Here is a 57,232-nt window from a genome sequence, read left to right as displayed (position 1 = left end):
TCCGCCTCGAAGGGCACGCCGACCTTGCGCCGCAGCTCGCGGGCCATCGTCGTCGTGAGGGGCTCCTGGAGCGGGACGGCGGTGTCCAGGAACGCCTGCGCGTGGTTCGGCGCGGGGACGTAGTGGCGGCGGATCGGCTTCGGCAGGGACCGGATCAGCTCCGTGACGACCTCCTCCCGCAGGCCCGGGATCTGCCAGTCGAAGCCCTCGTCCGTGACCTGGTTGAGGACCTGGAGCGGGATGTGGACGGTCACGCCGTCGGCGTCCGCGCCCGGCTCGAACTGGTACGTCACACGGAACTTGAGGTTCCCCTGACGCCAGGAGTCCGGGTAGTCCGCCTTGCTGACCTCGCCCGCCTTCTCGTTGATGAGCATCTCGCGCTCGAAGTCGAGGAAGTCGGGCTGCTCGTGCCGCTTGCGCTTCCACCAGGAGTCGAAGTGGGCGCCGGAGACGACGTGTTCGGGGATCTTCTGGTCGTAGAAGTCGAACAGCGTCTCGTCGTCGACGAGGATGTCCCGGCGCCGGGCCCGGTGCTCCAGCTCCTCGACCTCGGTGAGGAGGCGGCGGTTGTCCGAGAAGAACTTGTGGTGTGTGCGCCAGTCGCCCTCGACGAGCGCGTTCCGGATGAACAGCTCGCGGCTGGCCTCCGGGTCGATCCGGCCGTAGTTGACCTTCCGCTGCGCCACGATCGGAACGCCGTACAGCGTGACCTTCTCGTACGCCATCACCGCTGCCTGGTCCTTCTCCCAGTGCGGTTCGCTGTACGTGCGCTTGACGAGGTGGGCGGCGAGGGGCTCGACCCACTCGGGCTCGATCTTCGCGTTGACGCGGGCCCAGAGGCGGGAGGTCTCGACGAGTTCGGCCGACATCACGAAGCGCGGGGGCTTCTTGAAGAGGGCCGAGCCGGGGAAGACCGCGAACTTGGCGTTGCGGGCGCCCAGGTATTCGTTCTTCCCCGTGCTTCGCCCGCCCTCGCCGCCGGCCTCCTTCACGTCCTTCATGCCGACGTGGGAGAGCAGGCCCGCGAGGAGGGAGACATGGATGCGGTCGTCCGGGGCGTCGTCCTCGTTGAGGTGGATGCCCATCTGCTTCGCGACCGTGCGCAACTGGCTGTAGATGTCCTGCCATTCGCGGATGCGAAGGAAGTTGAGGTACTCCTGCTTGCACATCCGGCGGAAGGAGGACGAGCCCCGCTCCTTCTGCTGCTCGCGGACGTAGCGCCAGAGGTTGAGAAAGGCCAGGAAGTCGCTGGTCTCGTCCTTGAAACGGGCGTGCTGCTGGTCGGCCTGCGCCTGTTTGTCGGACGGGCGCTCGCGCGGATCCTGGATGGACAGCGCGGCGGCTATGACCATGACCTCGCGGACACAGCCGTTCCGGTCGGCCTCCAGCACCATCCGGGCCAGCCGCGGGTCGACCGGCAGCTGGGCGAGCTTGCGTCCGGTCTGCGTGAGCCGCTTGCGGAGGTCCTTCTGGGCCGGGTCGAAGGCACCGAGCTCCTGGAGGAGCTGTACGCCGTCGCGGATGTTGCGGTGGTCCGGCGGGTCGATGAAGGGGAACTTCTCGATGTCGCCGAGGCCGGCCGCGGTCATCTGCAGGATGACGGAGGCGAGGTTCGTACGGAGGATCTCCGCGTCCGTGAACTCCGGGCGGGCGTCGAAGTCGTCCTCGCCGTAGAGGCGGATGCAGATGCCGTCGGACGTACGGCCGCAGCGGCCCTTGCGCTGGTTGGCGCTGGCCTGGGAGACCGGCTCGATGGGCAGGCGCTGGACCTTGGTGCGGTGGCTGTAGCGGGAGATCCGAGCGAAGCCCGGGTCGATGACGTACTTGATGCCCGGGACGGTGAGGGAGGTCTCGGCGACGTTGGTCGCCAGCACGATCCTGCGCCCGGTGTGCGGCTGGAAGACACGGTGCTGCTCGGCGTGCGACAGCCGGGCGTAGAGGGGCAGGATCTCGGTGAATCTGTACTGCTTCTTCGTGAGCGCGTCGGCCGTGTCCCGGATCTCCCGCTCGCCGGAGAGGAAGACGAGGATGTCGCCCTTGCCCTCCTTCTGGAGCTCCTCCACGGCGTCGGTGATCGCGGTGATCTGGTCGCGGTCGGCGTCGTCGGAGTCCTCTTCGAGGAGAGGCCGGTAGCGCACCTCCACGGGGTACGTACGGCCGCTGACCTCGACGATCGGGGCGTCGCCGAAGTGCCGGGAGAAGCGCTCGGGGTCGATGGTGGCCGAGGTGATGACGACCTTGAGGTCGGGGCGCTTCGGCAGCAGCTGGGCGAGGTAGCCCAGCAGGAAGTCGATGTTGAGGGACCGCTCGTGGGCCTCGTCGATGATGATCGTGTCGTAGGCGCGCAGCTCGCGGTCGGTCTGGATCTCGGCGAGCAGGATGCCGTCCGTCATCAGCTTGACGAAGGTGGCCTCGGGGTCGACCTGGTCGGTGAAGCGGACCTTCCAGCCGACGGCCTCGCCGAGCGGAGTGTCCAGCTCCTCCGCCACGCGCTCGGCGACGGTGCGGGCGGCGATACGACGGGGCTGGGTGTGCCCGATCATGCCGCGGACGCCCCGCCCGAGCTCCATGCAGATCTTCGGGATCTGCGTGGTCTTCCCGGAACCTGTCTCACCGGCGACGATCACGACCTGGTGGTCGCGGATGGCGTCGGCGATCGCGTCCTTCTTCTGGCTGACCGGCAGCTGCTCGGGGTACGTGACCTCGGGCACGCGGGCGCGCCGCCCGGCCATGCGCTCCTCGGCCTTGGCGACCTCCGCCTCGATCTCGGCGAGCACGGCGGCCTGGGCCTCCGGCTTACGGATCTTGCGCGCACCTTCGAGCCTGCGGCCGAGCCGGTGCGCGTCGCGCAGGGACAGCTCGGTCAGGCGGGGGGCGAGGGCGCCGAGGGCGGGGGCGGGGTGCGTAGACATACGGGATCCAGGATCTCATCCCCGGGAAATCCGTGGCGAACGGTTTTGTCCCGGAGCCGCGGTGGGAGGACGGCCGGCCCTCGTGTCCGGCACGGAGTGAGGTTTGACCGTTTCTCGTTCGGGCGGGGATTGCATGGCGGTGAGGCCGTACGGCAGTCGCTCACGATGGGAGGGCCTCCCGTCCCATGTCCAAAGCCACCGAAGTCCTGATCGTGGGTGCCGGTCCCACCGGTCTGATGCTCGCCGGAGACCTTGCCGCGGCGGGCGTCTCCGTCACCGTGCTCGAGCGTCGGACCGAGAGGTCGCAGCTGACCCGCGCCTTCGCGGTCCATGCCCGGACGCTCGAACTGCTGGACGCCCGGGGTGTGGCCGACGAACTCGTCGCCGGCGGTGTCCAGATCGGCAAGCTCCAGATGATCGGGGATGCCCAGCTCGATCTGCGGCGGCTGCCGAGCCGATTCCCCTACATGCTGCTGACCCCTCAGTACGCGACCGAGGCGGTGCTGGCGAAACGTGCCGAGGCGCTCGGGGCCGAGGTGGTGACCGGCGCGGAGGTCACCGGGGTCGAGCAGGACGCCGACGGTGTGAGCGTGACCGTGCGCCGGTCCGACGGCACATCGGGGGCACGGCGGGCCGCTTACCTGGTCGGCGCGGACGGCATGAACAGTGTGGTGCGCCGGGCGCTGGGATTCCCGTTCCCCGGCCGGGCCGCCCTGCGCTCGGTGATGCTCGCCGACGTCCGGCTGACCGTGCCGCAGTCCATGCCGGTGGCGAACGCGGTCCGGGAGGGGATCGCCTTCGTCTCCCCGCTGGGCGACGGCTGGCACCGGGTGGTCGCCTGGGACCGCGACAGGCAGCTGCCGGTCGAGGCGCCTCTCGACCTGGAGGAGGTGCGGACGATCACCCGCAAGGCCCTCGGCACCGACTTCGGCATGCACGACCCACGCTGGCTGTCCCGTTTCCAGACCGACGAGCGCCAGGTGCCGCGGTACCGGCTCGGGCGGGTGCTGCTCGCGGGCGATGCCGCGCATGTGCACTCTCCGGCGGGCGGTCAGGGCATGAACACCGGTCTCCAGGACGCCGCCAATCTCGCCTGGCGGCTGGCGGCGGTGGTACGCGGGTGGGCGCCGGAGGGGCTGCTCGACGGGTATCAGGCCGAGCGGCATCCGATCGGTCGGGAAGTGATCCGGGACAGCGGCAGGATGATGCGCCTGGCGCTGATCCATTCGCCCGTGCTGAGCACCGCCATGAACCTGCTCTCGCGCGTCGCCGCCGCCGTCCCTCCGGTGGCCGACCGCCTGGTGGCCAAGGCGACGGGCATCGCCATCTCCTACCCGGCACCCTCCGGCACCCACCCCCGCACCGGCCACCGGGCTCCCGACCTGGAACTCGCCCCGAGCACCGGACCCGCCACCGGCTCCAGCTCCGCGACGCGGCTGTACGAGGCCCTGCGCGCCTGCCGTTTCGTGCTCGTCAGCCGGTTTCCCGAGGTGACGGGCTGGGAGGACCGGACGATCACCGTCACCCCGGCCGCCGGCGCGAAGGCCCCGGCCGTGCTGCTGGTCCGCCCGGACGGCTATATCGCCTGGGCCGCGGACGACCACGACCACAATGCGCTGCTGACTGCCCTGACTACCTGGGTCGGCCCTCGACAGGACGTGCCGTCGACATGAGCCACGACACGACTGAGCCCCTCTCCGGCGATGCTGGAGAGGGGCTCATGCCCTGAACGGGCTGCGGTGGCTGGGGCCGGGGTCGAACCGGCGACCTTCCGCTTTTCAGGCCGTGTCCTGGCGGGTGAGGGCCCGATCGTGCTGGGCGCCGGTGACCTTGACGAGCCGTGGTTGTGCGCTGCTGTTGGCGTACGGGTTGGCGTACACCACGGGCCGCCCACCTGGGGCTAGGCCGTTCCCTTCGGATCATCTGATCCGTAGGCGGGTGCGACTGCTCGTCTCACTCCGGTAGCTCTGCCCATCGACCAGGTGATGCCCAAGAACGATGCTACGCATGATCCGCGACCGTCAGTAGATGTACGCGGGCGTTGATGTCACCTGCTGATGTCATCAGCACTCGGACCCAAAGGATGAGAAGGCAGGCGGCATCAGCCCGACACCCTAGGACCTACCGATGATCAACGCCCACACAGCCAACACGAGCACCACGACGGCAGGAGACTCCTGCGTCTGAAGCCATGCCAGCAGTGTTGTCAGGCTGACCAGAACTTCAAGGTCTCCATGAAAACGAGGACCCTGAGGAAACGTAGAGGCTGACACTGCGTCACTCCCTAGGATGGTGTTGAGGCCCGAAGCCCTTCGTCAACAACTCTGGTCGCAGCTAGGGGTGTTGCCGCTACTGGAACGCGTTGCCAGCTGTTGGCAACGCCCACGCCTTGAGAGGTGCGACTTGTCAAAGGGTTCGTCCGCGCTTCAGCCAATAGGGGATGACGTCCCCCCGGAGGCCGCGAAGCTTGCGGAAAGACTTCGCGAAGTTTTCGCAGCTCTGAATATTTCGGTGCGTAGATACGCGGTACGCATTCATCGAAACCCAGGGGCCGTTTCGCGATACCTGAACGGCTCACGAGTACCACCGTGGGACTTCGTCACTGAGCTTTTCACAGAGGTTACTAAGGCGCGGAAGGCACCGCTACAGAAGGAGGTCATTGACCACATTAAAATCGCCCACCGGCAAGCCTTGGCGTCCAGTAATAAGAAACTTCACGAGGTGCAACAGCTGCAAGATCAGCTTGAGTATGCGGACCTGCGTGCTCAGCAGGCAACTATCCGTGAACAGGTTCTGATGGAAGGTCTGCAACTACGAGAGCAGCGAATTGCCCAACTTGAAATAAAACAACTTGAACTCACCACTCGATGGGAAAATGAGACACGGCAAAGAGAAGTCCTGGCTAGAGAATTGTCTTTAACGGAGGATTCCTATACGGAAGAACTCGAACGACTCAAGGCCGAAGTAGAACAGTTGCGGTCAGATTTACAGCGAGCTAACGAGGAGAGCCAACAGGCAGAGGCGCGATGCCAGCTGTTGGAAGAACGTCTGAGTGAGGCAGAAGAACGAGCTCAGGCGGGTCAGGAAGCACGCGAGGCCAGTGAGCTAGAAGCTGCGAATCGCGCAGCCGCAGAAGCGCGAGCTGTCGCGGACGACTTGCGACAACAGCTGGAAGCCTTGCAGGTCAGCCGAGATTCACAGCAATACGATCCAGCCCAAGCGGCAGCGGAAGCGAATGAGAGGGATCGCCAAGTAAAGGAGGAGAGGAGGAGGTATATCCTCGAGACCGAACCTGAAGACATGGCGCGAGAAATGATGCGGCTACACGCAAGGGAAGGGGACCTCGGCGCATACGAGATGGGCATGACGATCGGCCGGTGGACGCCGGGCGAATCCGTACAGGAACTGTGCACCATCCTGTGGGAAAAAAACTATAGAGAATTGGCGGTAGATATTGCAGGTTACGTTTCCGAGAGAGAGGATCTTGAGTCCCTGGCAGATTTTCTAGTCCTGGTTGGCGGCCAAGATGTTGGCCGGATGGCCAACAGCTTCGTAGGCAGGGCCCTTTCTAGAGTCGCCTGGTTCCGAAACTCTGAGGATATTCCTACCTTCGTGAGCATTCTAAAGGAAAGGGGTTGGGTTGCTTGGGCATCGCAAATTGAAGAGGAATGCGCTTCTAGGCGTGACGCCGACAAGCTCGCGGAACTAATTTCCGTTATGAGTATTGAAGACAGGGCCTCAATGCTCACCAGTGTTGCTGAAAATCGTTCGACGCCCGACATTCCTGCACTGCTAAGTCAAATGAGTTCTATTGACCTAGTAGAGGAAGTTCAGTCAATCCTGAATCAGATCCAGGAGATCCGACCCACCGACCACCCCTTTATTTTGGAAGCTTGGGATTTGGCGAATCAATAGAGTGCAGCGATTTCAGGCGGCTAATGGGCCCTTGACCTGGGGTGTGACAGATTCATGACTGGTGTTGAGGCGACCCTCAGCGGAGTGATCACGCTCGCGCTCTACTGGTTGCATCACTGTCGCTGAGCCGCCCTTCGGTGCCGTCCCTACGGGCGCGGCACCGTTCAGGACAGCGTGCACAGCGCGTCTCAGTGTGTGTCGGTTTTGGCTTCGAGTGCCGCGATTACGGCCGCAGGATCGCCGTCGTACTTGAGGTGCGGTTCATCCGACTCGGGCGGGACGAAGCGCGTGCGGTACCGCTGAAGGTCACTCTCGGCGAAGTAGATCGCGTTGGGATCGTGGGCGTGGTCCTCGTTGCGCTTGCTGATCCGTGCCCAGAGTTCATCGTGGCTTGCTGCGAGATACACAAGCACCGGCGTGGCGCCGGCGTCAGTCGCGATGGCTCGCCACCGGGCACGGTCGTTCTGGGTCCAGAAGCCATGGTCAACCACGACGTCGTGCCCTGCCTGGAGGTGATCCCGAAGTTCAACGGCGACATCATCGAGGACCGGACGCTCAAGGGTGGGAAAGATGCCCCGCGGGAAGTCCACCCCGTACACACCATGGCGGCGAAACATCTCCTCGTCCGGGCACAGCCGCACGAACCCACGTGCAGTGAGAGCGCGGGCAAGCGTGGTCTTGCCGGAGCCGGGCAGGCCGGCCATCAGGACACAGAACGGCGGGCGTGGCGGCATCGATCTCGTGAGGGTCTGGGAGATGGCGGACATCTCGGCTTCGGCTTCGGATGTGAGCTGGCCACTACGGCGAGCGGCTAGCAGAGTACCCAAGCGACTTTCGAGCACGCTCAAGAGCGTGTCGTCGTCGACCGTCACTGGAAGACCTCCGATTCCGTCCGCCAGGTACGCCCAGGAGCGCCGAGGTCGACGCCGTACTCCACGATGCCACCCTCGCTGTCGATGAACTTTGCTGTCATCACGACCACCGGTTCTGCGGGTGGGTTCGTCGGATCCAGTTCCAGGAGTTGCGCGTCCTCTGCTGTCAGTAGCCGTGCTGAGGCGGAGTCGACCCGATGACTAATCGGGCGGCCGGTCGCCTTAGCGATGAGTTGGAGCGAGGTTCCCCCGGTCAACCGCTCGCTCGTCGCCAACTGAGGGATGAGCTTTCCGTACTGAGCAGGGATCCACGACGTGCTGTGCGCCACGATGCCGTGTCGGTCCCTGTACACCCGGCGCCGGCGGATGACCTCGGAACCGGGCTGGATTTCCAGGGCTGAAGCCACGTCTGCCGGTGCAGGCACCACGGCGGCCTGGTGCGAGTCGGACCGCTCGCCTGACCCCCAACTCGATCCGGTACGGCGGCCCCGGTCCTGACGCTGGGACCCCGAAGACATCGGGCCGGGGCGGTCCAAGACTTCCGTTCCGATCCCATGAATCCCTCTCACAAGGCCGTCGTTGCGCAGCTTCCGCAACGCCTTCTCGGCCGTCGCGGTGCTCACACTCCACTCTTCCGAGAGGTTCTTGATGCTCGGCAGAAGTGATCCCGGCTGTAGCTGACCCGACGCGATCAGGCCCGCGTAGTGGGCGGCAATCCGCGCGTACGGCGCTCGATTGTCGGCCTGACCAGCCATTTCGTCAGCTCCTTCGTCGTAGTGCCCTTAGGTTCCCTAGCTTACCGCTTGACACCGCAGGGAACCCTAGGGAACCTTAGGGATGTGCCCGCCGGTCAGAACGGCAGATCGGAGGGTGTGGACCTCGATGCGGCCTTTTTCAGGGCTTGTTCGAGGTCAAGGGGCCCGGGACAGAGCGGGCCGAGGGCGCCCCCGACCCTGGGCATTCGGGAGGGCTTAGACCGAAAGGTCATGTCTCCATACGCCTGAAACGGGAGCTCGTGTTCCCAGAGGAGACATTCGCTTGGCCAGACCACCGCAGCACTTCTGAGCTGCGGCCGGTTGCCTCCGCTGCTCGTCCCGTACGAGCAGCGCTGAGGGGAGCCGGACGATCCGACTTCAACGGCGCGAGCCCCCGGAGGTGCAACTCCGGGGGCTCTGTTCGGGCCGTTTCACCTGCTAGGGAGACCACGACCCATGGACCACATCGTTACTGTTCAGGACGCTGTTACCGCATTCGCCGACTTCATGGAGCCGACGGACGCTGAGCTGGACGCGATCGAGCAGGAGATGCCCGTCATCCTGGCGGACGTTGACCTGCTCGACGCGCAGATCATCACCTTGGACCGCACGCAGACCGAGCTGGACGCCCGTCGCATCCGCCGGGCCCGTCGCCGGGCGCTGGCCGCCCGGGTCGCGCTGGTCAACCGCGCGGCTGGCGCGAGCCTGCCGGGGGGCGCCGCATGAGCGCCACCGAACGCACCCTGGCCGTCGCGCACGCCGAGGTGAAGGCGGAGATCACGCGGACCGACACGAAGACCGGTCTGCTGCTGGCGTTCGTCGGCGCGGTCCTGGCCGGCGCGTGGACGGTCGCCCGTGACCTGCCGCTGAATCTGCCCGCCTACCTCGTGGGCGGGGCCGGCATCGCGCTGCTGGTCGCGGCGGCTGGGCTCCTGCTGCGCTCGACCCGGCCGAACCTTCGCGGCCGACATGGTTTCCCGCTGTGGGCCACGCTCACCGCCGAGGAGATCACCGCCGCCGTGGAGCGGGACCTGGCCGCTGACATCGCCGGACTGTCCCGGCTCGCGGTCGCCAAGTTCACGACGCTGCGCCGCGCCGTCGACCTGACCTGTGCCGGTGGAGCACTGCTCATCCTGGCCGCCCTGCTCACGGTGGGGGGTGCAGCATGAGTCTTCACCGCAAGGGCCGCACCGCCCTCGTGCTCGCGCTGGTCGTCGTGGTCGCGATGGCCTTCCGGGTGTCCTGGAACGCTCTGCGCGACATCGCGGGCGCCATCGGCGCCGACGAGACGGCCGCGACGCTGTACCCGTTCGTCGTCGACGGCCTCATGGCCCTGGCCTTGATCGCGACGCTCGTGCTCGCCGGACAGGATCGGACGTTCGCACTGCGGGTGCTGGCTGGCTACACCGTCGCCTCCCTCGTGCTGAACTACGTGCACGGGCTGGTCCCGGAGCTGCACGGCCAGACGGTCGACTTGGGCCGAGTCGCGGATTGGGACGCGGCGAACTGGGCGCTCGTGCTGCTCGCTACGTCGCTGCCGGTCGGATCGATCTACTTCGGTTCCGACCTCGTGGCGAAGGTGCTGCACCACCGCCCCACCTCGATCACGACCCCGACCGCGAATGCGGAGGAATCGACCAATACCGAGAGGAATCGGTCTAGTCCTGACCTCGTGGTATCGACCCCGGCGCCGATCACGCCGAACGTCACGGCGCTGCCCCGAGCGGTGGCCGTCGGCTTCCTGAAGTCGAAGATCCCGGCCAAGCCGGTCGGGGCCATCGAGCAGCCGACCGTGCCCCTGATCGAGCGGCGTGCGGTGGCTGCCGAGTCGACCAGCCCGCGCCGGGCGACGGGCCGCGTGCCCGAGGTCGCCCGCACCCCGCGTCCGAAGCGCACTTCGGATGAGCTGCTCGACGAGGCGCGGAAGGTGACGGCGGATTGGCCGGACACGAGGCTGACGGCCGAGGGCATCCGCCGGGAGGTCCGCACCTCCCCGGCGAACGCCCGGACCCTGCGCGACACCCTGCGTGCCGAACGTGGCCTTCAGGTCGCCTGATGGCTGCTTTGCCCGTCTACCGGTGGCGGCTCGCCCCGGACGGCTACGCCACCCGCCGCCAACTGCGCGCCCTCGGACTCCGCCCCGGCGGTCAGGACGTCGCCGCTCAGTTGGAGCGACCCCGGCGCCGTCGGGGCCCGCTGGTCGCCTACCTCTACCGCATCGACCGCGCCAAGCCGGTGCGCGCGATGACCCCGGCCCGGTGGGCGGCCCTGGCCAAGGCCAACGCTGCCCGCCGCACCTGCCCCGCCTGCCGCCGTGACGCCGGATACGTCATCCCGCCGTCGCTCGGCATGTGCTCTGCCTGCGCTTTCCCCGACAACGCCCCGGAGGGTGCGCCATGGAACAGCTCCCCGCACACCGCCCGCTGACCGTCGTGCAGCTCCCCGACGGCCAGCACGTCTACGCCGATCCCGCCTCCCTGCCCGCCCAGCAGCCTTCCGGGCCGCAGGTGGTGCACATCCACCAGGCGCCGCCGGACCGTACGGTGCAGCGCGTCGCGCTCGGCTCCGGGGTCGGGGCCGGTGCGGTCGCGGCCGGCGTCTACTTCGGCCCGCTGCTCGTCGGCGCCCTGGCCGCCATCGCCGCGAACCTGGCGATGCTCGCGTTCATCGCGCTCGTGCTCGGCTGGGCCGTCGTCACCGTCGTTCGCGCCGTCGGCGACAGCGGCAAGGGCACCGGCAAGCGCGGCCGGAAGGGCCGCTGAACCACCCCAAGGCCGTAGGCGGCCCGCAGGGCGCCTGAAGGGCCTTCCGGATGGGGTTTGACCCCCGGAAGGCCGTCCGGCCGCCACAACCCCCGTAGCGACGCACGGTGACGGAAGTTTCCGTCCTCGCGCGCACACGCGTAGGGGCCGCCTCGGAAACCAGGAAACCGGAAACACGCTCACTCCGCGTAACCCGCGCGTGTGGTGACGGGCCGTCGCAGGGCCCGTCACCACCGACCCACATCCCAGAGAAGAGGACACCCGTGAGTCACGGACAAGTCTGGCGCACCCACCGCCAGTACGCAGCCACCGCCGCCCGCTGGACCGCCGATCGCTGGCGCAAGGAAGCCGAACGCCGCCGCGCCCTGCGCGCCGACCGCAAGCCCCTCGTGCGCGATGCTCGCCGTGCGCTCGCCACCGCGCGCGCCATCGACCCCGAGGGCGTCACCCCCATCCGCCACCGCGCGGAGCGGGAGTTGCGCACGGCCAAACGGCGAGTCCCGGACTCCATGTGGCTGTTCGCCACCAAGACCGCCGCCGCGCTCGGCGTCGCCGGATACGTGTGGCTGCCCCAGGTCTCTGCCCGCGCATGGGTGTGGTCGGCCGTCGCCGTCGTCGCGGCCGTCACCGCTCTGTCGGTGTGGATCGCGGTGCGCGAGCGCGACACCAGCGGCCTGAAGCCCACTGCTGAAGAGTCGGCGCTGCTGAAGCGCCTTCAGCCGCAGCACTGGAAGGAGCACGCCGAACAGCGCGGCCTCGCCGGGACGCTGACCGGCCGTCCGAAGCTGACCGAGGCGGGCATCGTGTGTGCCGTTCGTCTGGACGGCACTTGGACGGCGACCAAGCTGCGCTCGGCCGAGGACCACGTTCGTGCCCTGCTCGGGGCTCGCACGAGCCTGCGCATGCAGATCAAGGCGGGCAAGCAAGGCGGCTGGGCCGAACTGATCCTGCGTACCCGTAGCGCGGCCGACGGCGACGACCTCAAGTGGACGCCCGAGCGGCGCTCCCTCGGCATCGACACCGTCACCGGCGAGCAGGTCACCGTGCCGCTCGGCGAACGACTGCTCATCGCCGGACGGTCCGGCGCTGGTAAGTCGGTGGCCTCCCGGCCGCTGCTCTTCGACGCGTCCGAGGGCGCCACGAACGCGCTCGTCATCATCGACCTCAAGCGCGTGGAAGGCCGCCTGTGGGACCACCGCGCCCGCGTCGCCTCCACCCCGCACGAGGTCATCGACGTGACCGACGAGCTGGAGACGGAGATGCTGGAACGGCTCAGCATCCTGCCCAAGGGCCAGGACACCTGGACCCCCACCGCCGACCGGCCGCGCATCACGGTCGTCGTCGACGAGGGCGCCGAGGTCATGACCGCCGCTGACAAGGTCCCCTACGAGACCGAGACCAGCGACGGCAAGACCCGCACCGCCAACCGCTCCGCACTCCCGGCCCTGGAGTCCATCGCCCGCATGGGCCGCGCCGCGTGCATCGACCTGTGGTGGATGACCCAGAAGCCCACCATCGGCGACGGCATCCCCAAGCAGATCGCCCCGCAGATCGGCGTCTCCATCTGCCTCGCCGTGCGCACGCCGGCCGAAGCCCGCGTAGTGCTCGGCGAGGACGCCCAGGCCAAGGGATGGAACGCCGACGAACTCCCCGTCCCTGGCGTGGCGCTGATCCGCGACGGCAAGCGCAAGCCCGATCCGGTCAACGTCCGCTACATGGACAAGAGCGTGGTCATCGCCCTGCCCGACCGCACCCCGTGGTCCCGCACCGCCGCGCCGACGGTGGAAGCCGCGGGCGCCCCCACGCTCACCCTCGTCAAGAACACCGCGACCGACGAGGCACCGGCCACGGACAGCGCCACCGCCCGCGTGCTCAAGGCGATCGAGACCGCCGATGAGCCCGTCCGGCAGAAGGACCTGGTGACGCTCACTGGGCTGTCCAAGGGCGCCGTGTCCAAGGCCGTCAAGGCTCTCACCACCGGCGGCACCGTCGTCCGCACCCTGGACGGCTGCTTGACCGCCACGCGCGGCGACGAGTCCGCCGCCGCCTGACCACCCGCACAACGACGACGGCGGCCCCCATCCGACCAAGAACCGGGGCCGCCGCCTTCCACCAGCCCTTCAACGGACCTGTGGAGGTCTCCCAGCATGACGCAACCCGTGCATATCCGGCGAGCCACCGGCTCGCCGCCGACGATCGCGAGCGTCGACCTGGAGTGTCTGCCGCTGCTCGCGTCCGCCCTCGTGGCGGCCGAACGCGGCTGGCCGGTCATCCCGCTCCATCCCGGCAGCAAGCGCCCGGCCGGGCACGCCGAACGCGCCTGCCCCAGCACAGGACGCTGCACCAACGGACACCGCACCCCGGAGGAACGAGCCACCACCGACCCCGACCTGATCCACGCCGCGTGGGCGCACCGGCCGTACAACGTCGGGATCGCGACCGGCCCGGCCGGGCTGCTCGTCATCGACCTCGACCCGGTCAAGGCAGAAGAGCCAGAAGGAGCGCCTGACGGCGCCACTTCGTTGCAAGCGCTCTGCGAGCGCGCCGGGCAGGTCCTCCCGGACACCTACCGGGTGCGGACCGCGCGCGGTGAACACCTCTATTTCACCGCCCCGCCCGGGGTGCGGTTGAAGTGCAGCGTGGACCGTCTCGGACCGCACATCGACACCCGCGCCTGGGGCGGCTACGTCGTCGCCCCCGGCAGCACCACCCCTGACGGCGCCTACGAGGTCGCCCACGACGCGCCCGTAGCCGAACTGCCCACCTGGCTCGCCGCGTTGCTCACGGAGCCGGACAGGCCCGCCCCGGTGGCGGTACGGGTACATGACGGCACCCTCGCCGCCCGGACCGCCCTGGAACGCGAGTGCGCCGTCGTCGCTGCCACGTCCGAGGGCGGGCCGAACGGCCGCAACAACACCCTGCACCGCAGCGCCTGCAAGGTGGCGCGGTTCGTGGCGTGGGGCGACATCCCCCGGCACGTGGTGGAGCAGGCAATCCAGGGGGCGGGGGAGGCTACCGGCCTGCCGCCGGCCGAGTGCCGCACCACCATCCGCAGCGCCATGGACTGGGTCATCGCCCACGCCACCCCACGGGAGGCGGCATGACGGCGCCTACTCCCCCCGCCCTGGATTGCCCCACCAACACTCCGCACCGGCCGCACGCCGCTCCACAGCCTGTGGACGCTGCGGCCGTGGGCGAGCCGAAAGGCGCCGCCCGCAAGGGCGACCGAACTGCTTGTAGTCCTGACCCGCACGGCGACGACGGCCGCCGCCTCATCGCGTGGCTGCACATCGTCGCCCCGCGCGGCGCGGTGCCCACCGCCACCTCGAAATGCGCGTGCGGACGCGACCGTTCGGCCGTCGGCAAGCCGCGCGTGCTCGCCCTGATCGACGACCACACCGCCCACCGCACCGTGTGCCCCCTGCGCAACCCCCAGGAAGGAAGGGCCGCCGCATGACCAGCCCCATCGACGGCGCCGCGCTGCTCGACGAGGTGGAAGCCTTCCACCGCCGCTTCAATGTCTTCCCCACCGAAGCCGCATACGTCGCAGTCGCGCTGTGGGACGCGCACGCCCACCTGCTCGACTGCTTCGACTCCACCCCCCGAATCGCCTTCCTGTCCCCGGAACCGGGGTCGGGCAAGACTCGGGCACTGGAGATCGTGGAAACGCTCGTGCCGCAGCCCATGACCGCCGTCAACGCGTCCGCCGCCGCCCTGTTCCGGTCCGTCTCCGCAGGCAACGCCAAGCCGACGATCCTGTTCGACGAGATCGACACCGTCTTCGGCCCCAAGGCGGGGGACAACGAGGAGTTGCGCGGGTTCCTCAACGCCGGACATCGCCGCACCGGGGTCACCTACCGGTGTATCGGCGACGGTGGGAACCAGACCGTTCAGGCCTTCCCGTCGTACTGCGGGGTCGCGGTCGCCGGACTCGGCAACCTCCCTGACACGATCATGAGTCGCTCCGTCATCATCCGCATGCGCCGCCGGGCGAGGAACGAGAAGGTGGAGCCCTTCCGGGCCCGCATCCACGAGGCGGAAGGCCACAAGCTTCGTGACCAGCTCGCCAAGTGGGCAGAGCAGGCACGCAAGGTCGTCATGGGGGCGTGGCCGGACATGCCGGATGGGGTGGCCGACCGCCCGGCGGATGTGTGGGAACCGCTGCTCGCCATCGCCGACGCGGCCGGTGGTGACTGGCCTGAGCGAGCACGTGCGGCATGCGTGACGCTGGTGACCGCCTCCAAGGCCAACGACAAAGGCAGTCTCGGTGTCCGCCTGCTGACCGACCTACGCGATCACGTCATGGTCGGCATCGACCGCCTGCCCACCGTCGCCATCCTCGACCGGCTCAACGCCCTCGACGACGCCCCCTGGGCCGACCTGCACGGCAAGCCCCTCGACAACCGGCGCCTGTCGCGGATGCTCGCCGAGTACATGACGGCCGACAACGAGCCCATCGCTTCCCGCAACATCAAGACCGCCGGAAGCGTCCTCAAGGGCTACTACACCGCCGATCTCGCCGACGCGTGGGCCCGCTACTGCCCCCCACCCCCGGAAAGTCCGCTACCTCCGCTACCGGGCACTGAAAACGCGGCCTGACCAGCACTAACGCGGTAGCGGCAACCGGCAAAGGTTGCCGCTACCCATCCGCTACCGCTACCCCTTCCCGCTACCTCGAACAGGCCCCTGACCTGCGCGGTAGCGGCGGTAGCGGAAGTAGCGGCCCTCAGAGAGACCCCCCGACGGACTGCCCCGGAGGAGTCACCGCATGCGCACCGCCCTGCCCACCACCCACCAGGCGCTGACGGTTCCTGAGGTCATGACAGCTCTCCGCCTGAGCCGCTTCAAGGTCTACGACCTGATTCGCTCCAAGCAACTCCCGAGCTTCACCGTCGGCCGGGCCCGCCGGGTCCCTGCTGACGCGGTCCAAGCCTTCATGCAAAACCGACTGGAGGAGGCCGCCTGATGGCCAAGCGCGCCAACGGCGAGGGCAGCATCACCATCCGCAAGGACGGCACGTACCACGGCCGCGTGTACGTGACCACGACCAGCGGCATCCGCAAGCGCGTCTCGGTCTACGGCAAGACCCGTGACGAGGTGCGCCAGAAGATCACCGAACTCCAGGCGCAGGAGAACCAGGGCATCCCGGTTCCCGACACGAACATGAACCTGGAGGACTACCTGAGCTACTGGCTCGCGACCGTGGTGAAGGTCCACCGCCGCCCCAAGACCTACCAGGGCTACGAGAGCGTGGCTCGTGTCCACCTGATCCCCGGGCTCGGCCGCAGGAAGATCCGTACCCTGCGGGCCGCCGAGGTTCGGACGTGGATGGCCCGCGTTGCCTCCGAGTGCCAGTGCTGCAAGCACGGCTGGGACAAGGAACGGCCCGAGCGGCAGTGCTGCGCGGCGGGGGAGTGCTGCAAGGCCATGCTGTCGCGCCGCATGGTTCAGTCCATTCACGCCGTACTCCGCAACGCGCTCCAGAACGCCGTACGAGAGGAACTGATCGTCCGGAACGTCGCTCAGCTCGTGCAGGTCCCCACGCCCTCGTACGACACCGGCAAGGGGCTCAGCGTCGCCGACGCCAGGTTGCTCATCCGGGAGTCGGCTGAAGACCGGTTGCACGCGCTGTACGTGCTCGCCCTGGTACTGGGGATGCGGCGGGGCGAGCTGCTGGGGCTGCGTTGGGACGCGGTCGACCTCGACCGGGAAACGCTGATCGTAGAGCGGGCTCTGCAGCGCGTCGGTGGTGAGCTGAGGCTGGTCAAGCCCAAGACTCTCGCCTCAGTCCGTACCGTCCCCCTGCCTCCGGTCGTCGTGAAGGCGCTCACCGAACACCGCGAGCGGCAGGCGCAGGAGCGGGCCGCCGCCGGCATCGAGTGGAAGGAACACGGGCTGATCTTCACGTCCCGAATCGGCACCCCTCTTGAGCCGGACAACCTGCGGCGGAGCTGGCACCCGTTGCGCTCCCGGCTGGGCCTGGAGATCAGGTTTCATGACCTGCGTCACTCCGCTGTCTCTCTGCTACTCGACCTGGGGGTGCCGCCTCATGTGGTCCGGCAGATCGTCGGCCACAGCGACATCGGGGTGACCATGAGGGTCTACGCGCACGCGTCGATCGACGAGCAACGAAAGGCTCTGAGGAGGCTTTCTGGCGAATTGACCTGAAGGCCGCTACGGCCTGGGCTGAGACCCCCCTGCCGTCGTCTCAGCCCAGGAGTGGTTAAGGCTCCGTTGGCTCTTGTTCTGTTGAAGTGCCGGTGCCTTGAGAAGCGCGACGTTCGGTTTGCATTTGACACCAAGCTCCGAGCGACATCTTCCCGATGGCGCAGAGTATTAGTGCAATTGCTGGAGCGAGGAAGACGGGCGCAGCGCCGAGATGTGGCGCAATTGCCGCAGTGATGGTGGCGGCCAAGCCGGTCTGTTTCGGCTTGAAGCCGGACATCACGGCTGCTCGTTCCTCTTCATAGTTGAGGCCAGTGCAGAGGAAGTCGTGAAGCTGATCTAGAAACTTATCGAAGAAAACCTTTGGGCCTAGAGTTGCGCTGAATGGAGCGGTACCTGTCGCTACCGTTCCGCTCATCCATGCCGATGCGGCACTCTCATAGTCCATTCCGTCGTCGAGCATTGCTTTGACGGTCGACCGCTGATAGTTGGGCAGCTCGGAGAGCCAGAATTCCTGCTCGTCGACCAAAAGAGCGTTCATCTGACTCACGAAATCATATCCTTGATGTATTCCGCGCTCACAGCGTGGCCCGTCTGGTGCAGAGTGCTCGGATCGACGCCGCCGATCATGAAGGATCCGCCGATGGCGGGCGTGTAGCTTCCGGTGACCATGGCGCACACGGTGCCGCGCTGGACATCGAAGACAGGTCCCCCTGACTGGCCCGGCCTGACGTGAGTGTTAACCACGATGTGCTTATTCTTAATCCCTTGATTCGGGATCAATACTTTGGCGCCAACCTGACTGCGCTGCACGGTCACTACTCTGCGGCCTGAGTCCATGTGAGGGAAGCCGTAGATATCCACGTCTGCCCCGGGGGGAATCATGTCTGTTCCGCTCAACTGATAACTGAACTCCGCAGAGTTGCCCGGTGACAATTCCAAAATGCAGATGTCGCGAATCGGGTCCGCTTCGACAATCCTCACCTGTAGGAAATTTGACTCGGTCACGGTCGTGTCTTGGTAGTCTTCCCCTCCGGTTACCGTTGGGAAAAGAGCAACCATGTTTGCGTCGTTCGGTCCGACGACATGCATAGCTGTCGCAAGATGGCGAGGTGCTACCGGAAAGCAGGTTCCCAAGAGCCGGCCTTGTGCCCCGTCGACTCTGGCAAGGGCCAAGATCATGTGTCCGTAGTAGCGCACACCTCTCCCTTTCCGTCTGCGGGAAGCCATGCTGTCACAAGGGTGAAGTCCCTGGTGGGCTTTCGCAGGATATGTGGATCCGTCCTTGCAGCGGGTGGCAGTGCTTGACGGTGGTGCCAGCGCGCCGAGACCTAGCCGATCGTGGGGCAGGGCCGGTGCGTGCATTCGGAGCGCCTCGTCGGCCCCGTGGCTGTCGAGCAGCGTTGGCGTACCGGTTGGCGTAGACGACGCAAAAGAGCCCCTCTCCGGGATCCCGGAGAGGGGCTCATGCCCTTGAAGGGCTGCGGTGGCTGGGGCCGGGGTCGAACCGGCGACCTTCCGCTTTTCAGGCGGACGCTCGTACCAACTGAGCTACCCAGCCACGAGGTTTCACGTGAAACCTCAGCGGTCCTGACGGGATTTGAACCCGCGGCCTCCACCTTGACAGGGTGGCGAGCACTCCAAACTGCTCCACAGGACCAAGCGTGTCGTACGACAGTGTCGCACAGGGTGGTGCGTGCCCCCAACGGGATTCGAACCCGTGCTACCGCCTTGAAAGGGCGGCGTCCTAGGCCGCTAGACGATGAGGGCTATCGGCCCGCCTGCGCGCTTCTCAGCGCGTCGGGGACGTGAGAAGCATATGGGATGCCGGGACCTATCGCCAAAACGGTTTAGGGGGAGGCGGAGGGGGTGCCCTCCGTGGGGGTGCTCGGGGAGCTCGGTGACGGGCTCGCGCCGGGCTGGTTCTCCTCCGGCAGGTGGCGGCTGACCTCGGCCGTCGTGAGGCCGAGGCCGCCCAGCTCGATCTCGTCCCAGGCCTGGAGGTGGCGGGAGTCCCGGTCGAAGTAGAGGATCGACGCCTCGATGGGGTCCGGGTGCTTGCCCTCGATGGCGCGCAGGCCGCTGCCGCCGGTGGAGCCCTCGATGCGGAGCCGGGTGCCGTACTTCAGGACCTCCGTCTCGTCGTGGTGGAGGTGGCCGGCCAGGACCAGGGGGACCTCGCCGTCGACCTCGCGGGCCGCCGCCGGTTCATGGGCGACGGCTACGTCCACCGGGGTGCCGGCCGTGCGCTGGTCGCGCAGCGCCGTGGCCAGCCGGGCACCCGCCAGCTCCTGGGACTGGGCGGCGCCGAGCTGCTTCGAGCGGTCCGGCGTGAACTGCGGATCGCCGATGCCCGCGAAGCGCAGGCCCTTGACCGTCTTCGCCCGGCCGTCGTCCAGGACGTGGACGTTCTTCAGGTCCTCCAGATAGCGCTGGGTGAGCATCGAGTCGTGGTTGCCACGGACCCAGACGTAGGGGGCCCCGAGGTCCTCGATGGGGTCCAGGAAGCCGTTCTCCGCGGCTGTGCCGTGGTCCATCGTGTCGCCCGAGTCGACGATCACGTCCACCTTGTACTGCTCCACGAGCGAGGCGATGATCTTCCAGCTCGCCGGGTTGAGGTGGATGTCGGAGACGTGCAGGACCCGGATGGTGGAGGGGTCGGGCGCGTAGGCCGGGAGCGTCGAGGTGGCGTCGTAGAGCTTGGTCACGTTGGTGACCAGGCGGGCCAGTTCCTTCTGGTAGACGTCGAATTCGGTGACGATGCTGCGCGCGTTGCCGACCAGGGAGGGGGCCGAGGTGAGCAGGCCGGAGAACTTGGGTTCCAGGACGGAGTCGGGGCGCCAGGTGGCGTAGGCCGTGCCGCCCGAGGCGGCGAGGAGGGTGAGGGCGAGGCCGCCGGCGGCCAGGGCGCGGCGGGGGCGGCGGTAGACCGCGAGGCCGAGGGCGGTGGCGCCGGCGACGACGGCGACGCTCGAGCGGACGGCCAGGTCGAGGGTGCCTCGGCCGACGTCCTCGGTGACCTCGTCCTGGAGGCCGGAGAGGCGTTCGGGGTGGTCGACCAGGGCCTGGGAGCGATCCGGGTCGAGCTGGTCGACGTTCACGTCCAGGCGGACGGGGGCGTTGTGGCTGTCCAGCGCCAGGGCGCCCAGCGGGGAGATGTTGATCTTGGTGCCTCCGGTGAAGGAGGGGCGCAGGGTCATGGTGGTGTTCATGGGGCCGACCGGGACCCGTACGTTGCCCACGACCAGCAGCCCCAGCCAGGCGCCGAGGAGGACGACGGCGACGAGTCCCACCGCGCGGCCCCACGGGTGCGGCTGCCGTACGAGCTCGATCGTGGTGGGCGCCTGGCGGGAGCGGTAGCGACGGGCCAGGGCGCGCGGGGGCTTGCGGATCGGGTTCAGGACACTCAGGACTGCGGCGGGGACGCGGGCCATTGATCCCGTATGCCCAAGTCCCGGGCCGGATATGCGACGCCGGATGGCTCTCGTACGGCCGGGTCGTGGCCGACAATGGGCCTGTGCTGGAGATGACGCGCGAGGAGTTCGAGGAACTGGTCGCCGAGGCGCTCGACCGGATTCCGCCGGAGCTGACCCGACTGATGGACAACGTCGCGGTGTTCGTCGAGGACGAACCGCCGGCGGACGATCCCGAGCTGCTCGGGCTGTACGAGGGGACTCCGCTGACCGACCGGGGGGAGTGGTACGCCGGGGTGCTGCCGGACCGGATCACGATCTACCGGAACCCGACCCTGCGGATGTGCGAGTCGCGGGAGGACGTCGTCGCGGAGACGGAGGTCACCGTGGTGCACGAGATCGCGCACCACTTCGGCATCGACGACGAGCGCCTTCACGCCCTGGGCTACGGCTGAGCGGGATGTGAACGCGGGGCGCGTGTCCTCTTGTGGGCGGCGGGAGTTGAAGGTGTTGACTCCATCACCCTTCCCGGAGGTGGCCCCGTGCGCCCCTTGTACGTACCCGTCCGCCTGGCCGCCACGGTCGTGGCCGTCGCCGCCGCCGCCGGCTGCATGAGCGTCGGCGCCGACGGCGCGGGCGGGAGTGCCAAGCCGTCGCACTCCGCGGGGCAGCGCGCGGGGGAGGCGCCCGACGGCGGGCCGGCGGGGCCGGGCGGCGGCCCCGGCGTCGGCGCGGCGGCCGACGGCAAGCACGGGCACGGCAAGGGAAAGAAGGGCGCGAAGGGTGAGCGTGGCAAGCCCGGGGAGTCGGCGTCTGCCGAGGCCTCGCCGTCCGCCGCGGTGAGCGCGCCCGCGCCGGGAGGCGCCAAGCCGGGGCAGCCGGCCAAGCCGACGCCGAAGCCTCCGGCGCCGCCCACTCCCACCCGGACGGCCGAACCGGAGCCCACGCCGACACCGCCCGAGCCGCCGGCATCACCGGAGCCGACGCCGGAGCCGTCGTCGTCGGCGCACGAGCCACCGGGGCCGCAGCTGGCACAGCGGGAACCGGCTCCGGAGGCCGGGGAACCGGCATAGCCCTGCGGTGAGCTGTGTCACGGCGAGGGCTTGGCGGGAACAGGCTGTGGGGGTGGTGGGTTGGAAACCGACGGGAGGTTCTCCAGGCCAGTGGCCGACGGAGGGCGTCCCTGTGTCCCTGTCCGTCTCCTGCGGAGTCCGGTTTGCCTTGCGGGGCCCGGAGTGCGTATGGTGGCAGATCGTTTGATCCCATTCTTGCCCGGCGCCACTACAGAGCGCGCCGTGTGGCGCGTACTCTCCCTTGCCGTGGTGGACCGCATTGAGGCGGTCGTATTGCGAATCGCGAATCACGGAGTTGACGGGCGCGTGCCGATCGAGACTCCGGAAGGTTTCGCATTCGCATGTCCATCGCCAGTACTGATCACGTCGTCGTGCCCGAGAACGAGGCAGCCGACAGCACCCCCGAAGTGACCTTCGCCGACCTCGGTCTGCCCGAGGGCGTCGTGCGCAAGCTCGCACAGAACGGCGTGACCACCCCCTTCCCCATCCAGGCCGCGACCATTCCGGACGCCCTGGCCGGCAAGGACATCCTCGGCCGTGGCCGCACCGGCTCCGGCAAGACCCTTTCCTTCGGTCTGCCGACCCTGGCGACGCTCGCCGGCGGCCGCACCGAGAAGCACAAGCCGCGCGCCGTCATCCTCACGCCGACCCGTGAGCTGGCCATGCAGGTCGCCGACGCGCTCCAGCCCTACGGCGACGTCATGGGGCTGAAGATGAAGGTCGTCTGCGGCGGTACGTCGATGGGCAACCAGATCTACGCTCTGGAGCGGGGCGTCGACATCCTGGTCGCCACCCCGGGCCGGCTCCGCGACATCATCAACCGCGGCGCCTGCTCCCTGGAGAACGTGCAGATCGCCGTTCTCGACGAGGCCGACCAGATGTCCGACCTGGGCTTCATGCCCGAGGTCACCGAGCTGCTGGACCAGGTCCCGGCGGGCGGCCAGCGGATGCTGTTCTCCGCGACCATGGAGAACGAGATCAAGACCCTGGTCGACCGGTACCTGAACAACCCGGTCAGCCACGAGGTCGACGCCGCCCAGGGCGCCGTCACGACCATGTCGCACCACATCCTCATCGTGAAGCCCAAGGACAAGGCGCCGGTCACCGCGGCCATCGCCTCCCGCAAGGGCCGCACGATCATCTTCGTCCGCACCCAGCTGGGCGCCGACCGCGTCGCCGAGCAGCTGCGCGACGCCGGTGCGAAGGCCGACGCGCTGCACGGCGGCATGACCCAGGGCGCGCGGACGCGGACGCTGGCCGACTTCAAGGACGGCTACGTCAACGTCCTGGTCGCCACCGACGTCGCCGCGCGCGGTATCCACGTCGACGGCATCGACCTGGTGCTGAACGTGGACCCGGCCGGAGACCACAAGGACTACCTGCACCGCGCGGGCCGTACGGCGCGTGCCGGCCGCACGGGCACCGTCGTCTCCCTCTCGCTCCCGCACCAGCGGCGCCAGATCTTCCGGCTGATGGAGGACGCGGGCGTCGACGCCGGGCGTCACATCATCCAGGGCGGCGCGGCCTTCGACCCCGAGGTCGCCGAGATCACCGGCGCCCGGTCGATGACCGAGGTCCAGGCCGAGTCCGTGGGCAACTCCGCGCAGCAGGCCGAGCGTGAGGTCGCCCAGCTCACCAAGGAGCTGGAGCGGGCGCAGCGGCGTGCGACCGAGCTGCGTGAGGAGTCCGACCGGCTGCTCGCGCGGGTCGCGCGTGAGCGGGGCGAGGAGCCCGCGGCCGTGGTGGCCGGCGAGACCGCGGACGCCCCGGCCGTCGCCGAGGTGTCGGTGCCGGAGCAGCCGACCGCGCAGGACGTCGAGCGTGCGGAGCGTTCCGAGTCCTCCCCGTCGTACGAGCGCCGGGAGCGGCGCGAGGAGCGTGGCGGCGGCTACGGGCGTGACCGGTACGCCGACCGGGAGCGTTCCTTCGACCGTGACCGTGGTGGCGACCGCGGCGGGCGTTCCTTCGACCGTGACCGCGGTGGCGACCGTGGTGGCCGTTCGTTCGAGCGTCGTGACGACCGCGGTGGCGACCGTGGTGGCTTCAACCGGGACCGTGGTGGTGACCGTGGTGGCCGTTCGTTCGAGCGTCGTGACGACCGCGGCGGCTTCAACCGCGACCGCCGGGACGACCGTGGTGACCGGGGTGAGCGTGGTGGCTTCCGCCGGGACGACCGTGGTGGCCGTTCCTTCGACCGTGACCGCGGTGGCGACCGTGGCGGCCGTTCGTTCGAGCGTCGTGACGACCGCGGCGGCTTCAACCGCGACCGCCGGGACGACCGTCCGGGCTTCCGCCGCGACGAGCGTGGCGGGCACCGCGGCAGCGACCGTCCCTTCAACCGGGACCGCCGGGACGACCGTCCGGGCTACCGCTCCGGCGGGCACGACCGCCCGAACGGCCGTCGTGACGACCACCGCGGTGGCGGCTCCTTCGGCCGCCGCGAGGACAAGCCGCGCTGGAAGCGCAACGGCTGACGCGCAGCTGACGCATAGCTGACGCATAGCAGTGTGGAGCGCCGTGGCCCCGCCCCGACGGGCGGACCACGGCGCTCTGCTGTGCGTCCCGTACGGTGGTGTGTGACCGTCACGTTCCGATACCCGATCGGAGACTCGCCGTCCTGCGGCTATGCTCGTGGGGGCAACATCGCCTGGGCCCTTAGCTCAATTGGCAGAGCAGTGGACTTTTAATCCATTGGTTGTGGGTTCGAGTCCCACAGGGCCTACCGAAGAGCCCCAGTTCAGATTCTCTGAACTGGGGCTCGGTTCGTTCTCGGGGTGGCTCAGCCCGTCGTCAGCATCCCCGCCCGCAGTCGTGCCACCGTCCGGGAGATCAGGCGGGAGACGTGCATCTGGGAGATGCCGAGGCGGGCGCCGATCTCGGCCTGGGTGAGTTCCTCCACGAAGCGCAGATGGAGGATGAGGCGCTGGCGTTCGTCGAGTTCGGCGACCAGGGGAGCGAGGGCGTGGAAGTCCTCGACCAGTTCGAGGGCCGGGTCCTCCTCGCCGATGAACTCCGAGAGCGTCGCGTCGCTTTCGTCCGCGTCGCCGCCGACCGTCGCGTCGAGGGACGAGGAGAGGTAGCCGTTGGCCGCGACCTGGGCCTCGACGACCTGCTCCTCGGTGAGGTTCATCAGGGCCGCCAGTTCGGCGACCCGGGGCGCGCGGCCGAGGCGGGAGGCGAGTTCCTCGGTGGCCTTGGCGAGTTCCGTACGGGCCTCCTGCAGCCGGCGCGGCACATGCACGGCCCAGGACGTGTCACGGAAGAACCGCTTGATCTCGCCGATGATGTAGGGCACCGCGAAGCTGGTGAACTGCACCTCGCGGGAGACCTCGAAGCGGTCGATCGCCTTGATCAGCCCGATGATGCCGACCTGGACGACGTCCTCCATCGCCTGGCCGCTGCCGCGGAACCGGCGGGCCGCGAACCGCACCAGCGACATGTTCATCTCGATGAGGGTGTTGCGCGCGTACTGGTATTCGGGAGTGCCCTCCTCCAGTACGGCGAGCCGGTCCAGGAACTGTCCGGTCAGCTCGCGCGCGTCCTGCGGGGCGAGCTTCTGCGGCTCGGCGATCTGGGGCAGTACCTCACTGGTCTCGGTACCGGAATCCGTCGTCGTGCCGATGCGCGTCGTCGCCGTCACGGGCCCTCCCATATAGTCCCGGCCCGCTTCCATCCCCCGACAGGCCACCTTCAGCGCCGCTACCCGCAGTCGCCCGGCTCATGCCCCGCATATGCCCCATCGAGACGTTGACCACAGTCGGTGCAGGTCGGGGCGGTGTCGGGGTACCCACAAAAGTCTGCGACGGTACGGACTGGAGGGTGGGGCGGCGTGGTGGGGAGGAGTTCAGGCAGTCCGGCTGCCGGGCGAGCCGGAGTCGTCGGAGGCGTCGTGTATCCGGGCCGCCGCCACGTCGCAGAACGCCTCGAGACCCTGCAGCAGCGCGACCCGCTTGGCCGCGGGCATCTGGTCGAGCACGTCGCGCAGCGCCTGCTCCCGTCGTACGCGCAGATCGGCGAGGAAGGTACGGCCCCGGCCGCTGAGGCGCAGGCGCACCTCGCGCCGGTCCACCGGACTCACCACGCGCTCGACGAACCCGGTCGCCTGCAGCCGGTCGCAGAGCCGGCTCGTCGAGGGCGGTGTGGAGGCCAGGGAGTCGGCGAGCGTGCGCAGGTTGATGCCCTCGTGGTGCTCGAGGATGAGCAGCACGCGCAGCTGGGAGGCGGAGGCGGGTGCCGTCGAGGCCCGGCCCCACAGGACTTCCAGCAACTCCGCGGCCGTGGAGGTCACACGTGCGACCTCTGCTGGCTCGGGGCGGGGTCGGAGGGAAGTCACAGTCACACTCTCGCAGGCGCCGGGGTGGCCGTCAGCGTACTAGGCGCCCGGGTTGCCAGGGGCGGCCCGGGCAAGGGTCACAGCCGCCCACCGCGTATTCGGACCAAGGATTGGTGTGTCGACCATCGTGACGACGATCGTGAACAGATTCGTGGCCGCCGAGCGCGCCCTGCGCACGGCGGCCCCCCATCAACTGCTGGACGCGGTCCGTCGTGTACTGACCGATCAGTACGCGGCGGACTCCGTCGAGCTCTTCCTTGCGGACTACGGACTGACGGTGCTCCAGCCGGTGTCCGTGCTGCCGCACACCCTCCGGCCGGTGTCGGTGCACAACAGCCCGGCGGGGCGGGCCTTCGGGGCTCAGGAACCGTATGTGGAAACCCCGTCGAGTGACGTCGTACGCGTGCATCTGCCCGTCACCGTGCGCGGCGACCGGCTCGGCGTACTGACCGTGGTCCTGCCGGGCGGTGAGCACGCCGACGGCTGTCTCGGTGAACTGGCCGAGATCGCCCAGGTGCTGGCACACGAGGTCGTCGTGGCCGAGAGGGACACCGACCTGTACCTCCAGGCACGCCGCAGGGACCGCCTCACCCTGGCCGCCGAGATGCAGTGGCAGCTGCTGCCGGGCCGCTCCTGCGCCCGCCCCGAGTACGAGCTCGGTGCCCAGCTGGAACCGGCGTACGCGATCTTCGGCGACAACTTCGACTGGTCCGCCACGGCCGACCGGCTCAGCCTCTACGTCACCAACGGCATGGGCGAGGGCATCGAGGCCTCCCTGCTGACGAACCTGGCGATCAACGCCCTGCGCAACGCGCGCCGGGCCGGTCTCCCGCTCGCCGACCAGGCCGCCCTGGCCGACCAGGCGGTCTACGCGCACTACTCGGGCCGCTGCTACCTGTCCGTGCTCATGCTCGACTTCGACCTGGCCACCGGGCGGGTCCGGGCGGTGGACGCCGGGTCCCCGCAACTGCTGCGGCTGCGCCGGGGCGCGGTGGAGCGGGTGGACTTCGACGCCCAGCTGCCGCTCGGCATGTTCGAGGAGACCGACTACGTGGCCCAGGAGTTCAAGGCCGAGCCCGGCGACCGGCTCGTCTTCGTCAGTGACGGGGTATACGACGTCGCCTCCCCGGGCGGAGAGGCGTACGGCGACACCGCTCTGGCCCGGGCGATCCAGTCGACCCGGCTGCTCCCGGCCGCCGATGTGCCCCGGGCCGTCCTGCGCGAACTGAGCGGCCATCGTGGCCGGCCGGTCGCGGACGACGACGCCCTGGTGGTGTGTCTGGACTGGCGTGGGCGATGAGGGACGGGGAAGGCGCAGGCCAGGGGCGGCGAGGGGCAGTTGTTTGGTGTTGCCCCCCGTCGGCACTAATGTTTGTCATACGGCAAGTAACGGCTGGGGTGCCGTAACGCGGCCCCGGTCCGGTCCGTGCAAGGGAGCGATGCAAGTGTCGGAATCGGAACGGAACGCGGAACAGGAGCCGGCCCATTACCAGGTGAGCGCCTTCCTCGAACAGCGCCGGGAGCAGGTGGCCCAACGATGGGCGGACGCCGCGCTGTTCCGCACGGTCTTCACCGTCTCACGGGACGAGGCCGTGGAGGCGGGCAGGTCCGTGGCCGCCGCGCTGGCGGCGGTGGCGGCTTCCGGCCGGTCGGAGGACATCCGGGCGCCCGGATTCGAGCCGGTGCGCGATCAGCTGGGCCGGATGGCGGCCTCCCGCGCCCGTACGGGACTCGACCCGGACGGGGTCGCCGCCGAGGTGGCCGCCCTGCGCGAACCGGTGACCGAGCTGCTGCGCGCCGAGTTCCCGGACCCGTACGCCCCCGAGGCCCAGGAAGGCGTGCTGGCCCTGACGGTGCTCATGGGCACGCTGCGCCTGGTCGTGATGGAGACCTTGGTCAGCTCGGGCGAGGAACTGATCGCACGGCAGCGCGAGCAGCTGCTCGAAGCGTCCACCCCGGTGATCAAACTCTGGGAGAGCACCGTCGCCGTGCCGCTGATCGGCACGCTGGACAGCGCGCGCAGCCAGGTGGTCATGGAGAGCCTGCTGGACGCGATCGTCGCCGAGCGCGCCCGGTTCGCCATCCTCGACATCACCGGTGTGCCCACGGTCGACTCGCTGGTCGCCCAGCATCTGATGAAGACGGTGGCGGCGGCCCGGCTGATGGGTGCCGAGTGCATCGTCTCCGGGATCCGGCCCGCGATCGCGCAGACCATCGTCCATCTGGGCATCGACCTCGGCACGGTGCTCACGCGCGCGAGCCTGGAGGACGCGCTGGCCTACGCGCTCAGCCGGCAGGGCGTCGAGATCGCGCCGCTCCGGTCGGCCGGCCCGGCGGCCGACGCGGGCGTGCGGTGACCGGGCTCGGGCCGGGGCTGCCCGGACCCGCGGGGGGACACGCCTTCACGGTGCCGGTCCTCCAGCTGGGCGACACCCTGCTGGTCACCCTTCAGGGAGAGCTGCACGACGGGATGGCCGAGCAGCTCCAGCAGGACATCACGGGCCGGATCGCGCACACGCGGGTGACCGGGGTGGTCATCGACATCTCGGGCGTCGACATGGTCGACTCTTTCCTGGGGCGGGTCCTCGCCGAGATCGCCGCCGGAGCCGGACTGCTGGCCGCCCGTACGGTGCTGGCCGGGATGCGTCCGGCGGTGGCGATCACCCTGGTCGAACTGGGGCTCACCCTGCCGGGACTGCGTACGGCCCTGGACGTCGAACGCGCGATGGAGCTGCTCGCCGCCGGTGAGCGTCACAGTGAGGGGAGTCCCTGATGCAGGCCTCCCGCCATGCCGCGCCGACGAGCCTGCCGATCGGCTCGGACGCCGATCTGGCCTGGGTACGGCAGCAGGTCAGGCAGGCCGCGGCCGAGCTCGGCTTCGGGCTGGTGCAGCAGACCAAGCTCGTCACGGCGGCGAGCGAACTGGCCCGCAACACCCTCGTCCACGGCGGGGGCGGCCATGTGGAGATCACCCCGCTGGGCCTCGGGCCGTCGAGCGGCCTGCGGCTGGCCTTCGTCGACACCGGGCCCGGCATCCGCGACCTGGACCAGGCGATGACCGACGGCTACACCAGCGGCGGCGGGCTCGGTCTCGGCATGAGCGGAGCCAAGCGGCTGGTGCACGAGTTCGAGGTGGAGAGCCGGCCCGGTGAGGGGACCACCGTCACCGTCACCGCCTGGGCCACCGCCGTACCGCCGTCCCGGCCGGGGGCCTGATGAGCAGGGTGTGGGACGTGCCGGTGGACGACTCGACCCGGGTGCGGGACGTCCGGGTGGCGGCCGAGGAGGCCAGCGCCCGCGCCGGGCTGCCCGCGCCCCGCACCGCGACCGCCGCGCTCGTGGCGACGGAGCTGGCGACCAACCTGCTGCGGCACGCGGACGGCGGGCGCGTCGTCATCAACCTCGTCGAGCGCGGGGAGCGCGGAGAGCGAGGCGAGCGCGGGGAGCGCGGGCAGCGTGGCGACGAGGGCACCCCGGAGACGTCCGTGCAGATCGTCTCGCTGGACCACGGCCCCGGCATCCCGGACATCGCGGCGGCGATGCGTGACGGCTACACCACCGCGTCCTCCCTGGGCGCCGGGCTCGGCACGTGCCGGCGCATAGCGAACGACTTCGACCTGCACAGCGCCCCCGGGCGGGGCACCGTGGCCGTGGCCCGCATCGGCCACGAACGGGCCGTCAGGGGGTCGCGGCCCGCGCCGGGCCCGCGCGTGGGCGGCGTCAACGTCCCCCTCGGCCGGGCCGAGTACTCCGGCGACGCGTGGAGCCGGGTGTACGGCGGCGACCATGTGACCCTCCTGCTCGCCGACGGGCTCGGCCACGGGCCCAAGGCGGCCGAGGCGTCCGGCGCCGCCGTGGCCGAACTGCGCGCAGTGGCCGGCCTGCCGCCCGCCGAGATCCTGCGGCGCCTGGGCAGGACCCTGCGGCCCACCCGGGGCGCGGCGGTCGCCGTGGCCCAACTCGACCTCGTATCTAGGCAGTTGAGCTTCGCCGGGATCGGCAACATCGGCGGCCGGCTGCGCACCGACGGCACCTGGAAGCCGCTGCTGTCCCACCCCGGCATCGTGGGCGCGCAGGCCCCGGCGTCGGTGCCCGTGCAGCGCGTTCCGTGGCAGGAGGACAGCCTGCTCGTCCTGCACAGCGACGGTCTGCCCGGCCGCTGGACGCCGCCCGACGACGGCGTGCTCCTCTCCTGCGACCCGGCGGTGGTGGCCGTGGCGGTGCTGCGGGACGCCGGGAGCGCGGCCCTGCCGGTGCGGGACGACACATGTGTGGCCGTACTGGGCGCCGGCGGCGGGGGCCGGCACGGCTCGGGGGCCTGACTCACTCAGTTCCGTCAGGGTGCGGCCCGGCCTTGTCCCGTGCCGTCAGGAATCCCCGCAACCCCCGGCTCAGAGCCACTCGTTCCGCCGGTTCCATCGCCGCCAGCGCCGTGGCCAGGGCCTCGGTCCGGCGGTCCGCGACGTCGCTCAGGACATGCCGGCCGTGCGGGGTGAGACACAGCTGCACCTCGCGGCGGGTGCCCGGGTGCGGGGCCCGTTCCAGCAGGCCGGCCGCAGCGAGCCGGTCGCAGAGCCGGCTGGCCGTGGGGAGGCCGATGTCCAGCTCGTCCGCCAGGGCCGTGACGTTCAGGCCGGGCGCCGCCTCCACGGTGCGCAGCGCCCGCAGCTGGTGCGGGGACAGGCGCAGGGACGCCTCCTGGGCGGCGACCGACCACAGGGCCGTCAGACTGTCCACGGCATCGGCGATCTGCGACGCGACGGCTTCCGGTCCGTCGCCCGGTCCCCTCGCCCGGGAGTCGCCGGGGGCGCCGAGATCGGTCACGAAACGTCACTTTCCATAAGCTCCGGGTCCTGCGGAGGTCGCCCTCTTTCAAAAGGCTGTACCCGATGAGCCGAGGGACAAGCAGCCCCGTTCGACACCCGGCCGGGCCGGGCCCCGTTCAGCCCGCGCTGAGCTCCGTCAGCGCCGCCAGCGGCAGCGTGTGCTGGGTCTGCAGGACCTTGGCGCGCAGGTAGCGGACGTTGTGCGCGGTGGTGAAGACGCCCGTCGGGACGCGGTCGCGCACATCGACGCCCAGGGTGCGCAACTGGTCTGCCTTGTCGGGGTTGTTGGAGAGCAGGTCCAGCTCCCCGATGCCCAGGGCCTTCAGCATCTGGGCCGCCGCCGTGTAGTCGCGGGCGTCCTCCGGCAGCCCCAGGGCGGCGTTCGCCTCGTAGGTGTCGAGGCCCTCGTCCTGGAGGGCGTACGCGTCGAGCTTGTTGTAGAGGCCGATGCCCCGGCCCTCCTGGCGGAGGTAGAGGAGCACGCCGCCGCGGTCGGCTATGCGCTCGACCGCCTCGCGCAGCTGCGGACCGCAGTCGCAGCGGGCCGAGCCGAACACGTCCCCGGTCAGGCACTCCGAGTGCAGTCGCACCAGCGGGACCGGGCCCGGCTCGCCCAGGACGACGGCCACGTGCTCCTGGTCGTCGGCCAGTCCGTGGAAGGTGACGACTTCGGCGTCGACCTGGTAGCCGTCGTGGAAGCGAAGCGGTACCCGGACGCGGGAGCGCGGGGTGGCGAGTGCGGCGGGGGTGTCGGGCATGCGGGGCCTCCGGGTTCCGTTCCTGTTCGGCTGCACAGCCGTCTGCTTCAGATTTGAAGCAGATCCACGGTTCGGAACACTACCCTTGCTTTAAATTTGAAGCAACGAGCTTCAGCCTCTTGTGACGTGCCTCACTAATGTGCCCCAAGGGGTCCCAGGGAGCCGCCTCACGAACAGGCCGTGGAGGACCTCCGCCGCCACGGCACGTCGTCCGACGTCGGCCGGGTCCCGTCCTCCTGGAGCCCCTGCGCGATCGCCGCGGAGATCTCCTCCAGCTGCGCCACCTGCTCCTCGCTGAGCCGGTCGAAGACGAAGCTCCGCACGGTCTCGACATGCCCCGGCGCCGCCCGCTCCAGTACGGCGAACCCCGCCTCGGTCAGCGCGGCGATGCTGCCCCGCTTGTCGTACCGGCAGGCCTCGCGCCGCAGCATGCCGTCCTTCTCCAGCCGTGTCACCGCGTACGTCAGGCGGCTGCGGGTGATCTTCAGCCGCTCGGCGAGATCGGTCATGCGCAGACGCTGTTCGGGGGACTCCGACAGGACGGACAGGATGGAGTAGTAAAGGTGCGGCATGCCGGCGTCCTGCTGGAGCTGCCGGTCGATCGCGTCCTCCAGGAGCAGTGAGGAGGCGATGTACGCGCGCCAGGCGCGTTGCTCCTCGGGGGTGAGCCAGCGAGTCGTCATGCCGCCAGTGTAGGTTTGTTTCAAACTTGAACCAAGACCCGGCGGGACATGCCCTAGGTCCCGCCCGTCCGCCGTCCCATCCGACCGGGGAGCGTCGATGCCTCACCCGTACGTCCTGCTGTCCGCCGCCGTCTCCCTCGACGGCTATCTGGACGACACCGGGCCCGAACGCCTGCTGCTGTCCGGCCCGGCCGATTTCGACCGGGTCGACGAGGTCCGGGCGTCCGTCGACGCGATCCTGGTCGGCGCCGGCACCATCCGCGCCGACAACCCGCGCCTGCTGGTCAACTCGGACGAGCGCCGCGCCGCCCGTACGGCCGCCGGCCGACCCGAGTACCCCCTCAAGGTCACCGTCAGCGGCACCGGCGACCTCGACCCGGAGGCGCGGTTCTGGCACACCGGCGGCGAGAAGGTCCTGTACACGACCGACCAGGGCGCCGAGCGTGCCCGGGCCCTCGGCCTCGCCACCGACGTGGTCCCCCTCGGTGCCGACCTCGACTGGCGCCGGCTCCTCACCCATCTGCACGACGTACGGGGCGTACGACGTCTCATGGTCGAGGGCGGCGGCCTGATCCACACCCAGCTCCTCACCCAGGGCCTCGCCGACGAACTCCAGCTCGTCCTCGCCCCGCTCTTCGTGGGCGATCCGAAGGCCCCCCGCCTCTTCGGGCCCGGCGGCTACCAGGGCGGCCGGCTCCGGCTGCTGGAGACACGTCGCATCGAGGACGTGGTCCTCATGCGCTACGAACCCACCGCCCCGGGCACCGGCTCCCTCCCCATCGCCGCCGACCACCACTGGCTGGCCCTCGCCTGCGAACTGGCGGACCTCTGCCCGCCGTCGGACACGGCGTTCAGCGTGGGCGCGGTGGTGGTCGCGGCCGACGGCACGGAACTGGCCCGCGGCCACTCCCGCGAGGGCGGCGACCCCCTCGCGCACGCCGAGGAGGCGGCCCTGGCGAAGCTCGACCCGTCCGACCCGCGCCTCGCCGGCGCCACGGTCTACAGCAGCCTGGAGCCCTGTGCCCGCCGCGCCTCCCGCCCCGCACCCTGCGCCCGGCTGCTCCTCGACGCGGGCGTACGCCGCGTGGTCACGGCCTGGCGCGAGCCGGACACCTTCGTCCAGGGCGCCGACGGCAGCGGAGTCCTGGCGGCCGGCGGGGCGGAGGTCGTCGTCCTCCCGGAGCACGAGCAGCGGGCCAAGGCCCCGAACCGTCATCTGCTGTAGGGGCGGGCGAGGGCGGATCCTGCCGCTGAGCACGACGTGGTCAAGAGTGGTCCCGCGGATGGCGTACACTGGAATCACAACGACGCGGGGTGGAGCAGCTCGGTAGCTCGCTGGGCTCATAACCCAGAGGTCGCAGGTTCAAATCCTGTCCCCGCTACTGAAGGCCGAGGGCCGGAATCCGAAAGGGTTCCGGCCCTCGGTGTATTTCTGCTTTCCGCACCGCGGTTACTGCCCGTGAGTGAAGGGCGCCGCTCCGCAGAACAACTGACACGCCGTCAATACCCAGCAGTCACTTGCGGAACGGGCAACTCGCCCGATTTGGGCCGGTCATGGCAGGTAAGTCCGCACGAAAAAGGTTAATGATCAAGTGGAATCGCTGGAATCCACTCCCCGGGTCTATTAACGTTCGATAACGCAGCGCGGTCGTCCCAGCCGTCACAGAAGGCGGCTCCGTGCGCACGCGCCGAATCCCGAAAGGGAACCGGGGAACCACCACTTGGGGTGAATCGGGCGTAAACCGCCGTGGAAGCACGGTCGGTATACGCGCGTAGGAGACCTTCCTGCTCCGAACCCGTCAGCTAACCCGGTAGGCGAGAAGGAAGGAAAGGAGTACGCCCACGTGGCGTCCAACCGGCCTGCCCCCGCGGCCCCGTTCGCGCGGAACGAGCGCGACACCGAAACTTTCGGCTACGGCGGTCAGCGCACCGACGAGGGCCCGTTCCAGGAGTGGAACCCCACCGAGGAATCCATCCGTCCCGTCCGTGGCCGGCATCGCGTCACCAAGCAGCGCGGCGGAGGCCTCGCCCGCAGCTCCACCGTCCTGGGCGTCGGCGTCATAGCCGCCGTGGGCGCGGGCGGCATGGCCAGCGCCCAGACCGGTAAGCCGCCGGTGTCCATCTCCGTGCCGGACCTGCCCTCGGTGGGTTCCCTCATCTCGGACGACGACACCCCCGCGGGCTCCTCCACTCCGCTCAGCGGCCTCGGCACGACGGCCACAGCGGACACCGAGCAGAACTCCTCCGGCGCCGGCGAGGCGCTGCGCGCCCGGATCATGGCCCAGGTCGAGCACCAGCAGGACCAGATCGACACCAAGGCCGCGCAGGACGCCGCCGACGCCGCCGAGAAGGCGGCCGCGGAAGCCGTGGCCAAGGCCAAGGAAGAGGCCAAGGCCAAGGCCGCCGAGGCCAAGAAGAAGGCGGAGGAGGCGGCCGAGAAGAAGGCCGAGGCCGAGCGGCTCGCCGCCCTCGCCAAGCAGTTCACGCTGCCGACCTCCTCGTACACCCTCACCTCGACCTTCGGTCAGGCCGGCGCCTACTGGTCCTCCGGCTACCACACGGGTCTCGACTTCGCCGCCCCCACGGGCACGCCGATCAAGGCGGTGCACAGCGGCACCATCACCGAGGCGGGCTGGAACGGCTCGTACGGCTACAAGACGGTCCTCACCCTCGATGACGGCACGGAGATCTGGTACGCGCACCAGTCCTCCATCGGCGTCAGCGTCGGCCAGAAGGTCAGCACGGGCGATGTCATCGGCCGCGTCGGCGCCACCGGCAACGTCACCGGGGCCCATCTGCACCTCGAAGTTCACTCCGGCGGTTCCAGCAGCGGGATCGACCCGATGGCGTGGCTGCGGGGCAAGGGCCTGACCCCGTAAGCGCCACAAGCCAGTCGAAGCACCGGCAGCCCTGACGACGACCCCCCGACGTCAGGGCTGCCGGTCTTTGGTTTACAGGACCTTTGCGTCCGCTCCGGAATGAGCCGCTCTGGCACGGCCGTTGACGAGAGGCATGACTTCCCTTCGCAAGCTCGGCTCCTCCGACCTCGAGATCTTCCCCCTCGCCCTCGGCGGCAACGTCTTCGGCTGGACCGCGGACGAGGCACAGTCGTTCGCCGTCCTCGACGCGTACACCGCCGCCGGCGGCAACTTCGTCGACACCGCCGACGTCTACTCCGCGTGGGTCGACGGCAACCAGGGCGGCGAGTCCGAGACCGTCCTCGGCAAGTGGCTCGAGGCGCGCGGCAACCGCGCCGATGTCGTCGTCGCCACGAAGGTCAGCCAGCACCCCGAGTTCCAGGGCCTGTCCGCCGCCAACATCAAGGCCGCCGCGGACGCCTCGCTGCGCCGCCTGCGCACCGACTACATCGACCTCTACTACACCCACTTCGACCGGCCCGACGTGCCGGTGGAGGAGATCATCGGGGCGCTCGACGAACTGGTGAAGGCCGGGAAGGTCCGGCACATCGCCGCCTCCAACATCTCGGCGGAACGGCTGCGGGCCTCCCTGGAGTTCTCCGACCGTGAGGGCCTTGCCCGCTATGTGGCGCTCCAGCCCCACTACAACCTGGTCTCCCGCGACACCTACGAGGGCGAGCTCCAGGACCTCGCCGAGCGCTCCGGCCTGGCGGCCGTCCCGTACTACGCGCTCGCGTCCGGCTTCCTCACCGGCAAGTACCGGACCGGTACGACCGTCGACAGTGCGCGGGCCGGCGGTGCCGCCAAGCACCTGGAGACCGAGCGGGGCCGCCGGGTCCTCGACGCCCTCGACGAGATAGCCGCGGCCCACGACGTCCCCGTCGCCACGGTCGCCCTGTCCTGGCTCGCGGCCCAGCCGACGGTGGCGGCCCCGATCGCGTCCGCACGGACGGTGGAACAACTGCCGGCACTGCTCGGGGTCGGGGAGCTCGCACTGACCAAGGCGGAGGCGGACCGGCTCACGGAGGCTTCGGCCTGAGGCTCTGAGGCTCTGAGGCTCTGAGGCTCTGAGGGTTCTGAGGGTTCTGAGGCTCTGAGGGTTCTGAGAGCTCTGAGGGTTCTGAGTGGTTCGTGTGGGCCGGGCGTCGCGGCTACGAGCGGTACGGGTTGTACGCGGGGTACGGCGTCGTCGGGGCGGAGTGGTACTGCGTCGTCGGATGGCCGTACCCGTACGCCCCGTGCACCGGCCAGGGCGGTGCCGCCACCGGTACGGGAGGGGCCGTGATCCGCGCCGCGTGGTCCAGCGCGGGGCGGGCCGCCTCCCGGCGGCGCCACAGTTCCTCCAGCAGCTCCCGTTCCCGTACGACGAAGTCGGTACCGGCGCGGCCGCGGCGGCCCCGGTGCCGCAGGAACGCCAGAGACGTCGCGTAGGACTCGTACTGCGCCACCGCCCGCGCCGCGGTCTTCCCCGCGTGCCGGCGGGCGTACTGGCGGGCGATCCGCCGGGCCCGCATCGAGCCGAGCGCGTACGGCTCGGCCGGAGTCAGCCAGCCGGCGACGGCGTACGCGGGCAGCTCCGCCCGTACGGTCCTCAGCTCCCGCTGCCGGGTCCAGATCACCAGCCACGTCAGCAGCCCGAAGATGGGCACCATGAACGCCGCGTACACGGCGAAGAACCCGTACTCACCGAACGCCGACGACCCGTTCCACATCGCGTGCATCCCCATCGCGAGCAGCAGCCCGGAGAGCGGGAAGGCGACGCGGCGGATGTGCTGGCGGTCCGCCGAGAGCGCGGCGATGCCGAAGCCGATGCCCGTGAGGACCGTGAAGAGCGGGTGCGCGAACGGCGACATGACGATCCGCACGAAGAAGGTCGCCGCCGTGACGGAGGCGATGCCCGTGTGCCCGGCGAGCTGGTCGGTGCCGAAGGCCATGCCCAGGTAGAGGATGTTCTCCGTGAACGCGAAGCCGGTGGCCGTGACGCCGGCTATGACGACTCCGTCGACGATGCCGGTGAAGTCCCGCCGCCGGAAGAGGAAGACCAGTAACACGGCCGCCGCCTTGGCCGACTCCTCGACCACCGGCGCGATGACGGTCGCGCCGAGCGTGTCCGCGCTCGTCGGGTCCGCGGTCGCCGTCGCTATCCACTGGGTCGCGAAGCTGTTGGCGACGATCGCTATCAGCGCCGCCGCGCAGGCGCCCCAGGCGAAGGAGAACAGCAGGTTCCGCCAGGGGCCCGGTTCGACCCGGTCCAGCCAGCGGAACGCGGCTATGAGCAGCGGCACCGGGAGGACGGCCAGCCCGAGCCCGACCAGGAACCCCTCCGTGCCCGTCTCCTCGCGGACCAGGGCCAGGATGACCAGGCCGGAGATCACGAGGAGCGTGGACAGCGCGCCGTAGCGCACCCAGGCGCGCTGCCACCAGTGGGCGTGCCGCAGACCGGCGGTGGATGTGCCGGTGAGGGGCACGCCGTCGGGGGGACCGCTGGGGTACGACGGGTGTGGGGGGCAGGTGGCCACGGCATTGACCCTAACGACGGATGGGCGCTGTCCGCAGGCGGAAGAGGCCGGGGGCGGTCAGACGCCGGCGGGGGGTTGGTCCACGTGCTGTACGCGACGGAAGAGGAGGTCGTTCACGACATGTCCCTTGTCCAGTCCCTGGCCCTCGAAACGGGTCAGGGGACGGAAGTCGGGACGGGGCGCGAAACCGCCGTCCGCCTGCGTGTTCTCGAAGTCGGGGTGTGCGGTGAGGACCTCGAGCATCTGCTCGGCGTACGGCTCCCAGTCGGTGGCGCAGTGCACGGTCCCGCCGGGCTTGATGCGGGTCGCTGCGAGGGTCAGGAAGTCGGGCTGGATGAGCCTGCGCTTGTGGTGCCGCTTCTTGGGCCAGGGGTCGGGGAAGTAGACGCGCAGTCCGTCGAGGGAGTCCGGGGCGAGCATCTCGCGGAGCAGGATGATCGCGTCGCCGTTCGCTACCCGGATGTTGGACATGCCGTCCCGGTCGGCGAGATTGAGCAGGTTGCCCTGGCCTGGGGTGTGGACGTCGACGGCGAGGATGTTGGTGCGGGGGTCGGCGGCGGCCATCCGGGCGGTCGCCTCGCCCATGCCGAAGCCGATCTCCAGGACGACGGGGTTGTCGTTGCCGAACAGATCAGCGAGGTCGAGCCCTCGGTGCCCGTCGATGTCCAGTCCCCACTTGGGCCACAACCGCTGCAGCGCGTCCGCCTGCCCCGCGGTCACCCGGCTCCGCCGCGGCTGAAAACTCCGGATCCGCCGCTCGAAGTGCGACCCGGCGGGATCGGCCTTCGGCCCGTCGGGAAAGCGCGGCTCACCCTTGGCCCGTGTGTGCCGGATGGACACACCGGGCGCGTGGTCGGGGTGCTCGCCGTCGGGAGTGGTGGGCGGACGGGGGCTTTCGGGGGTATTCACGGAGTCAGACACAGTGAAGCCGATTTTACGGCCGCCACGGCCAGCAGCCCCAGCCGCGGGCACACGCGCCGCCCCAGCTGCGCCCCCGCGCCGCCCTAGCTGCGGGCATGCCGTGCCGACCTAGCCGCGGGCACGCGCACCCCCCCCCGCTGCGGGCATGCGTGCCGCTAGGGGCGGCACGGGTGGGCGCAGCGGCACCCCGCCACGCCGGGCTGCGAAACCCCCCGCCCCCAGCACCAACGCCGGGCACCCGACAACCATCCGTGCCCCGCGTCACAGCCCGCCGTCACAGCCCGCCGTCACAGCCCGCTCAACGCCCTCCGCGCCACCTCCCGACCGATCGGCAGCGACGCCGTAGCCGCAGGTGAGGGTGCATTCAGCACATGCACCGTACGAGCGCCCTCACGGATCAGGAAGTCGTCCACCAGCGTGCCGTCCCGCAGGACGGCCTGGGCCCGCACCCCCGCCGCCGTCGGCACCAGGTCGCCCTCGGTCACCCCCGGCAGCAGTCTGCCCACCGCGTCCGTGAACGCCGCCTTGGACAGCGACCGCCGCAGCTCACCCGCCCCGTACCGCCAGTGCCGGCGCGCGATGCGCCAGGATCCCGGCCAGGCCAGGGTCGACCCCAGCTCGCCCCAGCGGACCGTGCCCCATCCGTACCCTTCGCGGGCCAGCGCCGGCACCGCGTTGGGCCCGACATGGACACCGCCGTCGATGCCGCGGGTGAGATGCACCCCGAGGAACGGGAACGCCGGGTCGGGGACGGGGTAGACCAGGCCCCGTACGAGCTCCGGCCGGGCGAGTTCGTAGTACTCGCCACGGAACGGCACGATCTGGACGTCCGGGTCGTCCCCGGTCAGCCGGGCGATCTCGTCGCTGTACAGGCCCGCGCAGTTCACCAGGACCCGGCCGCGCACCACGTCCCCGGCCGACGTGAGCGCGGCGACGCCCAGCTCGGGGCGGCGGTCGATACGGACAACCCGCGTGCCGTAGCGGATCTCCGCGCCCGAGCCGTGGGCCAGCTGGCGGGCGACCGCGACGAAGTCGCAGATGCCGGTCGTACCGACGTGTATGGCGGCGAGGCCCCGCACCTCCGGCTCGTACTCCATGATCTGGGACGCGCACAGCTCCCGCACCGGGATCCCGTTCTCCCGGCCGCGCTGCACGAGAGCGTGCAGACGGGGCAGCTCGGAGCGGTCGGTCGCGACGATCAGCTTGCCGGTGACGGAGTGCGGGATGCCGTACTCGGCGCAGAACTTGACCATCTCGGCGGCGCCCCGCACCGCGTAGCGCGCCTTGAGGGAGCCGGGGCGGTAGTAGACGCCGCTGTGGATGACTCCGCTGTTGCGGCCGGTCTGATGCCGGGCAGGGCCCGGTTCCTTCTCCAGCACCGTGACACGTGTGCCCGGTGCGGCGCGTGTGATCGCGTACGCCGTCGACAGACCGACGATCCCGCCGCCGATCACCAGCACGTCACAGTCGTAGGCGAACCGCACGAGCACCACCTCCCACCTCGATAGTGCACTGCGCCACTGACATCGCCTTCAAACGTGGCGATGGCAGCACGCCTCCAGGGGCGCGGGGAACTGCGCGAACGGCCACGACGAGATCCGCAGCTCCAAGATCACAGAAACCCGGCGGACGCTCACGCGGGAGCCACCAGCAGCGGCCGGGCACGCTCACGGAGCTCCACCACCCGCGGCTCGTCCCCGTACGGCTCCAGCCGGTGCAGAAGATCCTTCACGTACTCCGTGGTCCGGGCGGACGAGATACGCCCGGCGACCTCCACCGCCCGCACCCCCTGCTCGCACGCCGCGTCCAGGTTTCCCGACTCCAGTTCGGCCACCGCCGAGACGACGAGGCGCAGACCGTGCGAGCGGACGAACTCCTCCGTCGGTTTCGAGAGCGCCTGCTCGGTGAAGCGGCGGACCTGGCGGGGCGCCTTGAGATCGCGGTAGCACTCGGCCGCGTCGGCGGCGAAACGGTCGTAGGAGTAGAAGCCGAGCCAGCTCGGGTCGTTGTCGCCGGGACGCGCGCGCTCCAGCCAGCTCTCGGCCGCCTTCAGGGCGCCGCCGGCCGCCGGGGCGTCACTCGCGCGGGCGTGCGCGCGTGCCTCGACGAGACGGAAGAAGCTCATGGTGCGGGCCGTCGCCAGTCCGCGGTTGCGTTCCAGGGCGGCCTGGGCGAGGTCCACGCCCTCGTCACCGAAGCCGCGGTAGGTGGCCTGGAGGGACATCGAGGCCAGGACGTAGCCCCCGAGGGGGACGTCCGCCGCCGCCCGGGCCAGGCGCAGCGCCTGGATGTAGTAGCGCTGGGCCGCTTCCTGCTGGCCCGTGTCGAAGGCCATCCAGCCCGCGAGCCGGGTGAGTTCGGCGGAGGCGCCGAAGAGGGCCCGGCCGACCTCGTCGGAGTAGGAGCCGAGCAGCAGCGGAGCGGCCTCCACCCTTAAGCACTCGGGGACCATCGACGAACGCCAGTCGCCGCCGCCGTACTTGGAGTCCCAGCGCCGCGCGTCCTCGGCGGCCTCCCGCAGCTTCTGCACATCGCTGTGGCCGACTTTGAGCGGTGCGCCGGAGCCCTCGCCGGGGCCCACGTCACGCGCGACCGAACTGTCGGCCGGGGTTATCAGCCATCGTGAGGCGGGAGTCGCGTACGCGCTCACCGCGAACGATCCGGCCAGGGACTGCCAGATGCCGCCGGTCCCGGCCCGGCGGCCGGCGAGGTCGAGGCGGTACAGCTCCGTCGCGGACGTCACCGCCTGGCCGACGTCCCTCGGGAAGGCGAGGCCGACTTCGGGCGCGGGGTCCGCGTCCGCCAGGCCGATCTCGTGGAGCGGCACCGGGCGGCCGAGCTTCTGGCCGATGGCGGCGGCGATGAGGTGCGGCGCCGCACCCTGCGGCACCATGCCCTTCGACACCCAGCGCGCCACCGACGTCTTGTCGTAGCGAAGCGTCAGACCGCGCTGGGCGCCGAGGTCGTTGACCCGCCGCGCGAGGCCCGCGTTGCTGATTCCCGCGAGGGCGAGAACGGCGCCGAGTTTCTCGTTCGGCCCGCGTTGCTCCCTGGACATGAGCCACCCCTCGACACAGACGGCTGCCGGCACTGGCATAACCACGCGGCATTCGTAAACCCAGCGTAGTTCGCCGCATCCCAAGCGTTAAGGGGCATTGTTCCGGTTGGCGGGATTGTGGTCCGTACTGAAGTGCGGTTCAGATACGGGCTGTTGCGACGTGCTCCCACTGTGTGGCCGTGCGCCTGCCCGTGCGCTCTTCTCCAGCCATCGCGGGAGCGGTTCCATGGTCATTGCGTGGGTCGGCCCGCTGTACTGGATCCAGTGGGCTGGGGGACACCGCCGCCTACATCCCCGCGGGCGGCGGAACGGTCCGGGAGGCGTGCTCCGTCTCCCGGACTGCGCGATCGGGCGGTGCTGTGCCAAGCCTGTACGGAGCGTGTTCGACGCTGTCCGCGTATCGGCGATTTGGCCGAAAATCGATCCCGTCGGTCATGGGGTATCAGGGCTCCGACCACGGTACTTGAGGGCGCATAAGGCGTAGTCAGGGCGCGTATCGGGGGCGCATTCGCGCCGCAGTCGTGTCGGAGACGTGTCGCTGACGTGCCTTGCGTCGTGGCCGCCTTTTCTGCGTTGGGGGCGTCCGGGGCGGTGCGGGTGTCGCCGCCGGGGCGCATTCAACGGAGCGCAAGCGGCGTCAGGACCCTCTGGAGTGCTTCCTTCATGGCAGCATGGTGAACCGGTTCGTACGGTGCACTGGTTGTCCACAGCCTGTGGAGGCGGCGATGCGGTGGTTGGTGGGATGGAGCAGCACCGCCGCGGGAGCACTCGCTGCCGGTTCGGCGGGGGCGACGGGGCAGGACGGCGAGACCGTGCACCCGGTGGGTTCCCAACTCCTGTGGGGCGACCCCGATCCGCTGTGGGCGGTCGGCGACTGGCGCCCCGACGAGGTGCGGGTCGTGAAGGCCGACGACCGGACCCGGATCGCCGTCCTCGGCATCTGCGGTGCCACCGACGAGCAGCTGCGCGTCGCGCTGTTCGCCGCGCGCGGCGGGGCACTTCGGCATCTGACCGCCTGGCCGGGCAGCTACACCGCGATCGTGCAGGTCGGCAGGAGGCTCACCGTCTGCGGCGATCTCGCGGGCGCGCGGCCGGTGTTCCACACGCCCTGGGCCGGCGGTACGGCGTACGCGACGGCCGCGCTGCCGCTGGCCGACCTCATCGAGGCCAACCTCGACTTCGGGCACCTCGCCGCGCTGCTGGCCGCCCCTGACGTGCCCGCCGCGCTGCACGACTCCACGCCGTACGACGGCGTGAAGCGCATTCCGCCGGGGCATGCGCTGATCCTGCGCGCCGGTGCGCGGGAGATCGCCGGGTATGAGCCCGTCGCCTCGCTGGCGGTCGCGGCGCCTCCGGCCGACCCCGACAGCGCGGTCGACGCCGTGCGCGACGCGCTCGTGGAGGCCGTACGGACCCGGCTGTCCGCGCCGCGCCACGTCCCCGGGGCGGACATAGACCCAGGCCCCGTGCCCGGCATGGGACCCGCCGAGCGGCGGGCCGCGCGCGGGATGCCCGTCCCGGGCATCGGGGCGGACCTGTCCGGCGGGCCGGCCTCGGGGACGCTGGCGCTGCTGGCCTCGGGGCTGCCCGGGATGCCGGGCACGGTGCTGGGACACGGCACGGGCGCGGGCGAGCGGCTGCTGGCGGTCACGTTCAACGACCTCGCCGTGGCGGGGCAGGAGGCCGAGCTGGAGCGGGCGGGCGCGCTGGCGGCGAACCCGCGGCTGCACCACGTGGTCGTGGCGGGCGGCGAGGAGACCCTTCCGTACGCCGACCTGGACGGCCCGCTGACCGACGAACCCGGGCCGTGCCTGGTGTCGGCGGCCAGGCACCGGGCACGGCTGGCGGCCGGCAGCGCGGACCACTTCACGGGCTACGGGGCCCGTCAGGTCCTGGACGCCCATCCGGCCCGGCTGGCCGACCTGCTGATGGACCGCCGGCGGCGTCATCTCGTGCGGCCGGTCGCCGCGCTGGCCAAGGCGGACGGGTCGGTGCTGGTCCCCGCGCGCGTGTACGCGGCGGCGCGACGGCTGTCCCGTACGCCGTACCGGTCGGGTGTCGAGTCCCTGGCCGAGCGGCTGCTCGACCACCGGCCGGAGGACGGCTTCGACGCGCCCGGTGGCGCCGTGGAGGCCTCGCTCGCCGCGCTGACCTGGGGCAGACCCGGGCCGGCCGCGCGCTGGCTGACCGGTGAGGCACTCGCTGAAGTATCGGTTCGCCTTCAGGCGTCCACGCACCGGTCGGAGCTGGTGGGGCCGGGGCAGCGGCCGGGCGACTTCCGCGCGCGTGCGGCGCTGGCGCGGCACGCGGCGGACCTGCGGGTGCTGGAGCAGGCCGCGGAGATCCGCTTCCAGCGGCTGCACGCGCCCTTCCTCGACAACCAGGTCGTGCGCGCGGCCCGCGCGCTGCCCGAGGCATTGCGCGTACGCCCCGGGGCACGTGCGGCGATCCTGCGTACGGTGCTGGAGGGCGCCGGGGTACGGGAGTTGCCGCCCGGCTGGGGCGTCCCCACCCAGGCGACCGAGGCGGCCGCCGCCCGAACGGGCCTCAGGGTGGCGGCCGACACCCTGGTGACACTCTTCGACACGCCCCTCCTCGCGGAAGCGGGCCTGGTCGAGGCCCGCGTGGTCCGCAAGGCCCTGCGCTCCGCGGCGGCCGGCGAACCCCTTCCCCTGGACGGCCTCGCCGACCTGGTCTCCCTGGAACTCTGGCTCCGCCGCCTCCTGGCCCGCCGCGGCACCTGCTGGACAGGCACCCCGGCCCGCCAACGAGCGGTACCAGCAGGAATCGCCCCACAACGGGGAGCCCTGGGCGCAGGAGCCGGCGGCCGACGCCCGTAGCCGACCCACGACCACACACACCTAGCTGCGGGCATGCGTGCCGCCAGGGGCGGCACGGGTGGGCGCAGCGGCACCCCGCTCCGCCGGGCTGCGCCCCCCCCGCCGCCCTCAGCACCGACGCCGCGCACCTACGCGCGCCGGGTTGCGAAACCCCCCCGCCCCCAGCACCAACACCGCGCACCTACTCGCGCCGGGCTGCGAAACTCCCCCTCAGCAGCCCGGCACCTGAAAACGCACGGCAGCAACACCCCACCCCCCGAAACCCCGCGGCCCCAAACCGCCACCCCGGCGACAATGACCCCGTGCGGTACAGAATCCTGGGCACCACCACGGCAGAGGACGACCACGGCACAGCCATACCCCTCCGCGGCCCCCGCCTCCGCGCCCTCCTCACCGCCCTCGCTCTACGCCCCTCCCACACCACCACACCCCAGACCCTCATCGACGAGGTATGGCCGGACGACCCACCCCAGGACGCCCCCGCCGCCCTCCAGGCCCTCATCGGCCGCCTCCGCCGCGCACTCGGCAAGAACGCCGTGACGACCTCGGAATCCGGCGGCTACCGCCTCACCGCCACACAGGACGACATCGACCTCTTCGTCTTCGAACGGCTCGTGCAGCACGGCACCGACGCCCTCGCCGCCGACACCCCCGCCCTCGCGGAACGGCATCTCGACGACGCCCTCGCCCTCTGGCGCGGCCCCGCCCTCGCCGACCTTCCCGACCGCTCCGCGGCCACTCGCCCGGAGGCCACACGCCTGGAGGCGGCCCGGGCCCGTGCCGAGGCCCGCCTACGGCTCGGCCGCGCGCCGGACGTCGTACCGGAACTTCGGGAACTGACCGCCGTACACCCGTACGACGAGCCCCTGCACGCGCTTCTCATCCGCGCCCTGCGCGACTCCGGCCGGCAAGCCGACGCCCTCGCCGCGTACGAGACCGCCCGCCGAGCCCTCGCCGAGGGCCTAGGAACCGACCCGGGCCCGCGGTTGCGCGCCCTGCACGCCGAACTGCTCGGCGCGGCAGCCCAGAACCGGAAACCCCCGACCGCACGGGCCGAGCGCACCGGCAACATCCGCCCCCGTCTGACCTCTTTCGTCGGCCGGGAACCCGAGATCAGCGCCATCCGTTCCGATGTGCACAGGGCCCGGCTCGTCACCCTCACCGGACCGGGCGGCTCCGGCAAGACCCGTCTCGCCGAGGAGGCCGCCGCCGGGCTTCCGCAGGCCTGGCTGGCCGAGCTCGCCCCGCTCGACCGGCCGGAGGCGGTGCCCGGAGCGGTGGTCAGCGCGCTCGGTCTGCGCGAGACCGTGCTGATGACCAGCGAGCTGACGGCCGTGCCGGACGACCCGGTCGCCCTGCTCGTGGAGTACTGCGCCCCGCGCAGCCACGTACTGATCCTTGACAACTGCGAGCATGTCATCGGCGCCGCCGCCCACCTCGCCGAAACCCTGCTGACCCGCTGCCCCGGACTCACGATCCTCGTCACCAGCCGTGAACCCCTGGGCGTGCCGGGCGAGTTGGTGCGTCCGGTCGAGCCCCTGCGCCCGGACCAGGCCCGTCGGCTGTTCGCGGAGCGTGCCGCCGCGGTCCGTCCCGACACGGACGCCGCGCTGCGTGACGAGCGGGCGGTGGCGGAGATCTGCCGGCGGCTGGACGGTCTGCCGCTCGCCATCGAGCTGGCGGCGGCCCGGCTCCGGCTGCTCACACCCCGGCAGATCGCCGACCGGCTCGACGACCGCTTCCGCCTCCTCACCTCCGGGAGCCGTACGGTCCTGCCCCGCCAGCAGACCCTGCGTGCCGTCGTCGACTGGTCGTGGGACCTGCTCGACGAGGCCGAGCGGACGATGCTGTGCGAGGTGTCCGTGTTCGCGGGCGGCTGGGACCTCGCGGCGGCCGAGGCGGTGTGCACCGGTCCGGCCGCCGAACTGACCGGGGCGCTCGTCGACAAGTCCCTCGTCGTGGCCGCCCCCGGCGAGGGCGAGGACTCCACCGGCATGCGGTACCGCATGCTGGAGACCATCCACGAGTACGCGGTCGAGCGAGCCGCCGAGGTGCCGCGGCTGCGGACAGCGGCCGAGCGCAGGCACCACGCGTGGGTGCGCGCGCTCGTCGAGCGGGCCGACCCCCTGCTGCGCTCCACCGGGCAACTGCCCTGGATCTCCCGCCTGGAGACCGAGCTGGACAACATCCGCGCGGCCCTCGAGCGGACCCTCACCGCCGGGGACGAGGCGGAGGCCGGTGCCCTCGCCCTGGCCATGGGCTGGTTCTGGTGGCTGCGCACCTACCGGCACGAGGGCATGGAGTGGCTCGACCGCACCCTGCGCCTGGGAGCGGCGAGGGATGCCGCGGGGCGTGTGCCGTCCGGCGGCGCGCCGGATGTGCCCGACCCCGTCGACCAATTCCTCACCGCTCCCCAAGGGGAAGCGGAGCATCCGCTGCACGCCCTGCGGATGCAACTGCGCATGCTGCATCTGTTCTTCATGGCCGAGGACACGCCCATGAACGCGTTCGTGGGTGAGCGGCGCCAGTATGTGACGCGGGTGTGGGCCTACTTCGAGGCCGGCGGACCACAGGCGGCCCGGATCCCGGGGCTCGTCTGGCCGATGATCGCCTCCTTCGTGGGGGAGTTGGAGGACGTCCGCGCCGCCATGGACTCCGCCGTCGCCAACTGCCGTGCCCACGGCGGCGACTGGGAGACCGCCGTCGCCCTGATGTTCCGCACGCACATGGTGGTCGACGCCCCCGGCGACCTGGACGGCGTCGACGACGACCTCGCGGAACTGCGCACCCTCAGCCGCCGCGCCGGAGACCGCTGGCTGCGGGCCCAGGTGTGCAGCGCGGCCGGCGAGGCCGCCATGGCGCGCGGCCGCTTCGAGGAGGCCAAGGGGGAGTACGAGGAAGCTCTGCGGCTCGCCTACGAGGTGGGCGCGTACGCCGAGTCACCGTTCCTCATCGCCCGGCTCGCCGAGATCGCCTACCGCGCGGGAGACCGCCCGGCCGCGCTGGCGGCGCTGGACGAGGCGAGCGCGGCCGCCGACCGGTACGTCGTGGCGGACTCCAAGGTGTTCGTCCTGCTGCTGCGGGCCCAGATGGCGTTCGAGGAGGGACACATCGCTCGGGCGCGCGAGCTGTGCGAGGCAGCGCGCGGGGAGGCCCAGCGGGGCACTCCGCCGCCCCAGTTCATGGTGATGCTGGATCTGATCGACGCCGTGATCACGGCGAGCGAGACCGCCCCGGGGCCCGCCCTGGCCAAACTGGCCGGAGCCCTGCGCGATGCCGTGGAACGGCGGTGCTCCGACATGATCCGGGCGACGGTCGTGGACGCCGCTGCGGGACTGCTGGCCGACCTCGGCGACTTCCCGCGCGCGGCGCGACTGCTCGGCGCCGGCGACCACTGGCGGGCCGGCCGCCCCCGCCCCATGCCGGAACACACCCAGGCGGAACGGGCCGCGGCCACCGCTCGCGCCGCCCTGGGCAGCGGCCGCTGCGAGTCGGAGCGCGCCCGGGGCACGGCCCTCACCGCTGACGACGTCCTGCGCGAGCTGGACGAGGCACGGAGTTCGTACGCCGCCGAGCCGGGCTAGGCGCAGGTGAACTTCGACTCCGCCCAGTCCGCCAGGGCCACGCTGTCGAGGGCGCCCCGCGGTTCCACGACCAGCCGTACGGTGCTGCGGCCGGCGAGGTTCACATGGACGGGCACGGCCGGGTCCCCGCCCTCGACCAGCCCGGACCGCCACAGCCGTACCCCGTCGGCGTAGACGGAGAAGTACACCTTGCCGAGCCTCAGCGTCATGTCGTCCACACCGACGAGCGCGTCGTACGAGGAGCAGGACCGGTTGAGGTCGATGGTGACGGAGGAGCGGCCGTGCACGGTGACGCCGTGCGCGTACCGCTGGTCGCCGACCGACATGCCGTACCGCTTCCAGACCCAGCTGCTCGACCCGATCCGCATCTCGGGCTCGGTGCCGTCACCGCTGATGTCGTACGACAGTTCGCTCCACTGGTAGACGGCCGGGGCGGGCGGCGCCTCGGTCGGGGGCGGTGTGGGCGTGGGTGCCGGGGGCGGTGTCGGCCTCGGGGACGCGGGCGTCGGGGTGGGCTCCGGTGCGGGTGCCGGTGTCCCGGCCGAGGACCGGGTGGGACGCGGGCCCGTCCCCGGCGTGGCCGGCGTCGGCGCGGGCGTCTCGGCGCGCGCGGGCACGATCCCCGGTGGCCGCGGCCCGGGCTCCCCCTCCGAGGGGGAGGACGAGGGCGTGGGCTCGCCGGGCCGCACCACCGGCGACGTCGGGGAAGTCGGGGGAGGAGGAGAGGTCCGCGCTTCGTCCTTCGGCTTCTCGTTGCCGGCCAGGGCCATCACCACCGCGGCCACGACGCCCACGGCGACCACACCGGCCGCGATACCGGCCTTCAGGGGCGCGCCGATCCCCTCGGACGCCGCCGCACCGCCGCCGCTTCCCGCCCCACCGGACGAGCCTCCGCCCGCGCCCGCTGCCGCGCTGGACGAACCGGCGCCCGCTGCCGTGCTGGACGAACCGGCGCCCGCGCCCGCTGCCGCGCCGGACGAGCCTCCGCCCGCCGTCGCTGCCGCACCCGCGGCACCGGCCGCTCCCGCTCCTCCGGCGATGAGCCCGGTCACCTTGGCGTACCCGGCGGCGCCGAACCAGCCGATGACGGCGACCGGTACGACGGCGGGGATGCCACCGGCCACTTCCGCGATCTGGCTCGCGGCCAGCCGGCACTTCGCGCACTCGTCCAGGTGCTTGCGCAGCCCGCGCTCGGCACGGGTGCGCAGCCGGCCGCGGGCGTAGGTGCCGAGCTGGTCGGCGTAGCGCGCGCACTCCTCGTCGCCGGTGAGCGTGGCGCTGACGTGGGCCTGGAGGTAGGCCTGCTTGAGGCCCTCACGGGCCCGGCTGGCGAGCACCCGGGTGCCGTTGGCGTCCAGGCCGAAGAGCGTGGCGACCTCGCTGGGCGACTCGTCCTCGACCTCGGTGTGCCAGAGCACGGCCTGCCACCGCTCGGGCAGCGACCGGAAGGCCTGCATGGCCATGGACCGCTCGGCGTGGTGCATGGCCCGTACGTCCGCGCCCAGTTCGAGCGTGTCGCCGTCGGACACGTCGGGCCCGTGCGCGGACTGGGCGGCGAAGACCGCGAAGTCGTCGACGAGCTGCTCCCGCCGCGCCGACCTCGTCCAGGAGGCGGCGACGCGCCGCACGGAGGTGAGCAGATACGCCCGGACGGCGTGCTGAGGACCGGAGCCGCCGCGCACCGCCTGGAGCATGCGGGCGAAGACCTCGGCGGTCAGGTCGTCCGCGGTGTACGCGTCACTGCAGCAGGTCCGGGCGTACCGGCGCACGGCCTGCGCATGGCGCCGGTACAGCTCCTCGTACGCCGTGTCGTCGCCCGACCGCATCCACTCGATGAGCTCGGCGTCGGCCGGCGGGAGCTCACGGGGTGGCGGCAGGACGCTGTCCTCGTGCCGGTCGCGCTGGGCCGGGACCGAGCCGTCAGCCGGCTGCCCGCCCGGCGGGACGCTCGCGCGCCCGCCCTGGTTCGGCACCTGCGGCGGGAACGGGCCGCCGGCCGTGGCGTCACCGTTACCGCTCGACTCGTCCCGCCCGTCAACGCTCATCGCGGAAAGCCCCCGCCAGCCGCCCAACCCGTCCAGACCACCGGGTCAGAGTGCCACAGGGGCTCTTGATCAGGACCCCGGAGTTCGGACGATCACTCATCCGAGGGGATTTACCGCACGCCAGTACTAGCCATCACCCTTTCGGGGAAGGCTCCCCTCTTGCTCCGGGCCCCTGTTGCTCCGGGCCCGTGTTGCTCCGGGGCCCCGCTCACGGCCGCGAGCGCAGCCCCTCCAGCAGGATGTCCAGCAGCCGGGCCGAGGCGGCCGCCTGCTGAGCCGCGTCCGGCAGCGAGGGCGCGGCCGTCGCGATCACCAGCAGTACGTCCGACACCGACACGTCCGGCCGCAGCTCACCGGCCGCACGCGCCCGCTCCACGAGCTGACCCACGACCTCGAGCAGCGCCGCCGCCCCGGCGTCGTCCTCCGCGGCGACCACCGGTACCGCGGCCACCGCCACCGGCTCCTCCGGAACCAGCCGCAGCTCCGTCGTACCCGGCTGCGTCCGCTGCTGCGGCACCCGCGCCTGACCGGCACGGTCCTCCTCGACCGAGACCCGCAGCACCTGCGGCGGCAGCAGCCGCCCGGCGCCGGAGGCCACCGACGTACGCAGGAAGCGCGACAGAGCCGACCACGGCTCCTCCTCCTGCCCGAGCGCCGCACGTGCCTGGTCGGTCAGCCGGGAGGTCTCCTCCTCGGCTATCCGCCGCACCAGGACGTCCTTGCTCGGGAACCGCCGGTACACCGTGCCCACACCGACCCGCGCGCGCCGCGCCACGTCCTCCATCGGCGCGCCGTACCCCAGCTCGCCGAAGACCTCACGCGCCGCACGCAGCACGTGCTCCAGATTGCGCTGTGCGTCCACGCGCAGCGGTGTCGTGCGCGGGCCGTCCCCGCGTCCGCCGCCCACCGCCGCGCTCAACGTCGCGCCACCCGCCGTAAGAGCGGACGCGGACGACCAATGAGAATCCTGAACATGCATACGCATTCCCCCGGTAATGACGTCTCCCCCCGGAGACTCCCCGCCATTCGATGCCGGGACGGGGGAACAGGCCCGGGTCCGCGGGCCCGCCCGTCGCGGACCCGGTGAGCGCATCCCCCTACACCCCGTCGACACACGAACATAGTTGAGAGGGAGTCAATTCAGAAGGGGCAGGTTCCGCACGGAGCGCCCACCGATCGGAGTACGGGCCGTATACGTCCTGAATGTGCCCCTGCGCGCCCCCCACGCCACCCCACCTGACCTGCGCGTTTCTATAACAGCTCGATAATCCGGCCAACTCCGCGCGCTCTTCCGCTCCGGTCACACAATTGGTCGAGGCTGTGGACAAACGCAAGCGACGGGTGCGTCATGGGATGGTGAAGGAACGTGCGCGCATTCTCGTTGTCGGTGGTGGCTACGTCGGGATGTACACGGCCCTGCGCCTGCAGCGCAGACTGAAACGGGAACTGGACCGGGGCGAGGTGGAGATCACGGTCGTCACACCCGACCCGTACATGACGTACCAGCCCTTCCTCCCCGAGGCCGCCGCCGGCGCCATCTCCCCCCGTCACGTCGTCGTACCGCTGCGCCGCGTCCTCGACCGGTGCCACGTCGTCATCGGCGAGGCGACCGCCGTCGACCACGCGAAACGCACCGCCACCATCAGCACCCTCGCCACCCCTGAGGAGGGCACGGGCGGAGAACGGCTGACCTACGACCAGCTCGTCCTCGCCCCCGGCTCCGTCTCGCGCACCCTGCCGGTCCCCGGCCTCGCCGACCACGGCATCGGCTTCAAGACCGTCGAGGAGGCCATCGGCCTGCGCAACCACGTCATCGAGCAGATGGACATCGCCTCCTCCACCCGCGACCCCGCGATCCGCGACGCGGCCCTCACCTTCGTCTTCGTCGGCGGCGGCTTCGCCGGTGTGGAGGCACTCGGCGAACTGGAGGACATGGCCCGCTACGCCGCGCGCTACTACCACAACATCCGGCCCGAGGACATGAAGTGGATCCTCGTCGAGGCCTCGGACCGCATCCTGCCCGAGGTCGGCGAGGAGATGGGCCGCTACACCGTCACCGAACTGCGCCGCCGCAACATCGACGTACGCCTGCGGACCCGTCTGGACTCCTGCGCGGACCGGGTGGCGGCCCTCAGCGACGGCGCCCGCTTCCCCACCCGCACGGTCGTCTGGACCGCCGGTGTGAAACCCCACCCCGTCCTCGCCGCCACCGACCTGCCCCGCAACGGCCGCGGCCGGCTCAAGTGCACCCCGGAACTGACGATCGAGGGCACCACGCACGCGTGGGCCGCGGGAGACGCCGCGGCCGTCCCCGACGTCACCGCGGAAAAACCGGGCGGCGAGTGCGCCCCGAACGCCCAGCACGCCGTCCGCCAGGCCCGGGTCCTCGGCGACAACATCGTGCACGCCCTGCGCGGCGAACCCCTCACCACCTACACCCACAAGTACGTCGGCTCGGTCGCCTCCCTGGGCCTGCACAAGGGCGTCGCCCACGTCTACGGACGCAAGCTCAAGGGCTACCCCGCCTGGTTCATGCACCGCGCCTACCACCTCAGCCGCGTGCCCACCTTCAACCGCAAGGCGCGCGTGCTCGCCGAATGGTCCCTGGCCGGACTGTTCAAACGGGAGATCGTCTCGCTGGGTTCACTCGAACACCCCCGGGCGGAGTTCGAACTCGCGGCCGGTGGAAAGCCTTCTCAAGACCCCCCGCACAACCCGAAGGGGTCGTCCTGACCGGACCCAGGAACTCCACCGGCCGGCCCGGCGTCTGACGGATGCCGGTCCGGTCCACGCACTGCCAGACTGGTCCACCACCGCGGGCGTGCCACCGCTCGCCCCGGTGCGGGCCCCCGGGGCCCCGGCCGGTTCCGGTGCCGGCCGCCGACGACTACACGAGGCAAGGATTCGTGAACTTCACGCGCTGGAGCGCCCGGCTCCCCGGAACGCAGCGCCGCGCCGCAGCGCGGACCGAGCAGACGGCCTCCCCGGACCGGCGGGGGGACGGCTCCGTACCCGCCGCCCGCGCCGAACAGCTGACCGACGAGACACCGTCCGTACCCGCCGTCGACGAGCTGCGGGTGCGCGAGGTCCTCGACCGCGTCCCCTCCCTCGTCGCCCTCGTCCACGGCCCCGACCACCGCATCGCCTACGTCAACGACGCCTACACGACCGCCTTCGGCGTACGCCCCCTGGGCGAACGCGCCCGCGAGGTCCTCCCGGAGCTGGACGCCCTCGGCCTGTTCCCCCTCCTTGACCAGGTCCAGCGCAGCGGCAAGCCCCGCACGGTGAAGTCCCGCAAGGCCCCCGACGGCCGCTCCTACACCTTCACCTGCACCCCGGTCGCCCAGGGCGACGGAGAGGGCGGCAGCGAGGGCCGCGGTGTCCTGGTCTTCGCCACCGACGTCACCGACCACGCCGAAGCCGCCGAACGCCTGCGCGCCAGCGAACGCCGCCAGCGCGAAACAGCGGTGACCCTGCAGAGATCCCTGCTCCCCCAGGAACTCGAAGAACCGGACGACCTGCGCGTCGCCGCCACCTACCACCCCGGCGGCACGGAGGCCGCGGTCGGCGGCGACTGGTACGACGTGATCACCCTCGGCGGCGGCCGCACGGCCCTCGTCATCGGCGACGTCATGGGCCGCGGCGTCCGGGCGGCGGCGGTGATGGGCCAGCTCCGCACGGCGGTCCGCGCCTACGCCCGCCTCGACCTGCCCCCGCACGAGGTCCTGCAACTCCTCGACGGCCTGGCAGCCGAGATCGACGCCAACCAGATCGCCACCTGCGCGTACGCGGTCCACGACCCGAACGAGGGCAAGCTGGTCTACGCCTCGGCCGGCCACCTCCCCATCCTGGTCCGCGACGAGAACGGCACGGTCCTGCGCGCCGAGGAACCCACCGGCCCCCCGCTCGGCACCGGCGGCTGGATGCACTCCTCCGGCTCGATCCCCCTCAGCCCCGGCTCCACGGCCGTCCTCTACACGGACGGCCTGGTGGAGCGCCGGGACGCCGACCTCGACGAGGGCATCGCCGCCCTGGAACGCGCCCTGGCCGGCGCCACCGGCACACCCCAGGTCGTCTGCGACCGCCTGGTCCGCTCGGCCGGAGTGACACCCGACCACGACGACGACGTGGCCGTCCTGGTCCTCCAGCACCCCGCCCGCACAGGCGCGGAGGGCGAGCTCTTCCGCAACGCCGCCCTGGAACTCCTCGGCGGTGTGGAAGCGGCCCCACGCGCGCGTGCCTTCGCCTCCGGCGTCCTCACCAGCTGGCGCTTCCCCGCCGACCTGCACGACCTGGGCGTCCTGGCCACCAGCGAACTGGTCGCCAACTCCCTCCAGCACGGCACCCCGCCGATGCGCCTGCGCCTGCGCCGCACCGACCGCCGCCTGATCATCGAGGTCACCGACGGCGACGACCACCTCCCCAGGCGCCGCCGCGCGGAACCGGGCGACGAGTCGGGCCGGGGCATCGCCATCGTCGCCACCATCGCGTCGAACTGGGGCTGCAGACGCACCCCGGACGGCGGCAAGGCGGTGTGGTGCGAATTCGCCCTGCCGCGCACCCGGACGACCTAACCGACGGGCCCCGGATCAGACGTCAGCGGAAACGGGCGCACCACCCCGCGCCACGACCCGGCTCTTCACGAGCCACGGCTGATCCTGCGCCTCGGTCAGCTGCCGCCCCAACCGCACCGCAAGGACGGTGATCCCGAGGGAGAACAACAGGAACGCCACGATGTACGGCGCGTGCAGCGAGGCCCCCAGCGGCCCGCCCACCGCCGGCCCGACGGCCAGCGCGAGCTGCTTCACCAGGGCGAACGCCGAGTTGTACTGCCCGGCCATCCCCTCCGGAGCGAGATCGGCGACCAGCGGGGCCACGGTCGGCGACAGCATCGCCTCGCCCAGCCCGAACAACGCGTACGTCGAGACGAACGCGGCCGTCGCCATCTCCTGGCTTCCGTGCCCGAGCCCCGCGTACCCCGCGACGGCCCATGCCACGGCCCAGATCAGCCCTACGGCCGCGATCACCCGCGACCGCCTCCGCCGCTCCACGAACCGCAGCACGGCGAACTGCGCCACGACGATCATCAGGGTGTTCGCCGCCAGCGCCGTCCCCAGCGCCGACGTCGATATCCCGGCGGCCTCGACCCCGTACGCGCTCAGCCCCGACTCGAACTGCCCGTAGCAGGCGAAGAACAACACGAAGCCCAGCACACACAGCTGCACCATGGCCCGATTGCCCAGCAGCTGCTTCCAGCTGCCCCGCCCCGACGCCACGGGCGCGCCCTCGATCCGCGGAGCGTGCGGCATCCGCACGGTCACCATCACCACGACCAGCAGTAGGAACATCGCCGCCTCGATCGCGAAGAGGAGGGTGAAGGAGGCGGCACTGGTCGTGTCGACCAGATGACCACCGATGAGCCCGCCGACACCGAGCCCGAGATTCTGCAGGAAGAACTGCATGGCGAACGCCCGCGACCGCGTCTCCGCCGACGAGCAGTCCACGATCATCGTCGCCAGCGCCGGCTGCATCACGGCCTGCCCCGCCCCCAGCAGGGCAGCCGACACCAGCACGGCCGCCGCACTGCTCGCGACCCCCAGACTCAAGGCACCTATGGCGGCGGTGATCAGGGCGGCGAGCAGCACCGGCAGCGGGCCACGCCGGACGATGGCCCGCCCGGCGAACGGCAGCACGACCAGCGCGGCCACAGCGAAGACGGCGAGCACGAGACCCGCCGTCATGGCCCCCAGTCCCCTTACCTGCGCCACATAGACGTACAGGTACGGGACCGTGAAGCCGAGCCCGAACGCGCTGAGTGCGTTACCCACGTGAATCCGGCGCATCGCTGCGCCCATCGCCCTGGTCACGTTCACCTCTTCCACAAGTTAGGAGTGAAGACTTCGAAACTAAACTTCGAAGCTAAAGAGTACATACCCAAGGACTTCAAGGCAAAGAACGGCCGTGCCATACTGCCGCCATGGGCGACACCCCCGGCCCCAGCGAGCCGACCCTCGAAGAGCAGATCGCCGCGTACCAGCGCGAGTTCCAGGACCTCGACCCCCAGGTGGAGCAGATCGTCTCGGCCCTCTCCCGCCTGAACCGCCGTATGAACGTCGCCTACGGCCGTCAGACCTCGACCCTCGGCATCAGCAACACGGAGTGGGAGGTCCTCAAGGCCCTTGTCCTCTCCGGCGCTCCCTACCGTCTGGGCCCCAGCGACCTCGCCAAGCGCCTCGGCCTCACCCCGGCCGCGATGACCCACCGCATCGACCGCATGGTCGGCGAAGGGCTGGTTACCCGAGAGCGAGACGAGTCCAACCGCGTACGAGTCATCGTGGAGCTGACATCCGAGGGGCGTGAGAAGTGGCTGGAGGCGATGCGCCTGGCGTCGGTCTTCGAGGAGGACCTGCTCCAGGATCTGTCCCCCGTCGAGCGGACCGCGCTCGGCGGCGTCCTCACCCGCCTGTTGCGCAGGGTGGAAGACGCCCAGCCGGACGCCGGCGGCCGCCTCTCAGATCTGGACTGACGTCCCCTCAAAAGATCTTGACAAGGGCCGCTTGACACCCCCCCTGCCCGATCCGTAAAGTTCTTCGGGTTGCCGCGGAGCCGTAACGGTTCTGCGACGCACATCCGCCGCTCAAGCGGCACCCAACCACTAGCAAGATCGCTCTCAGCGAGTTGATTTCGGCGTGCCCGAATTCAATTCGAATTGGGACTCGACGACCTGATCGACTCGACATCGACTCGATTTGGGAAACGGCGAGAGACCGCGCTAAGGTTGGACACGTCGGAACGGCCCAACAGCCGCAAAGACAACCCCCACTGACTGGGGATCAGGCCCGAAAGGATCTGATAGAGTCGGAACCGCCGGAAAGGGAAA

Annotated in this window: 47 protein-coding genes, 5 tRNA genes and 1 riboswitch (1 of these 53 cut by a window edge); of the genes, 31 read left to right on the top strand and 21 right to left on the bottom strand. The window is 70.6% G+C overall.

Going from position 1 to position 57,232, the window contains the following annotated elements; translation table 11 throughout:
* On the bottom strand, positions 1-2,912 hold the 5' portion of the coding sequence (hrpA, locus tag ACIBK5_RS41785; protein WP_399028432.1) for an ATP-dependent RNA helicase HrpA. Its footprint begins 1,057 nt before the window's first position; 2,912 of the gene's 3,969 nt are visible here — the first part of the coding sequence; its start codon is at positions 2,910-2,912; its stop codon lies off the left edge, out of view.
* Between the two features lie 185 nt (positions 2,913-3,097).
* Here hrpA and ACIBK5_RS41780 point away from each other — a divergent pair, with 185 nt between their 5' ends.
* Both ACIBK5_RS41780 and ACIBK5_RS41775 read left to right on the top strand, forming a co-directional pair.
* The gene (locus tag ACIBK5_RS41780; RefSeq protein WP_399028430.1) at positions 3,098-4,585 is read left to right on the top strand and encodes an FAD-dependent monooxygenase; all 1,488 of its coding nucleotides are present in this window, start codon (positions 3,098-3,100) and stop codon (positions 4,583-4,585) included.
* A gap of 1,048 nt (positions 4,586-5,633) precedes the next feature.
* Positions 5,634-6,827 carry a hypothetical protein gene (locus ACIBK5_RS41775; protein WP_399028427.1) on the top strand — a complete coding sequence of 398 codons (1,194 nt, stop codon included), beginning with the start codon at positions 5,634-5,636 and terminating at the stop codon, positions 6,825-6,827.
* Between the two features lie 188 nt (positions 6,828-7,015).
* Here ACIBK5_RS41775 and ACIBK5_RS41770 read toward each other — a convergent pair whose 3' ends face one another.
* Together ACIBK5_RS41770 and ACIBK5_RS41765 are read right to left on the bottom strand one after the other, a co-directional pair.
* Positions 7,016-7,699: an AAA family ATPase gene (locus ACIBK5_RS41770; RefSeq protein WP_399028424.1), complete on the bottom strand. Its 684-nt coding sequence runs from the start codon at positions 7,697-7,699 to the stop codon at positions 7,016-7,018.
* Positions 7,696-8,454 (bottom strand): GntR family transcriptional regulator, encoded by a 759-nt coding sequence (locus ACIBK5_RS41765; protein WP_399028422.1) that lies wholly within the window; start codon positions 8,452-8,454, stop codon positions 7,696-7,698. Before ACIBK5_RS41765 ends, ACIBK5_RS41770 begins: the two co-directional genes overlap by 4 nt.
* A 456-nt stretch (positions 8,455-8,910) precedes the next feature.
* On the opposite strand from ACIBK5_RS41765, the gene ACIBK5_RS41760 reads away from it, so the two are divergent.
* The 11 genes from ACIBK5_RS41760 to xerC all read left to right on the top strand — a co-directional run bounded on the left by ACIBK5_RS41760 (position 8,911) and on the right by xerC (position 17,384).
* On the top strand, positions 8,911-9,180 hold the full coding sequence (locus ACIBK5_RS41760; protein ID WP_399028420.1) for a DUF6284 family protein: 270 nt from the start codon (positions 8,911-8,913) through the stop codon (positions 9,178-9,180).
* Positions 9,177-9,623 carry a Pycsar system effector family protein gene (locus ACIBK5_RS41755; RefSeq protein WP_399028418.1) on the top strand — a complete coding sequence of 149 codons (447 nt, stop codon included), beginning with the start codon at positions 9,177-9,179 and terminating at the stop codon, positions 9,621-9,623. The genes ACIBK5_RS41760 and ACIBK5_RS41755 overlap by 4 nt, the downstream gene beginning before the upstream one ends.
* Entirely contained in the window at positions 9,620-10,510 is an 891-nt protein-coding gene (locus ACIBK5_RS41750) for a DUF2637 domain-containing protein (RefSeq protein ID WP_399028416.1), read from the top strand. The genes ACIBK5_RS41755 and ACIBK5_RS41750 overlap by 4 nt, the downstream gene beginning before the upstream one ends.
* Entirely contained in the window at positions 10,510-10,881 is a 372-nt protein-coding gene (locus tag ACIBK5_RS41745; RefSeq protein WP_399028414.1) for an RRQRL motif-containing zinc-binding protein, read from the top strand. Before ACIBK5_RS41750 ends, ACIBK5_RS41745 begins: the two co-directional genes overlap by 1 nt.
* Positions 10,851-11,216: a DUF6251 family protein gene (locus tag ACIBK5_RS41740; protein ID WP_399028412.1), complete on the top strand. Its 366-nt coding sequence runs from the start codon at positions 10,851-10,853 to the stop codon at positions 11,214-11,216. The genes ACIBK5_RS41745 and ACIBK5_RS41740 overlap by 31 nt, the downstream gene beginning before the upstream one ends.
* Before the next feature lie 263 nt (positions 11,217-11,479).
* Positions 11,480-13,267, top strand: a complete 1,788-nt coding sequence (locus ACIBK5_RS41735; RefSeq protein ID WP_399028409.1) for a MarR family transcriptional regulator — start codon at positions 11,480-11,482, stop codon at positions 13,265-13,267.
* Positions 13,268-13,363: 96 nt separating this feature from the next.
* Complete coding sequence (locus ACIBK5_RS41730; RefSeq protein WP_399028407.1) at positions 13,364-14,320, top strand: bifunctional DNA primase/polymerase; 957 nt, start codon at positions 13,364-13,366, stop codon at positions 14,318-14,320.
* 86 nt (positions 14,321-14,406) lie between these two features.
* Positions 14,407-14,673, top strand: coding sequence for a hypothetical protein (locus ACIBK5_RS41725; protein WP_399028406.1), 267 nt, complete (start codon positions 14,407-14,409; stop codon positions 14,671-14,673).
* Entirely contained in the window at positions 14,670-15,815 is a 1,146-nt protein-coding gene (locus ACIBK5_RS41720; RefSeq protein ID WP_399028404.1) for a DUF3631 domain-containing protein, read from the top strand. Before ACIBK5_RS41725 ends, ACIBK5_RS41720 begins: the two co-directional genes overlap by 4 nt.
* Positions 15,816-15,984: 169 nt before the next feature.
* Positions 15,985-16,182, top strand: coding sequence for a helix-turn-helix domain-containing protein (locus tag ACIBK5_RS41715; RefSeq protein WP_399028402.1), 198 nt, complete (start codon positions 15,985-15,987; stop codon positions 16,180-16,182).
* Positions 16,182-17,384 (top strand): tyrosine recombinase XerC, encoded by a 1,203-nt coding sequence (gene xerC / locus ACIBK5_RS41710; protein WP_399028400.1) that lies wholly within the window; start codon positions 16,182-16,184, stop codon positions 17,382-17,384. Before ACIBK5_RS41715 ends, xerC begins: the two co-directional genes overlap by 1 nt.
* Before the next feature lie 55 nt (positions 17,385-17,439).
* Here xerC and ACIBK5_RS41705 read toward each other — a convergent pair whose 3' ends face one another.
* The 6 genes from ACIBK5_RS41705 to ACIBK5_RS41680 all read right to left on the bottom strand — a co-directional run bounded on the left by ACIBK5_RS41705 (position 17,440) and on the right by ACIBK5_RS41680 (position 20,815).
* Positions 17,440-17,931 carry a hypothetical protein gene (locus ACIBK5_RS41705; RefSeq protein WP_399028398.1) on the bottom strand — a complete coding sequence of 164 codons (492 nt, stop codon included), beginning with the start codon at positions 17,929-17,931 and terminating at the stop codon, positions 17,440-17,442.
* Positions 17,928-18,581, bottom strand: a complete 654-nt coding sequence (locus tag ACIBK5_RS41700; protein ID WP_399028396.1) for a serine protease — start codon at positions 18,579-18,581, stop codon at positions 17,928-17,930. Before ACIBK5_RS41700 ends, ACIBK5_RS41705 begins: the two co-directional genes overlap by 4 nt.
* A 287-nt stretch (positions 18,582-18,868) precedes the next feature.
* Positions 18,869-18,942: transfer RNA gene (locus tag ACIBK5_RS41695), tRNA-Phe, on the bottom strand.
* Between the two features lie 24 nt (positions 18,943-18,966).
* Positions 18,967-19,041 (bottom strand) — tRNA-Asp (locus tag ACIBK5_RS41690).
* 37 nt (positions 19,042-19,078) lie between these two features.
* A tRNA-Glu gene (locus tag ACIBK5_RS41685) sits at positions 19,079-19,151 on the bottom strand.
* An 80-nt stretch (positions 19,152-19,231) separates the two neighbouring features.
* Positions 19,232-20,815 carry a metallophosphoesterase gene (locus ACIBK5_RS41680; RefSeq protein WP_399028394.1) on the bottom strand — a complete coding sequence of 528 codons (1,584 nt, stop codon included), beginning with the start codon at positions 20,813-20,815 and terminating at the stop codon, positions 19,232-19,234.
* An 83-nt stretch (positions 20,816-20,898) separates the two neighbouring features.
* Here ACIBK5_RS41680 and ACIBK5_RS41675 point away from each other — a divergent pair, with 83 nt between their 5' ends.
* The 4 genes from ACIBK5_RS41675 to ACIBK5_RS41660 all read left to right on the top strand — a co-directional run bounded on the left by ACIBK5_RS41675 (position 20,899) and on the right by ACIBK5_RS41660 (position 24,589).
* On the top strand, positions 20,899-21,249 hold the full coding sequence (locus ACIBK5_RS41675) for a metallopeptidase family protein (RefSeq protein ID WP_184593542.1): 351 nt from the start codon (positions 20,899-20,901) through the stop codon (positions 21,247-21,249).
* A gap of 87 nt (positions 21,250-21,336) precedes the next feature.
* Positions 21,337-21,867, top strand: a complete 531-nt coding sequence (locus tag ACIBK5_RS41670; RefSeq protein WP_399028392.1) for a hypothetical protein — start codon at positions 21,337-21,339, stop codon at positions 21,865-21,867.
* 341 nt (positions 21,868-22,208) lie between these two features.
* On the top strand, positions 22,209-24,341 hold the full coding sequence (locus tag ACIBK5_RS41665; protein WP_399028390.1) for a DEAD/DEAH box helicase: 2,133 nt from the start codon (positions 22,209-22,211) through the stop codon (positions 24,339-24,341).
* Between the two features lie 175 nt (positions 24,342-24,516).
* Positions 24,517-24,589: transfer RNA gene (locus ACIBK5_RS41660), tRNA-Lys, on the top strand.
* Positions 24,590-24,646: 57 nt separating this feature from the next.
* Here the strand turns inward: ACIBK5_RS41660 and ACIBK5_RS41655 are convergent.
* Complete coding sequence (locus ACIBK5_RS41655; protein WP_399028388.1) at positions 24,647-25,507, bottom strand: RNA polymerase sigma factor SigF; 861 nt, start codon at positions 25,505-25,507, stop codon at positions 24,647-24,649.
* Between the two features lie 204 nt (positions 25,508-25,711).
* Complete coding sequence (locus ACIBK5_RS41650) at positions 25,712-26,155, bottom strand: MarR family transcriptional regulator (protein WP_399028386.1); 444 nt, start codon at positions 26,153-26,155, stop codon at positions 25,712-25,714.
* Between the two features lie 184 nt (positions 26,156-26,339).
* On the opposite strand from ACIBK5_RS41650, the gene ACIBK5_RS41645 reads away from it, so the two are divergent.
* The 5 genes from ACIBK5_RS41645 (at position 26,340) to ACIBK5_RS41625 (ending at position 30,522) form a co-directional block, all read left to right on the top strand.
* On the top strand, positions 26,340-27,500 hold the full coding sequence (locus tag ACIBK5_RS41645; RefSeq protein WP_399028505.1) for a PP2C family protein-serine/threonine phosphatase: 1,161 nt from the start codon (positions 26,340-26,342) through the stop codon (positions 27,498-27,500).
* 139 nt (positions 27,501-27,639) lie between these two features.
* Positions 27,640-28,557 (top strand): STAS domain-containing protein, encoded by a 918-nt coding sequence (locus ACIBK5_RS41640; protein ID WP_399028384.1) that lies wholly within the window; start codon positions 27,640-27,642, stop codon positions 28,555-28,557.
* Complete coding sequence (locus ACIBK5_RS41635; RefSeq protein WP_399028382.1) at positions 28,554-28,973, top strand: STAS domain-containing protein; 420 nt, start codon at positions 28,554-28,556, stop codon at positions 28,971-28,973. The genes ACIBK5_RS41640 and ACIBK5_RS41635 overlap by 4 nt, the downstream gene beginning before the upstream one ends.
* Entirely contained in the window at positions 28,973-29,416 is a 444-nt protein-coding gene (locus tag ACIBK5_RS41630) for an anti-sigma regulatory factor (protein WP_399028380.1), read from the top strand. The genes ACIBK5_RS41635 and ACIBK5_RS41630 overlap by 1 nt, the downstream gene beginning before the upstream one ends.
* Positions 29,416-30,522, top strand: a complete 1,107-nt coding sequence (locus ACIBK5_RS41625) for a SpoIIE family protein phosphatase (protein ID WP_399028378.1) — start codon at positions 29,416-29,418, stop codon at positions 30,520-30,522. Before ACIBK5_RS41630 ends, ACIBK5_RS41625 begins: the two co-directional genes overlap by 1 nt.
* A gap of 1 nt (position 30,523) precedes the next feature.
* On the opposite strand, the gene ACIBK5_RS41620 is transcribed toward ACIBK5_RS41625, so the two are convergent.
* The 3 genes from ACIBK5_RS41620 to ACIBK5_RS41610 all read right to left on the bottom strand — a co-directional run bounded on the left by ACIBK5_RS41620 (position 30,524) and on the right by ACIBK5_RS41610 (position 32,467).
* Positions 30,524-31,024 carry a MarR family winged helix-turn-helix transcriptional regulator gene (locus ACIBK5_RS41620; RefSeq protein WP_399028376.1) on the bottom strand — a complete coding sequence of 167 codons (501 nt, stop codon included), beginning with the start codon at positions 31,022-31,024 and terminating at the stop codon, positions 30,524-30,526.
* Positions 31,025-31,142: 118 nt separating this feature from the next.
* Complete coding sequence (gene ribA, locus ACIBK5_RS41615) at positions 31,143-31,784, bottom strand: GTP cyclohydrolase II (protein ID WP_399028374.1); 642 nt, start codon at positions 31,782-31,784, stop codon at positions 31,143-31,145.
* A 167-nt stretch (positions 31,785-31,951) separates the two neighbouring features.
* A complete protein-coding gene (locus ACIBK5_RS41610) occupies positions 31,952-32,467 on the bottom strand; it encodes a MarR family transcriptional regulator (RefSeq protein ID WP_328340579.1) in 516 nt (171 codons plus the stop codon).
* A 97-nt stretch (positions 32,468-32,564) separates the two neighbouring features.
* Between ACIBK5_RS41610 and ACIBK5_RS41605 the strand changes: the two genes are divergently transcribed.
* From ACIBK5_RS41605 to ACIBK5_RS41590, 4 genes are all read left to right on the top strand, one after another.
* Positions 32,565-33,692, top strand: a complete 1,128-nt coding sequence (locus ACIBK5_RS41605) for a dihydrofolate reductase family protein (protein WP_399028371.1) — start codon at positions 32,565-32,567, stop codon at positions 33,690-33,692.
* A gap of 83 nt (positions 33,693-33,775) precedes the next feature.
* Positions 33,776-33,849, top strand: a tRNA-Met gene (locus ACIBK5_RS41600).
* A gap of 294 nt (positions 33,850-34,143) precedes the next feature.
* Positions 34,144-34,300, top strand: a riboswitch (cyclic di-AMP (ydaO/yuaA leader).
* Between the two features lie 11 nt (positions 34,301-34,311).
* On the top strand, positions 34,312-35,346 hold the full coding sequence (locus ACIBK5_RS41595) for a M23 family metallopeptidase (protein ID WP_399028370.1): 1,035 nt from the start codon (positions 34,312-34,314) through the stop codon (positions 35,344-35,346).
* Positions 35,347-35,479: 133 nt separating this feature from the next.
* The gene (locus tag ACIBK5_RS41590; RefSeq protein WP_399028368.1) at positions 35,480-36,424 is read left to right on the top strand and encodes an aldo/keto reductase; all 945 of its coding nucleotides are present in this window, start codon (positions 35,480-35,482) and stop codon (positions 36,422-36,424) included.
* A 112-nt stretch (positions 36,425-36,536) separates the two neighbouring features.
* Here the strand turns inward: ACIBK5_RS41590 and ACIBK5_RS41585 are convergent, their stop codons facing one another.
* From ACIBK5_RS41585 to ACIBK5_RS41570, 4 genes are all read right to left on the bottom strand, one after another.
* Positions 36,537-37,904 (bottom strand): PrsW family intramembrane metalloprotease, encoded by a 1,368-nt coding sequence (locus tag ACIBK5_RS41585; protein WP_399028366.1) that lies wholly within the window; start codon positions 37,902-37,904, stop codon positions 36,537-36,539.
* 57 nt (positions 37,905-37,961) lie between these two features.
* Positions 37,962-38,825, bottom strand: a complete 864-nt coding sequence (gene trmB / locus ACIBK5_RS41580) for a tRNA (guanosine(46)-N7)-methyltransferase TrmB (RefSeq protein ID WP_399028364.1) — start codon at positions 38,823-38,825, stop codon at positions 37,962-37,964.
* 287 nt (positions 38,826-39,112) lie between these two features.
* Entirely contained in the window at positions 39,113-40,318 is a 1,206-nt protein-coding gene (gene lhgO / locus ACIBK5_RS41575; RefSeq protein WP_399028362.1) for an L-2-hydroxyglutarate oxidase, read from the bottom strand.
* Between the two features lie 140 nt (positions 40,319-40,458).
* On the bottom strand, positions 40,459-41,883 hold the full coding sequence (locus ACIBK5_RS41570; RefSeq protein ID WP_399028360.1) for an MFS transporter: 1,425 nt from the start codon (positions 41,881-41,883) through the stop codon (positions 40,459-40,461).
* A gap of 725 nt (positions 41,884-42,608) precedes the next feature.
* On the opposite strand from ACIBK5_RS41570, the gene ACIBK5_RS41565 reads away from it, so the two are divergent.
* Positions 42,609-44,723, top strand: a complete 2,115-nt coding sequence (locus ACIBK5_RS41565; protein ID WP_399028358.1) for an asparagine synthase-related protein — start codon at positions 42,609-42,611, stop codon at positions 44,721-44,723.
* Positions 44,724-45,025: 302 nt separating this feature from the next.
* Positions 45,026-48,307 (top strand): BTAD domain-containing putative transcriptional regulator, encoded by a 3,282-nt coding sequence (locus ACIBK5_RS41560; RefSeq protein ID WP_399028356.1) that lies wholly within the window; start codon positions 45,026-45,028, stop codon positions 48,305-48,307.
* Here ACIBK5_RS41560 and ACIBK5_RS41555 read toward each other — a convergent pair.
* Both ACIBK5_RS41555 and ACIBK5_RS41550 read right to left on the bottom strand, forming a co-directional pair.
* Positions 48,304-50,352, bottom strand: coding sequence for a sigma-70 family RNA polymerase sigma factor (locus ACIBK5_RS41555; protein WP_399028353.1), 2,049 nt, complete (start codon positions 50,350-50,352; stop codon positions 48,304-48,306). The two genes, ACIBK5_RS41560 and ACIBK5_RS41555, sit on opposite strands and share 4 nt — an antisense overlap.
* Positions 50,353-50,560: 208 nt before the next feature.
* Entirely contained in the window at positions 50,561-51,331 is a 771-nt protein-coding gene (locus ACIBK5_RS41550; protein WP_399028351.1) for a TetR/AcrR family transcriptional regulator, read from the bottom strand.
* Positions 51,332-51,705: 374 nt separating this feature from the next.
* On the opposite strand from ACIBK5_RS41550, the gene ACIBK5_RS41545 reads away from it, so the two are divergent.
* Both ACIBK5_RS41545 and ACIBK5_RS41540 read left to right on the top strand, forming a co-directional pair.
* Positions 51,706-53,085 (top strand): NAD(P)/FAD-dependent oxidoreductase, encoded by a 1,380-nt coding sequence (locus ACIBK5_RS41545; protein ID WP_399028349.1) that lies wholly within the window; start codon positions 51,706-51,708, stop codon positions 53,083-53,085.
* 173 nt (positions 53,086-53,258) lie between these two features.
* Positions 53,259-54,926, top strand: a complete 1,668-nt coding sequence (locus ACIBK5_RS41540; RefSeq protein WP_399028347.1) for a SpoIIE family protein phosphatase — start codon at positions 53,259-53,261, stop codon at positions 54,924-54,926.
* A 15-nt stretch (positions 54,927-54,941) separates the two neighbouring features.
* On the opposite strand, the gene ACIBK5_RS41535 is transcribed toward ACIBK5_RS41540, so the two are convergent.
* Positions 54,942-56,207 (bottom strand): MFS transporter, encoded by a 1,266-nt coding sequence (locus ACIBK5_RS41535; protein ID WP_399028503.1) that lies wholly within the window; start codon positions 56,205-56,207, stop codon positions 54,942-54,944.
* Positions 56,208-56,329: 122 nt separating this feature from the next.
* Here ACIBK5_RS41535 and ACIBK5_RS41530 point away from each other — a divergent pair, with 122 nt between their 5' ends.
* Complete coding sequence (locus ACIBK5_RS41530) at positions 56,330-56,878, top strand: MarR family winged helix-turn-helix transcriptional regulator (protein WP_399028345.1); 549 nt, start codon at positions 56,330-56,332, stop codon at positions 56,876-56,878.
* The last annotated feature ends 354 nt before the right edge of the window (positions 56,879-57,232 follow it).

The organism is Streptomyces sp. NPDC050546, from assembly GCF_044457425.1.
GTDB lineage: Bacteria > Actinomycetota > Actinomycetes > Streptomycetales > Streptomycetaceae > Streptomyces.
The sequence above is the reverse complement of the archived record's forward strand: the minus strand, read 5'-3'. Positions and strand labels throughout refer to the sequence as shown.

Bases quoted from the DNA above. Each gene is read 5' to 3' on its own strand.
- ACIBK5_RS41530 (WP_399028345.1), top strand. From the start codon at position 56,330: ATGGGCGACACCCCCGGCCCCAGCGAGCCGACCCTCGAAGAGCAGATC.
- ACIBK5_RS41730 (WP_399028407.1), top strand. From the start codon at position 13,364: ATGACGCAACCCGTGCATATCCGGCGAGCCACCGGCTCGCCGCCGACG.
- ACIBK5_RS41760 (WP_399028420.1), top strand. From the start codon at position 8,911: ATGGACCACATCGTTACTGTTCAGGACGCTGTTACCGCATTCGCCGAC.
- ACIBK5_RS41750 (WP_399028416.1), top strand. From the start codon at position 9,620: ATGAGTCTTCACCGCAAGGGCCGCACCGCCCTCGTGCTCGCGCTGGTC.
- ACIBK5_RS41545 (WP_399028349.1), top strand. From the start codon at position 51,706: ATGGTGAAGGAACGTGCGCGCATTCTCGTTGTCGGTGGTGGCTACGTC.
- ACIBK5_RS41535 (WP_399028503.1), bottom strand. From the start codon at position 56,207: ATGGGCGCAGCGATGCGCCGGATTCACGTGGGTAACGCACTCAGCGCG.
- ACIBK5_RS41565 (WP_399028358.1), top strand. From the start codon at position 42,609: ATGCGGTGGTTGGTGGGATGGAGCAGCACCGCCGCGGGAGCACTCGCT.
- ACIBK5_RS41740 (WP_399028412.1), top strand. From the start codon at position 10,851: ATGGAACAGCTCCCCGCACACCGCCCGCTGACCGTCGTGCAGCTCCCC.
- ACIBK5_RS41590 (WP_399028368.1), top strand. From the start codon at position 35,480: ATGACTTCCCTTCGCAAGCTCGGCTCCTCCGACCTCGAGATCTTCCCC.
- ACIBK5_RS41570 (WP_399028360.1), bottom strand. From the start codon at position 41,883: ATGTCCAGGGAGCAACGCGGGCCGAACGAGAAACTCGGCGCCGTTCTC.
- ACIBK5_RS41780 (WP_399028430.1), top strand. From the start codon at position 3,098: ATGTCCAAAGCCACCGAAGTCCTGATCGTGGGTGCCGGTCCCACCGGT.
- ACIBK5_RS41720 (WP_399028404.1), top strand. From the start codon at position 14,670: ATGACCAGCCCCATCGACGGCGCCGCGCTGCTCGACGAGGTGGAAGCC.
- ACIBK5_RS41605 (WP_399028371.1), top strand. From the start codon at position 32,565: ATGCCTCACCCGTACGTCCTGCTGTCCGCCGCCGTCTCCCTCGACGGC.
- ACIBK5_RS41555 (WP_399028353.1), bottom strand. From the start codon at position 50,352: ATGAGCGTTGACGGGCGGGACGAGTCGAGCGGTAACGGTGACGCCACG.
- ACIBK5_RS41765 (WP_399028422.1), bottom strand. From the start codon at position 8,454: ATGGCTGGTCAGGCCGACAATCGAGCGCCGTACGCGCGGATTGCCGCC.
- ACIBK5_RS41610 (WP_328340579.1), bottom strand. From the start codon at position 32,467: ATGACGACTCGCTGGCTCACCCCCGAGGAGCAACGCGCCTGGCGCGCG.
- ACIBK5_RS41550 (WP_399028351.1), bottom strand. From the start codon at position 51,331: ATGCATGTTCAGGATTCTCATTGGTCGTCCGCGTCCGCTCTTACGGCG.
- ACIBK5_RS41745 (WP_399028414.1), top strand. From the start codon at position 10,510: ATGGCTGCTTTGCCCGTCTACCGGTGGCGGCTCGCCCCGGACGGCTAC.
- ribA (WP_399028374.1), bottom strand. From the start codon at position 31,784: ATGCCCGACACCCCCGCCGCACTCGCCACCCCGCGCTCCCGCGTCCGG.
- ACIBK5_RS41630 (WP_399028380.1), top strand. From the start codon at position 28,973: ATGCAGGCCTCCCGCCATGCCGCGCCGACGAGCCTGCCGATCGGCTCG.
- xerC (WP_399028400.1), top strand. From the start codon at position 16,182: ATGGCCAAGCGCGCCAACGGCGAGGGCAGCATCACCATCCGCAAGGAC.
- ACIBK5_RS41680 (WP_399028394.1), bottom strand. From the start codon at position 20,815: ATGGCCCGCGTCCCCGCCGCAGTCCTGAGTGTCCTGAACCCGATCCGC.
- ACIBK5_RS41715 (WP_399028402.1), top strand. From the start codon at position 15,985: ATGCGCACCGCCCTGCCCACCACCCACCAGGCGCTGACGGTTCCTGAG.
- ACIBK5_RS41665 (WP_399028390.1), top strand. From the start codon at position 22,209: ATGTCCATCGCCAGTACTGATCACGTCGTCGTGCCCGAGAACGAGGCA.
- ACIBK5_RS41755 (WP_399028418.1), top strand. From the start codon at position 9,177: ATGAGCGCCACCGAACGCACCCTGGCCGTCGCGCACGCCGAGGTGAAG.
- ACIBK5_RS41625 (WP_399028378.1), top strand. From the start codon at position 29,416: ATGAGCAGGGTGTGGGACGTGCCGGTGGACGACTCGACCCGGGTGCGG.
- ACIBK5_RS41640 (WP_399028384.1), top strand. From the start codon at position 27,640: ATGCAAGTGTCGGAATCGGAACGGAACGCGGAACAGGAGCCGGCCCAT.